Annotated in this window: 56 protein-coding genes and 3 pseudogenes (2 of these 59 running past the window's edge); 29 read left to right on the top strand and 30 right to left on the bottom strand. The window is 65.8% G+C overall.

Annotated elements, in window-relative coordinates:
- From VSR34_RS06785 to VSR34_RS06795, 3 genes and pseudogenes are all read right to left on the bottom strand, one after another.
- Positions 1 to 3142 (bottom strand): annotated as a pseudogene (locus VSR34_RS06785) (CheR family methyltransferase); it reaches 1012 nt to the left of the window's first position.
- A 162-nt stretch (positions 3143 to 3304) separates the two neighbouring features.
- Positions 3305 to 3889, bottom strand: coding sequence for a chemotaxis protein CheB (locus tag VSR34_RS06790; protein WP_342962171.1), 585 nt, complete (start codon positions 3887 to 3889; stop codon positions 3305 to 3307).
- A gap of 103 nt (positions 3890 to 3992) precedes the next feature.
- Positions 3993 to 4589, bottom strand: coding sequence for a recombinase family protein (locus tag VSR34_RS06795; RefSeq protein WP_028210675.1), 597 nt, complete (start codon positions 4587 to 4589; stop codon positions 3993 to 3995).
- Positions 4590 to 4982: 393 nt separating this feature from the next.
- On the opposite strand from VSR34_RS06795, the gene VSR34_RS06800 reads away from it, so the two are divergent.
- Positions 4983 to 5135 carry a hypothetical protein gene (locus VSR34_RS06800; RefSeq protein WP_202905069.1) on the top strand — a complete coding sequence of 51 codons (153 nt, stop codon included), beginning with the start codon at positions 4983 to 4985 and terminating at the stop codon, positions 5133 to 5135.
- Between the two features lie 111 nt (positions 5136 to 5246).
- Here VSR34_RS06800 and VSR34_RS06805 read toward each other — a convergent pair whose 3' ends face one another.
- Entirely contained in the window at positions 5247 to 5660 is a 414-nt protein-coding gene (locus tag VSR34_RS06805; RefSeq protein ID WP_162175007.1) for a GNAT family N-acetyltransferase, read from the bottom strand.
- Positions 5661 to 5911: 251 nt separating this feature from the next.
- Here VSR34_RS06805 and VSR34_RS06810 point away from each other — a divergent pair, with 251 nt between their 5' ends.
- Positions 5912 to 6310 (top strand): hypothetical protein, encoded by a 399-nt coding sequence (locus tag VSR34_RS06810; protein ID WP_042288042.1) that lies wholly within the window; start codon positions 5912 to 5914, stop codon positions 6308 to 6310.
- 18 nt (positions 6311 to 6328) lie between these two features.
- Here the strand turns inward: VSR34_RS06810 and VSR34_RS06815 are convergent.
- The 5 genes and pseudogenes from VSR34_RS06815 to VSR34_RS06835 all read right to left on the bottom strand — a co-directional run.
- A pseudogene (locus tag VSR34_RS06815) lies at positions 6329 to 6509 on the bottom strand (glycoside hydrolase family 15 protein); the annotation flags it as partial.
- Positions 6510 to 6640: 131 nt separating this feature from the next.
- A complete protein-coding gene (locus VSR34_RS06820; RefSeq protein WP_342962172.1) occupies positions 6641 to 6823 on the bottom strand; it encodes a hypothetical protein in 183 nt (60 codons plus the stop codon).
- Positions 6824 to 6849: 26 nt separating this feature from the next.
- Positions 6850 to 7764 carry a hypothetical protein gene (locus tag VSR34_RS06825; protein WP_342962173.1) on the bottom strand — a complete coding sequence of 305 codons (915 nt, stop codon included), beginning with the start codon at positions 7762 to 7764 and terminating at the stop codon, positions 6850 to 6852.
- Positions 7765 to 7924: 160 nt separating this feature from the next.
- Positions 7925 to 8209, bottom strand: a complete 285-nt coding sequence (locus tag VSR34_RS06830; RefSeq protein WP_342962174.1) for a hypothetical protein — start codon at positions 8207 to 8209, stop codon at positions 7925 to 7927.
- Positions 8210 to 8281: 72 nt separating this feature from the next.
- Positions 8282 to 8557: a DUF1488 domain-containing protein gene (locus VSR34_RS06835; protein WP_028210671.1), complete on the bottom strand. Its 276-nt coding sequence runs from the start codon at positions 8555 to 8557 to the stop codon at positions 8282 to 8284.
- A 205-nt stretch (positions 8558 to 8762) separates the two neighbouring features.
- On the opposite strand from VSR34_RS06835, the gene VSR34_RS06840 reads away from it, so the two are divergent.
- From VSR34_RS06840 to VSR34_RS06850, 3 genes are all read left to right on the top strand, one after another.
- Positions 8763 to 9734: a cation transporter gene (locus tag VSR34_RS06840; protein WP_028210670.1), complete on the top strand. Its 972-nt coding sequence runs from the start codon at positions 8763 to 8765 to the stop codon at positions 9732 to 9734.
- 178 nt (positions 9735 to 9912) lie between these two features.
- The gene (locus tag VSR34_RS06845) at positions 9913 to 10185 is read left to right on the top strand and encodes a hypothetical protein (RefSeq protein ID WP_342962175.1); all 273 of its coding nucleotides are present in this window, start codon (positions 9913 to 9915) and stop codon (positions 10183 to 10185) included.
- A gap of 14 nt (positions 10186 to 10199) precedes the next feature.
- On the top strand, positions 10200 to 11429 hold the full coding sequence (locus VSR34_RS06850) for an MFS transporter (protein WP_342962176.1): 1230 nt from the start codon (positions 10200 to 10202) through the stop codon (positions 11427 to 11429).
- A gap of 276 nt (positions 11430 to 11705) precedes the next feature.
- On the opposite strand, the gene VSR34_RS06855 is transcribed toward VSR34_RS06850, so the two are convergent.
- Positions 11706 to 12002 carry a hypothetical protein gene (locus VSR34_RS06855; RefSeq protein WP_155836776.1) on the bottom strand — a complete coding sequence of 99 codons (297 nt, stop codon included), beginning with the start codon at positions 12000 to 12002 and terminating at the stop codon, positions 11706 to 11708.
- A gap of 152 nt (positions 12003 to 12154) precedes the next feature.
- On the opposite strand from VSR34_RS06855, the gene VSR34_RS06860 reads away from it, so the two are divergent.
- Positions 12155 to 12352: a hypothetical protein gene (locus tag VSR34_RS06860; RefSeq protein ID WP_028210668.1), complete on the top strand. Its 198-nt coding sequence runs from the start codon at positions 12155 to 12157 to the stop codon at positions 12350 to 12352.
- A 165-nt stretch (positions 12353 to 12517) separates the two neighbouring features.
- Entirely contained in the window at positions 12518 to 13078 is a 561-nt protein-coding gene (locus VSR34_RS06865; protein WP_028210667.1) for a phasin family protein, read from the top strand.
- Positions 13079 to 13140: 62 nt separating this feature from the next.
- On the opposite strand, the gene ligD is transcribed toward VSR34_RS06865, so the two are convergent.
- Positions 13141 to 15786: a DNA ligase D gene (ligD, locus tag VSR34_RS06870; RefSeq protein WP_342962177.1), complete on the bottom strand. Its 2646-nt coding sequence runs from the start codon at positions 15784 to 15786 to the stop codon at positions 13141 to 13143.
- Positions 15787 to 16061: 275 nt separating this feature from the next.
- Here ligD and VSR34_RS06875 point away from each other — a divergent pair, with 275 nt between their 5' ends.
- From VSR34_RS06875 to VSR34_RS06895, 5 genes are all read left to right on the top strand, one after another.
- The gene (locus VSR34_RS06875) at positions 16062 to 16214 is read left to right on the top strand and encodes a DUF6496 domain-containing protein (protein ID WP_167334403.1); all 153 of its coding nucleotides are present in this window, start codon (positions 16062 to 16064) and stop codon (positions 16212 to 16214) included.
- Positions 16215 to 16359: 145 nt separating this feature from the next.
- On the top strand, positions 16360 to 17526 hold the full coding sequence (locus VSR34_RS06880; protein WP_342962178.1) for a c-type cytochrome: 1167 nt from the start codon (positions 16360 to 16362) through the stop codon (positions 17524 to 17526).
- Position 17527: 1 nt separating this feature from the next.
- Positions 17528 to 20158: a cytochrome c oxidase subunit I gene (gene ctaD / locus VSR34_RS06885; RefSeq protein WP_342962179.1), complete on the top strand. Its 2631-nt coding sequence runs from the start codon at positions 17528 to 17530 to the stop codon at positions 20156 to 20158.
- Positions 20158 to 20586, top strand: a complete 429-nt coding sequence (locus VSR34_RS06890) for a hypothetical protein (protein ID WP_342962180.1) — start codon at positions 20158 to 20160, stop codon at positions 20584 to 20586. Before ctaD ends, VSR34_RS06890 begins: the two co-directional genes overlap by 1 nt.
- Positions 20583 to 21902, top strand: a complete 1320-nt coding sequence (locus VSR34_RS06895; RefSeq protein ID WP_342962181.1) for a cytochrome c — start codon at positions 20583 to 20585, stop codon at positions 21900 to 21902. The genes VSR34_RS06890 and VSR34_RS06895 overlap by 4 nt, the downstream gene beginning before the upstream one ends.
- Positions 21903 to 21949: 47 nt before the next feature.
- Here VSR34_RS06895 and VSR34_RS06900 read toward each other — a convergent pair whose 3' ends face one another.
- A complete protein-coding gene (locus VSR34_RS06900; RefSeq protein ID WP_342962182.1) occupies positions 21950 to 22261 on the bottom strand; it encodes a hypothetical protein in 312 nt (103 codons plus the stop codon).
- 120 nt (positions 22262 to 22381) lie between these two features.
- Positions 22382 to 23203, bottom strand: a complete 822-nt coding sequence (locus VSR34_RS06905; protein ID WP_042288118.1) for a CHAD domain-containing protein — start codon at positions 23201 to 23203, stop codon at positions 22382 to 22384.
- A gap of 144 nt (positions 23204 to 23347) precedes the next feature.
- On the opposite strand from VSR34_RS06905, the gene VSR34_RS06910 reads away from it, so the two are divergent.
- From VSR34_RS06910 to VSR34_RS06925, 4 genes are all read left to right on the top strand, one after another.
- On the top strand, positions 23348 to 23536 hold the full coding sequence (locus tag VSR34_RS06910) for a hypothetical protein (protein WP_028210662.1): 189 nt from the start codon (positions 23348 to 23350) through the stop codon (positions 23534 to 23536).
- A gap of 22 nt (positions 23537 to 23558) precedes the next feature.
- Entirely contained in the window at positions 23559 to 24164 is a 606-nt protein-coding gene (locus VSR34_RS06915) for a ParB/Srx family N-terminal domain-containing protein (RefSeq protein WP_028210661.1), read from the top strand.
- A gap of 34 nt (positions 24165 to 24198) precedes the next feature.
- The gene (locus VSR34_RS06920) at positions 24199 to 24369 is read left to right on the top strand and encodes a hypothetical protein (protein WP_167334402.1); all 171 of its coding nucleotides are present in this window, start codon (positions 24199 to 24201) and stop codon (positions 24367 to 24369) included.
- Between the two features lie 83 nt (positions 24370 to 24452).
- Positions 24453 to 24656 carry a CsbD family protein gene (locus VSR34_RS06925; RefSeq protein WP_028210660.1) on the top strand — a complete coding sequence of 68 codons (204 nt, stop codon included), beginning with the start codon at positions 24453 to 24455 and terminating at the stop codon, positions 24654 to 24656.
- Between the two features lie 99 nt (positions 24657 to 24755).
- Here the strand turns inward: VSR34_RS06925 and VSR34_RS06930 are convergent, their stop codons facing one another.
- Positions 24756 to 25964: a divalent metal cation transporter gene (locus VSR34_RS06930; RefSeq protein ID WP_081715887.1), complete on the bottom strand. Its 1209-nt coding sequence runs from the start codon at positions 25962 to 25964 to the stop codon at positions 24756 to 24758.
- Positions 25965 to 26141: 177 nt separating this feature from the next.
- Entirely contained in the window at positions 26142 to 26297 is a 156-nt protein-coding gene (locus VSR34_RS06935) for a DUF3309 family protein (protein WP_036018236.1), read from the bottom strand.
- 145 nt (positions 26298 to 26442) lie between these two features.
- On the opposite strand from VSR34_RS06935, the gene VSR34_RS06940 reads away from it, so the two are divergent.
- A complete protein-coding gene (locus tag VSR34_RS06940) occupies positions 26443 to 27621 on the top strand; it encodes a hypothetical protein (protein ID WP_342962183.1) in 1179 nt (392 codons plus the stop codon).
- Between the two features lie 43 nt (positions 27622 to 27664).
- Entirely contained in the window at positions 27665 to 28060 is a 396-nt protein-coding gene (locus VSR34_RS06945) for a BON domain-containing protein (protein ID WP_342962184.1), read from the top strand.
- A gap of 72 nt (positions 28061 to 28132) precedes the next feature.
- Here VSR34_RS06945 and VSR34_RS06950 read toward each other — a convergent pair whose 3' ends face one another.
- The 6 genes from VSR34_RS06950 to VSR34_RS06975 form a co-directional block, all read right to left on the bottom strand.
- On the bottom strand, positions 28133 to 28921 hold the full coding sequence (locus VSR34_RS06950; RefSeq protein WP_342962185.1) for an endonuclease/exonuclease/phosphatase family protein: 789 nt from the start codon (positions 28919 to 28921) through the stop codon (positions 28133 to 28135).
- Between the two features lie 39 nt (positions 28922 to 28960).
- A complete protein-coding gene (locus tag VSR34_RS06955) occupies positions 28961 to 29122 on the bottom strand; it encodes a DUF1328 family protein (protein ID WP_028210657.1) in 162 nt (53 codons plus the stop codon).
- 229 nt (positions 29123 to 29351) lie between these two features.
- Entirely contained in the window at positions 29352 to 30362 is a 1011-nt protein-coding gene (locus VSR34_RS06960; protein ID WP_342962186.1) for an SDR family oxidoreductase, read from the bottom strand.
- A gap of 112 nt (positions 30363 to 30474) precedes the next feature.
- Positions 30475 to 32547, bottom strand: coding sequence for an ATP-binding protein (locus VSR34_RS06965; RefSeq protein WP_342962187.1), 2073 nt, complete (start codon positions 32545 to 32547; stop codon positions 30475 to 30477).
- Positions 32548 to 32656: 109 nt separating this feature from the next.
- Positions 32657 to 33214: a type 1 glutamine amidotransferase domain-containing protein gene (locus VSR34_RS06970; RefSeq protein WP_028210654.1), complete on the bottom strand. Its 558-nt coding sequence runs from the start codon at positions 33212 to 33214 to the stop codon at positions 32657 to 32659.
- Positions 33215 to 33325: 111 nt separating this feature from the next.
- Positions 33326 to 33721 carry a hypothetical protein gene (locus VSR34_RS06975; protein WP_042288111.1) on the bottom strand — a complete coding sequence of 132 codons (396 nt, stop codon included), beginning with the start codon at positions 33719 to 33721 and terminating at the stop codon, positions 33326 to 33328.
- 297 nt (positions 33722 to 34018) lie between these two features.
- On the opposite strand from VSR34_RS06975, the gene VSR34_RS06980 reads away from it, so the two are divergent.
- The 6 genes and pseudogenes from VSR34_RS06980 to VSR34_RS07005 all read left to right on the top strand — a co-directional run.
- Positions 34019 to 34567, top strand: a complete 549-nt coding sequence (locus VSR34_RS06980; RefSeq protein ID WP_342962188.1) for a hypothetical protein — start codon at positions 34019 to 34021, stop codon at positions 34565 to 34567.
- A 172-nt stretch (positions 34568 to 34739) separates the two neighbouring features.
- Positions 34740 to 35267 (top strand): DUF6496 domain-containing protein, encoded by a 528-nt coding sequence (locus VSR34_RS06985; protein ID WP_028229905.1) that lies wholly within the window; start codon positions 34740 to 34742, stop codon positions 35265 to 35267.
- A gap of 387 nt (positions 35268 to 35654) precedes the next feature.
- Positions 35655 to 36236: a (2Fe-2S)-binding protein gene (locus VSR34_RS06990; RefSeq protein WP_342962189.1), complete on the top strand. Its 582-nt coding sequence runs from the start codon at positions 35655 to 35657 to the stop codon at positions 36234 to 36236.
- Positions 36233 to 37261 carry a xanthine dehydrogenase family protein subunit M gene (locus VSR34_RS06995; RefSeq protein WP_342962190.1) on the top strand — a complete coding sequence of 343 codons (1029 nt, stop codon included), beginning with the start codon at positions 36233 to 36235 and terminating at the stop codon, positions 37259 to 37261. Before VSR34_RS06990 ends, VSR34_RS06995 begins: the two co-directional genes overlap by 4 nt.
- The gene (locus tag VSR34_RS07000) at positions 37258 to 39516 is read left to right on the top strand and encodes a xanthine dehydrogenase family protein molybdopterin-binding subunit (RefSeq protein ID WP_342962191.1); all 2259 of its coding nucleotides are present in this window, start codon (positions 37258 to 37260) and stop codon (positions 39514 to 39516) included. Before VSR34_RS06995 ends, VSR34_RS07000 begins: the two co-directional genes overlap by 4 nt.
- A gap of 18 nt (positions 39517 to 39534) precedes the next feature.
- Positions 39535 to 39657: pseudogene (locus VSR34_RS07005) on the top strand (mandelate racemase); the annotation flags it as partial.
- Between the two features lie 19 nt (positions 39658 to 39676).
- Here VSR34_RS07005 and VSR34_RS07010 read toward each other — a convergent pair.
- From VSR34_RS07010 to VSR34_RS07020, 3 genes are all read right to left on the bottom strand, one after another.
- A complete protein-coding gene (locus tag VSR34_RS07010; protein WP_342962192.1) occupies positions 39677 to 41470 on the bottom strand; it encodes a thiamine pyrophosphate-requiring protein in 1794 nt (597 codons plus the stop codon).
- A gap of 66 nt (positions 41471 to 41536) precedes the next feature.
- Positions 41537 to 42097 (bottom strand): cupin, encoded by a 561-nt coding sequence (locus tag VSR34_RS07015; RefSeq protein WP_342962193.1) that lies wholly within the window; start codon positions 42095 to 42097, stop codon positions 41537 to 41539.
- Between the two features lie 2 nt (positions 42098 to 42099).
- Positions 42100 to 42432, bottom strand: a complete 333-nt coding sequence (locus tag VSR34_RS07020; protein WP_028210647.1) for a hypothetical protein — start codon at positions 42430 to 42432, stop codon at positions 42100 to 42102.
- A gap of 183 nt (positions 42433 to 42615) precedes the next feature.
- Between VSR34_RS07020 and VSR34_RS07025 the strand changes: the two genes are divergently transcribed.
- Together VSR34_RS07025 and tkt are read left to right on the top strand one after the other, a co-directional pair.
- A complete protein-coding gene (locus tag VSR34_RS07025; RefSeq protein ID WP_028229896.1) occupies positions 42616 to 42870 on the top strand; it encodes a CsbD family protein in 255 nt (84 codons plus the stop codon).
- 275 nt (positions 42871 to 43145) lie between these two features.
- Positions 43146 to 45248, top strand: coding sequence for a transketolase (gene tkt / locus VSR34_RS07030; protein ID WP_342962194.1), 2103 nt, complete (start codon positions 43146 to 43148; stop codon positions 45246 to 45248).
- A 98-nt stretch (positions 45249 to 45346) separates the two neighbouring features.
- Here the strand turns inward: tkt and VSR34_RS07035 are convergent, their stop codons facing one another.
- The 3 genes from VSR34_RS07035 to VSR34_RS07045 all read right to left on the bottom strand — a co-directional run bounded on the left by VSR34_RS07035 (position 45347) and on the right by VSR34_RS07045 (position 46476).
- Positions 45347 to 45889: a DUF4142 domain-containing protein gene (locus VSR34_RS07035; RefSeq protein ID WP_028229894.1), complete on the bottom strand. Its 543-nt coding sequence runs from the start codon at positions 45887 to 45889 to the stop codon at positions 45347 to 45349.
- Positions 45890 to 45950: 61 nt separating this feature from the next.
- Positions 45951 to 46160, bottom strand: coding sequence for a hypothetical protein (locus VSR34_RS07040; protein ID WP_028210643.1), 210 nt, complete (start codon positions 46158 to 46160; stop codon positions 45951 to 45953).
- A gap of 100 nt (positions 46161 to 46260) precedes the next feature.
- Entirely contained in the window at positions 46261 to 46476 is a 216-nt protein-coding gene (locus tag VSR34_RS07045) for a hypothetical protein (protein WP_342962195.1), read from the bottom strand.
- 294 nt (positions 46477 to 46770) lie between these two features.
- On the opposite strand from VSR34_RS07045, the gene VSR34_RS07050 reads away from it, so the two are divergent.
- Positions 46771 to 47631: a formate/nitrite transporter family protein gene (locus VSR34_RS07050; protein ID WP_342962196.1), complete on the top strand. Its 861-nt coding sequence runs from the start codon at positions 46771 to 46773 to the stop codon at positions 47629 to 47631.
- 27 nt (positions 47632 to 47658) lie between these two features.
- Here the strand turns inward: VSR34_RS07050 and VSR34_RS07055 are convergent, their stop codons facing one another.
- From VSR34_RS07055 to VSR34_RS07065, 3 genes are all read right to left on the bottom strand, one after another.
- Positions 47659 to 50022 (bottom strand): PAS domain S-box protein, encoded by a 2364-nt coding sequence (locus tag VSR34_RS07055; RefSeq protein WP_342962197.1) that lies wholly within the window; start codon positions 50020 to 50022, stop codon positions 47659 to 47661.
- 246 nt (positions 50023 to 50268) lie between these two features.
- A complete protein-coding gene (gene treZ, locus VSR34_RS07060) occupies positions 50269 to 52143 on the bottom strand; it encodes a malto-oligosyltrehalose trehalohydrolase (protein WP_342962198.1) in 1875 nt (624 codons plus the stop codon).
- A 104-nt stretch (positions 52144 to 52247) separates the two neighbouring features.
- On the bottom strand, positions 52248 to 52475 hold the full coding sequence (locus tag VSR34_RS07065) for a DUF2795 domain-containing protein (RefSeq protein ID WP_028210640.1): 228 nt from the start codon (positions 52473 to 52475) through the stop codon (positions 52248 to 52250).
- A 210-nt stretch (positions 52476 to 52685) separates the two neighbouring features.
- On the opposite strand from VSR34_RS07065, the gene VSR34_RS07070 reads away from it, so the two are divergent.
- Positions 52686 to 53732, top strand: coding sequence for a ligase-associated DNA damage response exonuclease (locus VSR34_RS07070; RefSeq protein WP_028210639.1), 1047 nt, complete (start codon positions 52686 to 52688; stop codon positions 53730 to 53732).
- Positions 53729 to 54562, top strand: partial view of an ATP-dependent DNA ligase gene (locus VSR34_RS07075; RefSeq protein ID WP_342962199.1) — the 5' end (the start) only. The gene runs 846 nt beyond the window's last position; 834 of the gene's 1680 nt are visible here — the first part of the coding sequence; the start codon lies at positions 53729 to 53731; its stop codon lies beyond the right edge, outside the window. The genes VSR34_RS07070 and VSR34_RS07075 overlap by 4 nt, the downstream gene beginning before the upstream one ends.

The following is a 54562-nucleotide window of genomic DNA, read 5'->3' on the forward strand; positions in this document are numbered from 1 at the left end:
CCGATCACGGTGCGCCGGATCGTATCGGTCGCCCGCGAAACGTTCAGGTTATTCCTCGTTTCTGGCGCGCGCGCAATCAATTCCGCGCTCGCGGAAATCAGATTGAGCGGATGCTTGAGTTCGTGTGACACGACTGCGAGAAATTCGTCGCGGCGCCGCTGGGCATCGCGGTCAACGCCGTGGGGCGGTTCGGTCTGAATGGCGTGCACGCTCGACTGCGTCGCGTGGAATTCACTGAGATCGCGGGCAATCTTCGCAAATCCGCTGATACCCGGTTCATCCAGACGCGAGAGCACCCCGCTCGCGAAGAACCGGCTTCCGTCCTTGCGAACGTGCCACCGCTCCTCCTCCATGCGGCCATTCAGGCGGGCCTCGGCGAATTCCCGTTGCGCGACATGATTGGCGCGGTCTTCCTCGGTCGAAAGCATCTCGGCGGATTGCCCGATCATCTCCGCTTCGGTGTATCCGAATATGCGCGCCGCACCCGCATTCCAGCTGGTGATCAAGCCGTCGTCGTCGAATGTGATGATCGCGTAATCCTTGGTGCCCTCGGCCACGATACGCATGCGCCGCTCGCCTTCGCGCAACCGGTCTTCGGCGCGGCGCCGGTCCGTGATGTCGATGAAGGACAGCACCGCGCCGTCGATGCGGTCTTCCGTCGTCCGGTAAGGCACGAAGCGCGCAAGATACCAGCGCCCGTCGTTGCTCCGCAGCTCGCGTTCGATGAGGCGCAGCGAATCGAAGGCCTCTGCGGCGTCGTCGGCAAGCTTGTCGTACTCGAGCCGGTGCGTGATGTCGAGCAAGGAGCGGCCGATGTCCGAGGGAATGATGCTGAAGACGTCCGTTGCGCGGGGCGTATACCGCTTGATGCAGATATTGCGGTCGACGAAGATCGTGCCGATGTCGTTGGCGGCAATCAGGTTCTGCAAGTCGTCGTTGATCTTGCCCGTTTCCTCGACCTTCGACTTCAGCTCGGCGTTGACGGTGGTGAGCTCTTCGTTGATCGACTGCAGTTCTTCCTTGCTGGTCTCCAGCTCCTCGGTCGCCGAACGCAGTTCCTCGTTGATGGCCTGAAGCTCCTCGTTGGAGGCCTTCAATTCCTCCGTCGAGGTTTCCGATTGCTCGACGGTCGACTGGAGTTGCTCCTTCGTGCGCTGCAGCTCGCGTTCGAGCTGGCCGATGATGGGATCTTTCTGGGTGTCGCCGGTTGTGACCTCCTCCGCGCCACTCATGCTGTCCTCGACTTCGTCGAACAGCACGAGCACGAAGTCCGCATTGGCTTCGGGATCGTGCACGGGGCGCGTCGTCATGTTGACGAAATACGAGCGCCCGTCGCGCTCGATGCGCACCTTGCGGGCCTCGACGCTTCGATTCGTGTGCAACGCCTGGTAGATCGCCGTGCGCAGTTCCACCCGCAGTTCGGGGCGCACTGCCGCCACGATATTGTGGGACGGCTCGCCGCCCGAATACTGCAGAAAGCGCCCCGCGCGATCGGACAAGTGGACGATTTCGGAATCGCGGCTCACGAGGACGCTGGGCGGCGCGTATTGTTCGACGAGGCGCTGATGCAGATCGCCGAACGAAAAGCGCCGGCCGCCCGGCGGCTGGGCCGTCGCGACGACCGGGCGCAAGTTGACGGTTCCGGACATCGCCACCGGGACAGGCGCATCGCCGCGCACTGCGACGTTCGCGCGATAGATGCGGTTGCGCTTGTCGATGACGGTGAACATCGAGCTGACGCTATCCGCCGATTCGGAGCTGCCGAGAAACAGCACACCGCCCGGACGCAGGGCGAAATGGAACATCTTCAGAATGTCGTTCTGCGCTTCGCGGTCGAGATAGATGAGCAGATTGCGGCAGCAGATGAGGTCGAGCCGCGAGAACGGCGGATCGCTGAGCACGTTGTGATGCGCGAACAGCATGTGCTCGCGCAGTTCCTTCTTGACGCGGTAATGCGCGGAATCCTTCGAAAAGAACTGGCGCACGCGGCCCGGCGCCACGTCGGCGAGAATGGAATCGGGATAGAGGCCGGCGCGCGCGAAGGCAATGGCCCGTTCGTCGATGTCGGTGGCAAATACCTGGAAGGAAACGCCCTCGGACGACTTGAGCGAACGCTCCTGCATCAGCATCGCCAGCGAATACGCCTCCTCGCCCGTTGCGCAGCCGACGGACCATACGCGGATCTTGTCGCCGTCGCCGCGGCCTTCGAATATGCCCGGAAGCACGTCGCGCTCGAGTACGTCGAACGCTTCCTTGTCGCGGAAGAAGTTGGTCACGCTGATCAGCATGTCCTGGAGCAGCGCCTGGGTCTCTTCCGGATGCACATGGAGGTAGTCGCGATAGGCCTGGAGATCGGTGATGCCGTTGACCTGCAAGCGGCGTTCGATGCGGCGCATCACGGTCGCCCGCTTGTAATGGCGGAAGTCATGCGCGGTACGCGTGCGCAGGATGACCATGATTTCGCGCAGGGCGCGCTCGGCGGCCTCGTTGCTCAGATCCTGCTCGCGCTTTTCGTTTTCCAGCGTGGGCAGATGAATATCCTTGGCGGTCGACCACAAATCCAGCAGCCGTTGCGGCATCTCCGCCGCGGTGAGCACGAAATCGACCGTGCCGGTGGCGATCGCGCTACGCGGCATGCTTTCATATTCGGCTTCCGAGGGATCCTGGGCCAACGTGATGCCGCCCATTTCCTTGATGCGCGAAAGGCCGGCGGAGCCGTCCGAACCCGCGCCGGACAGCACGATGCCGATCGCCCTTTCACGGTGCGCCTCGGCGAGGGTCCGGAAAAACACGTCGATGGCGGCGCGGCGCCCCTGCTCGGGCGGGTTCGGATCGACCCGCAGGTAGTCGTCGACCATCGTCAGCGCGAGCGACGGCGCGATCAGGTAGACGTGATCGGGCTCGATCGGAGTCGGTTTCGTGACTTCCACGATGGGCATCGCGGTCGCTTTCTGCAACAGCCCGGGGAGATTGCTGACGTGGTCGGGCGCAAGATGGACCCGACGACAAAAGCCATCGATGTATGTGCGGGCAACGCCTCGAAGAAACTGAGAAGCGCGCTCAGTCCGCCGGCCGATGCGCCGATCCCGACAACCGGATGCTTCGCTTGACCTGGAAGAATGTGCCCACGTTTTTTCGCCATGGCTGGCCTGTCCTTTTTAGAGAAATATTGTGCCCGCCGCTGCCTGGAATCCAGACATGTGACATGCGCAGGGAGCGCCCGCGCAGTCGGATATTATCCCCCTCGCGAGGCAGGCTGCGATAGTTTTATAGGACATTGCCGCGCTGGAGCGAACCCGCGAACTCACCGTGTGTTCGATCGGGGGTGGATTGCGCAGTCCGTCAGCGCAATCAACGCTGCGGGGAGCTTCGCGAGCGGGAGAACGTAATCGGCGTAAGGCGCCGCGTGTCTCGGCATGTCGCCGGCGAAGGCGTCGTACGGGTCCTGAACGATCGCTGTGCCGCCATGGGCGCGGATCTGCGCAAGACCCGCCGCGCCGTCCTCCAGCATGCCCGTCAGGATCACGCCGATTGCGCGGGTGCCCAGCGTGGCAGCCACGCTGCGCAAGAGCGGATCGATCGCGGGCCGCGCGAGATTTTCCTTCGAGCCATGCGAGAGGCGCAGGCGCTCGCCATCCACCAGCAGATGGAAATCGGGCGGCGCAACATAGATTCTGCCGCGCTGGTATTTTTCGCCGTCTCTGGCATGTGCAACCGCAAGCGGGCCGGCCATACCGAGCAGCGACGGCAGCACGCTGGCGTTCGCGCCCACATGTTGAACAATCGCTATCGTGGCGGGCAGATGTTCCGGCAATCCGGCCACCAGGGTGCGCAAGGCATCGACCCCGCCCCACGACGCGCCTATCGCGATGAAGTCCCGACAAATCAATTTGGTTCCAGTGTGACCGATGCTCGTGCCTTCGCATGGGCTGTGCCTGGTGTTTTCAACGACGGCCCTGGGCGGCGATCCGCAAACGCCCCACGCCGCGGAGCTATCCCGCCTCGACGAACGCGCCGGAAGACGCGCGTATGCGCATGATGGTTTGCCGGGAAGTTTCGAACCGGCGGGCAATTTCGCTGACCGTGAGCCCCTGGTCGAGCAAGTCGATCACGCGCTCCCGGTCCTTCAGTGAAAGCGAGATCGGCCTTCCTGTGGGCCGCCCGCTCAATTGCGCGCGCTTGAGGCCCTGGCTGCTGCGTTCGCTGCGGGTCTTCGTGTCCATTCGCACGATGGCCCTCAGCATCTTGACCGCCTGGGGCTCGCTGGCGCTCGCCAGATCGACGTTGCCGAATTCCACACAACGAACGGAAATGCCCTCCTTGCGGCATTTCATCAAGGTCGACAGCACGTCGCTCGGGCTGCCGCCCAGGGACGAAAGTTCGAGGACCACCAGTAAATCGCCGCGCGAGAGGCGCCTGATGAGGGCGCTCAGCACGGCGCGATTTTCCGCGGCGAGATACGGCGGCGCGTTTTCGACCGCGACGCGGTTGAGCGCGACCGTGTAACCGGCCTTGTCGAGCCGGATGACTTCCTGCTCGGGGAAAAAGCCCTCGCTCACACCGTTGAGGTAAAAGTAGGTCCGCTGCAACTGTGTCTCCAGAGGGGGAACGTCGCTCGTCGAAATATACGGCGGAACAATGAAAGCAGAATGCACCACAAAAAATTAATTCCACGTTTCGGCGAGCCGCGCTCGGCGTCGAGCATCGGACGCTCGCTCCTGAAATGGAATCAATTTCATTCGGGATGCTATGCACGCGCCCTCAGACTGCGCCACGGGCCATGAAATCGATTTCGCAATTTACATGCCCGCACCCGCTTCGCGCGGTGCAGGCACCGTCAGGCCATGCGGGGCGCCGCGCAGGCGCGGCTGTTCACAAATCCCACTATTCGGACATGGCAGCGCTGTACAATTTCCCGTACGTTTCGATTACTCTCGTTTCGCATCCGCTGCGCAATAAATCGACTTGACAAGGAGACTGACATGGAAGCCTCATTGCTGGTCATTGCATTCGGCACGATGGCGTTGGCAGTAGCGGCGACGTCGGTGATAGCCCACTATCGCCGCGAACGGCGGCGTGCGGAACTGCTGCGCAACCTGGACCACCATGACTGGTGCAGATGGACGCGCCTGTGACGACGCGGGTTCGGCTGATCGACCGGGCCGCAACGCGCGCTTGCGCACTCCTGGTCATCAGGGCACACGATCACCGTGCGGCGACGGAGACCGTCTGGCGCCCGCCCCGTCCTAAATGATCTTTTCCAGCGACTTGCGAAGGCCGCGAACATCGCTCGTGCCGCCGTCGCCTGTCCGCTCGACCAACTCATACCCGTGACGAAGACAGAAGGCGAGGGCTCGCCGGTTCTCTCCGTGCGTCTCCAGAACGATTCGCCGGTAGCCCATGCCCGCTGCCTGGCTTTCGAGGAACCGGAGAATTCCCGAACCGGCCCCCGGCCACTCCGGGCGCCGATAGATGCGCGTGAATTCGGCGACCTCGAAAGAGTATCGGCTCAGGGCGCCGCAACCGATCGCTTCGCCGTCGGTCGTGCGCGCGACGACGAACGCGCTGCGTGCGGTCTGCACGTCCCCGTCATGAAACCGGGATGACGCAGTGGATGCACCATAGAGCGCAGCGAGGGCGCTCACTTCGTCGAGCAGCATGCGCGCATCGAGCGTGCAAGGGTCTTCCCGGCGAACCACGACGATCACGGACGACTCTCTCATGTGTCACCTCCTCCGCAACCTGTTACTTCCCAGGTGCGCAAGGACAATGCCTTGACGCATTCGAGATTTCCCTGGCGCGGCACGCCGTTTGCGGCCAAAACGCGTGCGCATCACCGATTGACGGAACGAGGCCGGGCACGCCCTGGGCGTTCGAAGCGCGAACTGGTGAGCGCAAATCCGGAACGACCATGAAGACATACGATTTCGAGCAACGGCTGGAAGAGATCCAGATTGCCCTCTCCCGACTCTTTGCATCGCCGAAGAGCCCTGCTGTCAGCAGGCTCTACGAAGGCAACGCGGTCATCCTGCATCTGAGCTGGGTGGTGGAGTCTCATCGTGATACCACGCTCGACTCGCGCTGCGCGGCCACCATCCACGCGACACGCGCGCAAATCGAACGCTACGCGGGCCTCGACACCGCGCAGCGGCGCACGATCCAGCAGCGCATAGGGCGCCGCGTGCGATCGGGTTACGATGCCGGCCGCCGTGCGTCGCCCCGAAACGAGGCTTGCGCGTTCGACATCACGCTCGACGATGCGACCTTCGCCGCCCGCGCCGACGGCGACTACTTTCCGGGCATTGGTTAGGCGGCGCCGCTAGTGCCGCTAGTGCAGACAATCACTGCGATGGCCCTTCGCGGTGCCGCTCAGTAGCAACGCAGTCTTCACGACCGCGAGATGCGAGAGCGCCTGGGGGCAATTGCCCGCGAGACGCTGCGCCTTGACGTCGTATTCCTCGGCGGAGCAGACCGGGATCGTTCGCCACCGCGAGCACCCGCTCGAACTGCCGGCAGGCCGCCAGTGATGCTCCGCCGGCAATCGCGCTACGACAAAAGACGGATGCCGGTCCGTGAATGCTGGTAGCGTTTCGTACTCCCTGGATCTCCCGCTGTTCTTGTCCTTCTCCGCGCCGGTGCTTCAATCATCCGGCTTGTGCGCGATCTCCGAGAGGTCGTCCACCGGCACTTGCGTCTCGGGAACGGTCGCGCCTTGGTCGGAAGGCCCGGAAAGACCGGCCCGTAAATTCCCGTCCTGTTCATGCTGACCCTCTGCGCGCGGCGGCTGGCCGCCTCCATCAGGTATTTCGTCTTGCGCTGTCATTTCATCCTCTCCCGTTCTGGAGATCGCTAGTTCATCGCCTGCTGGCGCCTGTATTCGTCTTGCTTCATCTGCATGTACTGCTGCCGGTCGATTTCGTGCAATTGCCGCGAATATTGCTCGCTGGCGCTGAACCAGTTGCTCAGGCGCTGCTGCAGCCGCGTATCGGGCTGCCCCGGCGGTTCGCGCAGCCAGGCATCGATGGCCAGGTAGTAACGCATGGTGTTGCGCTCGACGAGACCGCGCACGCCGCTGACGTATTCCGGCTGCGCCGCGGACCCATCGGCGATGTCGGTAAAGCCGACCTTGCCGCGGCCGAACGTCGCCAGATAGCCTTTCATGGCGAGACGCCCCAGCGTGCCGTAGCTGTACGCATAGGTCAGATGCAGGAACGTGCGGCTACTGCCGAGCGACACGGCTTCGAGGACGATTTGATAATCCCGGGTATTCAAAGGTCCGCTGTCGGCGTGGAGCCTCACGCGGAAGTATCCCGGGCGGGTGATGGCGGCGTCGTAATTGAAACGCAGGCGGTAGGTGGACCGGAGTTCTTCGGCCACTTCTTCCTGGCTCACGTTGATGGTCAGCATATTGCCGCCGTTACTGCCCGACGAACGACAGTACTTGATGTTGGGATGCAGGAGCAGTACGTCGCACCAGTTATTGAGTCCGTTCGCATCACTGAGCGCGCGGTGGACCGTCGCAAACGGGTAGTCCATCACGGCGTAGATCTGGCCTGTGACCGTCGATGGCGATTCCTGTGAATCGAGATACAAGCGCCGGTGAAACGCGTTCTGATCGAGCCGTGGTTTCAGGTCATGGTAGGTGGCGAGCAAGCGGGCGGCATCGTCGGATGTCTGCGCCTGCAGCCCCGGGCATACCAGGCTGCATGCCGCCAGAATGGCAAGCATGGCGAAACGTGAGGAGCCTCGCTTGAGGCTCTGCATCGGGTCATTCCTCGGGGACAGGCGCTTGCCGCCGCCCGGTCTGATTGTTCGTGGAGTACGCATTTTCTCGTCATATTCCGCGGAGCGCCAATCGGATGCCTGGGTCCTAACTCATCGTCCTTCACGTCGATGCGCGCCCCGCATCGCTCAAGGCGTGCTCTCAGTCGTAGTGTTCCTCGTGCTCGCGATCGCGCCGCGTGTCGCGATCATGGGGGTGACGGTGCATCCATTCGTCGTGCGCCCAATAGCGGTGGCCATCCCAATAGCGGTCGCCGTGCCAGCCGAGCGTAGTTTCGCCACCGGGCGCCGGAGCGCGGGCTGGCTCGTCGTACCTCGGCCGCGGCGTGACATCGCTGTCCGCGAGCGCCGTGCCGCCCGCCGCCAGTGCCGTGCCAGCGACGAGTGTCGCCAGAATGGTGCGCATTGCGTTCGTCTTGGGTTTCATGATTGTGCCCTCCCTCAAACACCCGAGGTTGAGCACGGCTCGTACCTATGGTGGCGCGGCTTCACATGATTTTCATTCGCCGGTGGCGCGAAACGCGCCGCTATGCAACACCACACCGCCTTCTGTTTCGTTCATGGCATCGGCGCATGCGGCGAGTATGCGCGAGCGTCCGCGTTCGAATGCTTTTCGCAGTGAGTCTTCGAGCGCGGATTCTGCCCCGAAGTGATCTTCGAGCGCCTCGACGGTGATCGCACATTTGACCGGCTCGCCGTCGCGCTCGACCATGAAGTGCATACGCAGGCTGGAGCCGTCGAACGTCACAGTGTCGTCAAGAAAGTGAATATCCATCGCTGCCCTCCTTCGCTCGTTCGAAACTGGGCATCCATCCGGCCGCTGGCCGCGCGCCGGCCTTGTGTTAAGCGGCAAGCATTGCGCGTGCCTGGAGATCAGGTGCCCCGTTGTGCGCTCGCGCCGCTGTGCGCGCAGAAGCAGCCTTGCGGGTTCAGCGCTTGCGTGATCGCTATTCAGTGGGAGCCAACGAGGAACAGACGCGATGACCGGGCGAAAGGAAAACGGCGAACGCCGTGCGGCGACCCCGCGCCGTGCGCACGGAAGCGTTCCCCGCGCCGTCTACTATGCGCTGGCGTCGAATGTCATCGTCGCGCTGAGCAAGTTCGCGGCGGCGGCCTGGACGAACTCCGGCGCAACGCTAGCCGAGGCCGTGCACTCCAGCGCGGATTGCGCAAACCAGATCCTGCTCATCCGCGGCAGACGCGCCGCCGCGAGCGAGGCGGACGAGCTCCATCCGCTCGGCTTCGGCCGCGAAACGCACTTCTATGCGATGCTCGTCGCGCTCCAGTTCTTCATCGTCGGCGGACTCGGCTCCATGGGCATCGGTCTCTGGCACCTATGGCGGCATGCCGGCCTCGAACACGCGGGAGTGGCGATTGGCGTGCTAGTGGTGTCGGCCATCGTCGAGGGCTGCGCTTTGCGCGCATCGATCCGCTCGATCGACACGAATCGGCGCGCAGGCGGCCTGTGGCGCTGGTTTCACGAGACGGGCCAGCTCGAAGTCATGCTCTCGGTCGGCGAGGACGCCGCCGCGCTCGCCGGCGTGCTCGTCTCGCTCGCCGGCATCGGCCTCGCGGCGATCACGGGCAAGGCGCTGTTCGATGCCCTGGGAAGCATCGGCGTGGGCATGGTGATGATGGCGACGGCCATGCTGACGATGCGTGAAATCAAGTCGCTCATCGTCGGCGAGGCGGCGCGCCCGCGGGACCGCGGCGCGATACGCGCCTGGCTCGAGGCGCGCCCCGAGATCGAGCAGATCGTGAGCCTCGTGGTGCTGCGCTGGTCGGACAGCTTCGTGGTTGCCGTGCAGGCGCGGCTCGCTGCACAGCAAAGCGCCGACGACCTGGTGCGCACCATCGGACGGTTGGAGATTGGCCTGCAGAAGGCGTTCCCGGCCGCGCGCTGGGTCTTTTTCGAGCCCGAGCTGAGCGAGCATGGCGAGCATCCGGCTTAGCGTGCGTGCGCCGAGGCTTTCAGAAGGATGCGGTATGCGAGTTGCGCGCCGCACGGGTAGCCTCGCAGCGAATGTCGTCTGCGGCATACCCCTCTTTCATCCATGGTGTCGCCACCCAGTTGTCTCACCGAAAATGCGGCAATCGTCGAATTCGCGGTCATCGGCCGCGCAGGCATGCGTGCTCTCGCGAGGAGAACCGATCCTGGTTCCCGGCCTCGCGTGGTCGCTATCCGTGCGCTGTCGTTCTGGACACCTACAGGTCATTACCCTGTGGCAGGTGATCGGCCGCTATGCGTCACGCGTGAAGCGCTTCCACGCCGCGACGAGCCCCGGTGCAACCTACGAGGAATCCACCGTGACTTTCATGTGGATTCCGGAGAGCGCACTGGTCGATATGGTGACGCGTCTCGCCGCGCTGCCCTGGGTGCTCGATGCATGGTTCTATCCCTGATGCGGAGAATACCGATGCAAGAACTGCAATGGAGCAAGACCCCGCTCCCCGGCCGGGCGTCGCTGCTCGCGGCGGCCGTGCTGCTCGGCGCGCTCTATGCCGGGAGCACGCTCGTCACGCCGCTTTATCCGCTCTACCAGCACCGCTTCGGTCTTTCCGATCTGACGATCACGCTCGTGTACGCCACCTACGTGATCGGCAATCTCGGCGCACTATCCGCATTCGGCCACGTGTCGGACCAGGCAGGGCGCCGGCATATCAGCCTGCTCATGCTCGCTGTGGGAGGCGCGAGCGCGATGCTGTTCCTGCTCGCCGTGCACCCCGCGATGCTTTTTCTGGCGCGTGCGGCGAGCGGTCTCGCGATCGGCGTCGGCGCGGCGACAGCCACGGCATGGATTGCCGACCTGTATGCCAGCGCGGACAAGGCGCGCGCGAGTCGTCTCGCCGCGGCAGTCAATCTTGCCGGCCTTGCCGGCGGCGTTCTCGTGGCCGGCCTGCTCGCGCAGTTCGTGCCGTGGCCGCTTCGCACGGTGTTCCTCGTCTATCTGTTGATGCTCGTCGTCACGGCGGCGTTCACCGTCCGGACCCGCGAGACCGTCGACGCTTCGGTACGCGCGCACGCGCAGTTGTCGTTCAAGCCGCGCATCGGCGTTCCTTCGGGGTCGCGCGCCGCGTTCGTCGCCCCCGCTGTCACCGCATTCGCCACTTTCGCCCTCCTCGGCTTTTATGCCGCACTCCTACCTAATCTGCTTGCCAACAGCATGCATACGCATAGCCCTGCCACGAGCGGAGCGATAGTCGCCGAACTCTTCGCTGCGGGCGCTGTCACCGTCGCGCTGACACCGTTGCTGCCGTCCCGCGTCACGATGTTCACCGGCCTCGTGCTGCTTGCTCCCAGTCTCGGTCTGCTGCTGTGGGCTCAAGCCGCGGGATCGATCGGGTTGCTGATACTGGCGAGCGCGCTGTGCGGCATAGCATCCGCATTCGGGTTCCGTGGCAGCCTTCAGGAGGTCAACCGGATTGCGCCGCCGCAGCAACGCGCCGAACTGCTTTCCGCTTATTTGCTGTGCTGTTACAGCGGTAACTCGTTGCCGGCCGTCGGCGTCGCCCTGCTGTCGCGCCACGTGGGCCATTTGCGGGCGAACGTGGCTTTCGCGGCGGTCTGCGTCACGCTTGCGTTAGTCGCATTGGCCATCGGCATACGGCAGACACGCCGCGAAGACCGACCAACAGCGATGAAATGAGGCCGCCCCGGCGCGGAAATCGTCGACTTTCCGGCGTTTCCCGTTCCTCTACCGAGAGAGAGTCCACCACCATGCAGATCAGCCCGACCCATTCGCCCTTGCGCACCGACGTGCGCGCCCATCTTCCAGTCGAAGATCCGGACGGCGGACACGATCCCTCAAAGCCCCCGCCGCCGTCTCCGTTGCCCGACGACGTTCCGCCCCCGCTGCCCGAGGGCGACCCTCCGCCGCAGTCCCCGCCCGAGCGAGTGAACAAAAAAGCGCGCCCCGGAGCACTCAGGGCATGGAAAGCGCTTCCATCCGTCGTTGCAGGATTGAATGAACCGCTTGCTTTACCAGGAAACGCGAAGTATCACATCGGGTCAAACCGTTGCTGTCCATATAGGTCGACTTACGAACAGCCGATGGTCGTTTCCCTTGTTGCATAATGATCTGGTAACCTGAGTTCGCAGATTTTTCCAAGCAGCTTGCTTCAGGAAACGAAGTCGAATCGCCCGTTCGTCGCGACACCGTAGCGCCAAGCTCCGCTCCGTTGGTCATGCAAATGCGCCGCCCTGCCTGGCTGTGATTCATCGTTCTCCGCTGTGATTGTGATTGCGCAGATTTCAGGTTTCTTGCTAATTACTTTCCGCCAACTGTCGTCCGCTGCTGTACGCAAGCATGTAACGCTATACCCGGTTTGCGGCATTCCATGCCGAATAATTAAATCAATGTTGGAGACAGACATGCTCAGCCCTCACGAATACGCCACCCTGATGCTCGTCAAGGACTCTCCCGAACAAATCGATCTCACACGCGAAGAGCTGGACGTCCTGATCAAACGCCATCTGATCACCATGGAACAATCAGTGCCCGGCACCCACAGCCCCTGCCTGACAAACGACGGAAACGCGCTGCTTCGGAACATCAAGCGCGCGCCCTGAGCGTTTCTTGCGCACAGGCTGTCGCCTTCATCCCGCTTTTAGCCGTCTTTGCCCCCTCCTCACCGCATATTGAGCTTTATTGCGCCGTGGGTACGTGATTTCGCACGCACGTACCACCGGTCTTTTGAGCAACTCGATAGCATGCCTTCCCACAGGAGTTCCATCATGCAAGTCCAGGAGCTGGTTTCCGCCTCGCAAAAATCCGGCGTCGGAATGTTCGTTGAACTAAGCAGCACATTCACCGACAGCATGGACAGACTCGCGCACCTCAACCTCGAGGCCGCGCGAAACTTTCTCGACGCCACACGCAACTTCTCGCAGCGGGCGCTGTCCGCCCAGGGGCCTTCCGAGTGGCTCGCGGTGCAGAGCGAATTCATGGCGCCGGCCTCGCAGCAAGTGCAGGACTACAACCGCCGGGTTCTCGAGCTTGCGGCCGCGGCCCAGGCGGCCTGCGTACGGTGTACCCAGGCACAGGTGGCGGAATACGGCACGCAAACGCGAGCCATGCTGAACGACTTCGCACAGCGCGCACCGCGCGGCTCCGAGCCGATCGTGGCCGCACTCGATTCGGCGATCAGCGCCGCCCACGCACTGTACGGGTCGCTTCAGGAGACCGGGCAACAGGCTGTCGAGGCCGCTCGTAGCAGCCTCGAGATGGCGACGGCGGCGGCGTCGAAGTCGGCAAAGCGCGCCGTCGATCTCACAGCGGAAACAGCGAAGCGCTGAGCGCAAACCTTCACGAGGCGGCTCGTGTAGCCGCCCTGCGCGCTTCTTTCCGTTTCCCGCCTTCAACCGCCCCGCAAGCGCCGCAGCATGGCCGCGCCGATACGCTGACGCGTGCGGCCATACCCCTCCCAAGGGTCGCCTTCGAGCGCTTCCAGCCGCTCGTGCACATTCGCGACGGTCCATTGGTCGCCGGCGGTCGTGTTTTCGACTTCGTCCCAGCGCAGCGGCACCGAAACGCCAAGCCCTGGCCGCGCACGCGGCGCATAAGCCGCAATCGTGCTGGCTCCGCGTGAATTGCGCAGATAGTCCACGAAAATGCGTCCCTTGCGGTTCTGCGGCCCCATCTTCGCGCTGAAGCGTTCGGGCAGCATCGCCGCCATGTGCTCGGCAACGGCGCGTGCGAACTCGCGGACCTCGTCCCAACCCGCATGTCGCCCAAGCGGCACGACCACATGCAGCCCCTTGCCGCCGCTCGTCTTGCACCATGCTTGCAAGCCGAGTGCGTCGAGTAGCTCATGGGTCAACCGCGCGGCCTCGATCATGCGGCTCCAGTCGAGCGAAGGATCGGGGTCGAGATCGAACACGATGCGATCGGGCTTCTCGATGCTCGTGGCGAGCGCGTTCCAGGTGTGCAGTTCGATCGCATCCATCTGCGCCGCGCCGACGAGCGCCTGCGCGGTCTCCAGCGTCAGCAGCGGCGCGTGGCCGGGATCGAGATCGGGGTGCCGCGTGGCCTGCGGAATCTGCGGCACCTTTGCGTGCCGCTGGAAAAACCGTTCTCCGGAGACCCCGCGCGGCGCACGGACGATCGACACCGGTCGTTTGCGCAGGTGCGGCAAGAGCTGCGGCGCCATCGCCTCGAAGTAGTGAACGAGATCGATTTTGCGCAAGCCGCTTTGCTCGTCGATCACGCGCTCCGGGTGCGTGATGCGCACGCCCGCAACTTCGGTTTCTTCGCGCCCGGCACGCGCATGGCGATGAGCAGGCGCAGCGGCAGGGCGCCCGGTTTCTTCCGCCTTGGCGTTGCGCGAGCGTGCGCCCCGCGCCGCCTCGACGGGCGGCGATTGCGGCTCGCGCACGATGGTTTCGGCCGGCTTGTCGCGACGCAGGCCGACAAACGACGCCTGACGCACCACCCCTGCGCTCGTCCACGTCTTGAAGCGCACTTCGGCGACGAGTTCCGGACGAACCCAGTGCACCGCCGCGCGCCGCTGTGCGGCGGGAAGCGCGGCAAACGGCGACGTTTCGGTCGTGCGCGCCTGCAATTCGTGCGTGATCGATTCGAGCAGTTTCGCGTCGAAGCCGGTCCCCACACGCCCCGCGTAACGCAGCGCGCCATTTTCGTACACGCCAAGGAGCAGCGCGCCAAAGCCCACCCGGCTACCCGTTGGCTCCGTATAGCCGCCGATCACGAATTCCTGGCGCTGCGCGCAGCGCAGCTTGAGCCAGGCGGCGGTGCGCGTCGAGGTGTAATGACTGTCGCGCCGCTTCGCCACGAGCCCTTCGAGGTTCGCGGCGCACGCGGCCCGCATGAGCGCCTCGGGGTCGCCCTCGACAGCCTCCGAGAAGCGCAACGCCGTTTGCGGCGTGTCGCGCAGCAGGGCTTCCAGCCGTGCGCGGCGCTGTTCGAGCGGCACCTTGCGCAGATCCATTCCGTTGAGCCAGGGAAGGTCGAACAGCCAGAACGCGATGGCGTCCGCGCGATTCGCATCGAATGCGTTCTGCAGCGCCTGAAAGTCGGGCACGCCCCGATCGTCGAGCACCACCGCCTCGCCGTCGAGCCACGCCGATTCGACATCGAGGGCACCGAGCGCCTCGATCTGCTTCGGGAATTTCGCGCTCCAGTCGAGGCCCGCTCGCGTGAAAACGCGCACACGCGATTTGCCCCTGGCACCCTTGTCGATGCGTGCGAGCACGCGATAGCCGTCGAATTTCAGCTCGTAGAGCCAGTCGTCGCCGCTCGGCGGCGCTTTGGCGGGCGTGGCCAGCTGCGGCGCCAGCTCCGCCGGCAGCGCGCCCCGCACCGCGCCTTCCAGCGCATCACCGGCGCGTGGCGGAGAGGAAGCGCGAGCAACGTCAGGTATCGCTTGCAGCAAGTCTGCGGCGGGCTGCGTGGCTCGCTTTGCGTCGCCCTTAGGCCTGCCGTCGCCCTTACGGCTGCCGTCGGCCGGCCTCGTGCGTCTGTCTTTGTCGCTGGCCGCCCCGTCGCGCTGCTTGATGAGCAGCCAGCGATCCTGCTTCGTCCCCTTCATGGGGCTGCGCACGAGCGCCCAGCCGCCATGCATACGCTCGCCTTCGAGGGTGAAGACCAGCTTGCCGTGCTCGTACCCCTCGCGCGCCGCGCGCAGCCCGCCTTCTGGCCGCCAGACACCGTGGTCCCAGATTTCGACGGTGCCGGCGCCGTAGTTGCCCTCGGGAATCGTTCCCTCGAATTGGCCGTATTCGAGCGGATGATCCTCGACGTGCACCGCGAGCCGCTTGACCGAAGGATCGTTGCTCGGCTCCTTCGGCACGGCCCATGACTTCAGCGTGCCGTCGAGTTCGAGGCGAAAGTCGTAGTGCAACTGGCTCGCATCGTGGCGCTGGATCACGAATGAAGCCATGCCTCCATCGTTCTTGCTGCGCCTGTTTTGCGGCGCACGGCCAGGGGGCTCCGGCGTCTTCTCGAAGCGACGCCTGGACTCGTAAGTCTCCAGATTGCGTTTCATTGGCGCTCCTTCGCATCTTGCGCGAGGCCATTCGTCGCGATGCTCGGCCCCATCAGGCCAACGAGCAACCAACGTGCCGCAGCGCGCGGAGCGCACGCCCTCTCAACCGGCGTGCCGGGCGCGTGAGTTGCTGAAAGATCGATGCATCGTCCGACGCTCCCGCGCAGCGCAGCGCCCGCGATCGCCGGGATTCACACATCCTTCCCGACATCGGGCACCGAGGCGCAGGGGCCAGGCGGCGTGCAGTAAACCGACTTAGCTCAAGGAGAACGATCATGCCACTTAGCAAGGGAAAAACTCGCGAAGCCATATCGAAGAACGTCAAGACCGAAATGAAGCACGGAAAATCGCAAAAGCAGTCGGTCGCGATTGCCTTGAACCAGGCCCGCAAATCCGGGGCGAAGATCCCTAAAAAGCACTCGAAGTGACGCGCGTTCGCCCGCCTGGACGGGCACGCTGTCGGCTGCCGTTGCGGGGCGGCGCGATGCCGCACGGGAGAACCCCTGTGCTGCATGCACCGCGGCACGCCCGGCCTCAACGGGCGGCCCCGCCGCGCCCGCAAACGGGACGGCCATGAGCCGACCCCGGCCGGTTCACGCCCGCGCGGCGCGCAGACTGCTGGTAGCCCAGGGATGGGTGATCGGCTGCCTCGCGGTCAGCGAATGCCACGCGGCAACGTCACCGACGCCGCTCGCGTACTTCCTGCACAGCGCCGGCCCCGCGTCGGCGCCGGTGCGATTGCTGGGCTGGGGCCTCGCGGCACTGTGCGTGGGCGTGTGCGTGGCCATCGCCACGCTTCTCGCGCTGGCCTTTCGCGGCACGCGCGGCGCGGCGGACCCGTCCCGGGAGACCGACAACACGCAACACGACAAGGATCTCGAATCAAGCCGCGCCGCAGCCGAAGGAAGGGCCATGAGCGGGAACGGCGGCGGGAACGGCAGCGGGAACGACAGTGGCGCCACCAACCCAACCGACCGCAGAGCGAACCGGATAGTCGGCATCGGCACCGCGATTTCGACTGTGCTGCTGTTCGGCGCCCTCCTCTCCATGCTGCGCGTGCTCGCCGCCGTGGCGGACCCGCCGCGCGCGAGCACGCTCACCGTGCATGTCACGGCCTATGACTGGTGGTGGAAAGCGAGTTACTCGACGCCTTCCGGCGCAAGCTTCGCAACGGCCAATGAAATCCACATCCCCACTGGCGAGCCGGTCCAGATCGAACTCGAAAGCGCCGATGTGATACACGCGTTCTGGGTGCCCGCGCTCGCCGGCAAGACCCAGGCGATTCCGGGGCAAGTCAACCGTCAGTGGATCGAAGCCGACCACCCCGGCATCTGGCGCGGCCAATGCACGCAGTTCTGCGGGCCGCAGCACGCGCACATGGCGCTCGAAGTGGTGGCCGAGCCGCCCGATGCGTTCGCACGCTGGACCGGGAATGAGGCGCGGCCCGCCGCGGCACCGGGCAACGCCGCCGCGCAGCACGGCGCGCAGGTCTTCATGGCGCGCTGCGCCGCCTGTCACACCGTGCGCGGCACCGACGCCGCCGGCGCGCAGGGGCCGGACCTCACGCACCTCGCGTCGCGCCGGCTGATCGCCGCTGGCGCGCTCGCCAACACGTCCGCCAACCGGCTCGACTGGATCGCCCACGCCCAGCTCATCAAGCCCGGCTCGCTGATGCCCGGCATCGCCCTCACGGCCGCCGAGGCCGGCGATCTCGCCGCCTGGCTCGACACGCTCCAGTGACATGAACGATAGTTCGACATCCTCACCATCTACCGGTGCCGCGCGCACCGCCATTCCCTCGCGGCCGCGCTCGGCGCGTCTTGCGCGCGTGCCGGAAACCGGGATCGCGCCGCTCGACGAAGAGACCGAGCGCCGTCTCGAGGCCACCTGGGAGACGCGCCCGGGCTGGCGCGGCTGGTTGTCCACGGTCGATCACAAGACCATCGGCATGCGCTACCTCGTCACGGCGTTCGTGTTCCTGCTCCTCGGCGGCGTCGAGGCCCTCGTCATGCGCGCACAGTTGACGCGGCCCAATGAAACGCTGCTCACGCCGCAGCAGTACGACCAGCTCTTCACGATGCACGGCGTGACGATGATCTTCCTCTACGCGCTGCCCGTGCTGAGCGGCTTCTCGAACTATCTGTGGCCGCTCGTGCTCGGCTCGCGCGACATGGCGTTTCCGCGCCTGAACGCGCTTTCGTACTGGATCTTTCTCGGCGCGGCCATCCTGCTCTATGCGAGCTTTCCGTTCGGTCAGGCCGCCGACGCGGGGTGGTTCAACTACGTGCCGCTTTCCACGGCGGCCTACGATCCGGGGCCGAACATCGACGTCTACGCGCTGGGCATGGTGCTGCTCGGCATCTCCACGACGGTGGGTGCGGCCAATTTCGTCATCACGTTCCTGCGCATGCGCGCGAGCGGCATGTCGGTCGCGCGGCTGCCGATTCTCATCTGGGGCACGCTCACGGCTTCGTGCGCCAACCTGTTCGCGGTGCCATCGGTCAGCCTCGCGTTCTTCCTGCTCTGGCTCGACCGCAACGCGGGCACGCACTTCTTCGATACGAGCGCCGACGGCCGCCCGCTGCTCTGGCAGCACCTGTTCTGGATCTTCGCGCACCCGTGGGTGTATGTGGTGGTGCTGCCGGCCATGGGCATCGTTTCCGAAGCGCTGCCAACGTTCTGCCGGCGGCCGATCGCCGCCTACTCCGCCGTCGCGCTCTCGACGGTGGCGACCATGCTGCTCGGCTTCGAGGTCTGGCTGCACCACATGTTCGCGACAGGCCTGCCGCCGCTGGCGCTCGCGTTCTTTGGCGCGGCGAGCATGCTCATATCGGTGCCGAGCGCGATCGCGGTATTCGCCTGGATCGCGACGATATGGACCGGCAAGCCCGTGTTCGAGACGCCGTTTTTCTACTTCGCGGGCTTCGTGCTGATGTTCACGGTGGGGGGCGTGTCCGGCGTGATGACCGCGGCCGTGCCGCTCGACTGGCAACTCACCGACACCTACTTCGTGGTTGCGCACCTGCACTACGTGCTGCTGGGCATCAACGTATTTCCCGTGCTGGGCGGGCTCGTCTACTGGTTCCCGAAATTCACGGGACGGCTGATGAACGAGCGTTTCGGCAAATGGACCTTCTGGGTGCTGTTCGTGGGATTCAACCTGGGTTTCTTTCCGATGCACATCTCGGGGCTGCTCGGCATGCCGCGCCGCGTGTACACCTATCCCGAGGGAATGGGCTGGGACACCGCCAACCTCGTCACGACCATTGGCTCGTTCGTCTTCGCGATCGGCATCGCGATGTTCGTCGGCAACGCGCTCGTGAGCCTGCGGCGCGGCCAGCACGCCGGCGCGAATCCGTGGCACGCGGCAGGCCTCGAATGGTCGACTTCGTCTCCTCCTCCGCCGTACAACTTCGCAGTCCTGCCTGTCGTGCGCTCCCGCGATCCGCTCTGGGCGCCGGATGCGCACCTCGCGCGCCCCGGCTATCTCCTGCATCGCGGGCGCGAGGCGCTGGGGATCACACCGCTCACCGGCGAACCCGACGTCATCCTCAAGATGCCGGAGGATTCCTATGCGCCTTTCGTGCTGGGGATCGCAGCGACGTTCGTGTTCGTCGGACTCCTGATGCATTCGGTGTGGCTCACGGCGCTCGCCGCGCTCACGTGCGGCACGGCACTGCTCGCCTGGCTATGGCCGCGCCGTGAACTGTTGCAACGCGAGCCGTTCGAACTCCAGCCCGCGGTCCCCGGTGAAGACGCCGATGCCCCCGGCAGCGACGATGAAAGCCTCGCGCTGCCCGTGGGCAGCGCAGGCGAGCATGCGGGCGGCTGGTGGGGCGTGCTCACGCTCATCGCCACGGAGGCGGCGCTGTTCGGCTATCTGCTGTTCTCGTACCTCTATCTGGCTTCGCAAAGCGCCCAGCCGTGGCCGCCCGAGGGACTGCCCAAGCTCGGCATGAGCGGCCTGAACACGGGCATTCTGCTCGCGAGCAGCGTGTTTGTCTGGGCGAGCGGCGCGCTCGTGCGGCGCGCGCGCTCATGGCCCGCGTTCTGGTCGATGTTCGTGGCCGTCGTGCTTGGCATCGCGTTCGTGAGCATTCAGTTCTCGGAGTGGCACGAGCGGCCCTATGGGCTCGCGTCCAATTTCTATGGTTCGCTCTACTTCACGATTACGGGCTTTCACATGGCCCACGTGATCGTGGGCGTCGTCATGCTCGTGTGGCTCGCGATCTGGATCGCGCGGGGCTATTTCGATGGCCGCCGCGACGCCGCCGTGAACATCGGCGGCCTGTACTGGCACTTCGTCGATGTCATTTGGCTATTCATCTTCAGCGTGCTGTATCTGTCGCCTTACTGGATACGAGGACACTGATGGAACCCGCGCACGCACCACGGTCCGCGCCGCACGCCTCGCCCACGCGCGGCCAGCACATCGCCGCCTGGTACGGCCTCGTCGGCGTGCCGCTCGTCTGGATCGCACACGTGCTCCTGTGCACGAGCCTCGTGGCGATTGCCTGCCCGGGCGGCGTCACGCAGCGCAACGCGCTACCCTGGGGCGTGGTGCAGATCCTGCTCGCGGTCGCCTCCGCCGCCGCGCTCGCGCTCGCGCTTGCCGGCGTGCTCGCGACGCTGCGCGCATGGCGCGAGTCCGGCGCGCTGGCAAGCGGACGGCGCGAGACATTCCGCTTCGTCGCCTGGTGCGGCGCGGCCGTTTCGGTGGCCTTCACGCTTGGGCTCGCGTTCACGATTTCGGTACTCGTGACGTTGCCGCTGCAGCGCGTGTGCGAGGCCTTGCGATGAAGATTGCGCGCTCCAGACGCTCAACGCTCGCGGCGGCCGTGTGCATCAGCGTGCTGTGCGCCGCCTGCGACGACGGCGGCACCGGCGCGACATCCGACGAGCCGAGGCCCCCGCCCGACGCCGCGCAGATCGCGCGCGGCGAGCAGCTCGCCAAAGCCGGCGACTGCGCCTCCTGCCACGATTCCGCCCAGCATCAGCCGTTTGCCGGCGGCCAGCCCGTCAATTCGCCGTTCGGCTCAATCTATGCAAGCAACCTCACGCCGGACCCCGTGCACGGCATCGGGCGCTATACCCCCGCACAATTCGCGGCGGCCTTGCAACGCGGGGTGGCACCGGGCGGGAAACGGCTTTATCCGGCCATGCCCTACCCGTCGTTCGCGTCGCTCGGCCCGCAGGACGTGGATGCGCTCTACCAATACTTCATGTACGGCGTGGCGGCCGTGCCGAATGTCGTCCCGCAGACGCGGCTGCCGTTCCCGTTCAATCAGCGCTGGGTCCTGCGCTTCTGGACGATGGTGTTCGCCCGCCACGCGCGCTTCGAGCCGGACCCCGCACGCTCCGCGCAATGGAATCGCGGCGCATGGCTGGTGCAGGGACTCGGGCACTGCGGGGCGTGCCATACCCCGCGCGGCCCCGCTTACAACGAGATGGGCTACGACCAGCACAGCCCGCTCTACCTCACGGGCGGCGTGATCGACCACTGGTACGCGCCGAACCTCACCGGCGATCCGGGCAGCGGCCTCGGGCGCTGGAGCGTGGACGACATCGCCACGTTCCTGCGCGACGGCCACAATACGCGCGCGTATGCGTTCGGCGCGATGGCGCCCGTGGTGGGCGAAAGCACGCAGCATCTGAGCGACGACGATTTGCGGTCCATCGCCGTTTATCTGAAGTCGCTGCCCGCCCATGCGCCGAGCGGCAGCTACGACGATTCACCGGCCGCGCGCGCGAGCACCCGTGCCGCCTTGCAGCTCGGCACGCCGGAGCGGCCGGGCGCGGGCGTCTATCTTGCGTTCTGTGCGAAGTGCCACGGCGCGGATGGCGGCGGCACGCCAGGCAAGGCGCCCCCGCTCGCGGGCAGCGCGCTGGCGCTTTCAGAGGATCCGACGAGTGCGCTGCGCCTCGTCATCGAAGGCAGCGCGAGCCCGCAGACGGCAGGCGGCGGTGCGCCGCGCAAAATGCCGGGCTTTCGCGGGCAGTTCACGGATAGCGAAATTGCCCAGGTGGTGAGCTTCGTGCGCGGCGCGTGGGGCAACAATGCCGCGCCCGTGGCACCCGCCGAAGTGACGCGCCTGCGCGCGGCGATCCATCGCTGACGAGTCGCCGCGCGGGCCCGATCATGGGCGGCAGTGGGAGCGCCGCATCATTGGCCCTTGGTGTCGCTGCTAGCGTCGGCACCGGGCATATTGGTCGTATCGTTCATCGGCTTCTTCGTGTTGTACTTCGTATGTTTCTTCACGTGCGTTCGATGGGTAGTCGCGTTAGTGGAGCCCGAGACGGATGGATTCTGCTCGACACCCTGGGTAGGGGCCGGATAGGTGCTGTTGGCGCCGGCGCCCTGGTCGGGCCCCGTGCCGCTGCTACCGCCGCCGCCGGTACCCTGCGCGAGCGCGAGGCCCGGCGCGACCAGCGCCGCGCCAAGAATAGCCGAAGTGATCAAAAGACGTGGCTTCATGATTCGTTTTCCTCATGGTGTGGGTAAACAGAAAGGCGAACGGGAGACTGCGCCCGTTCGACGCCCGCCAACCGTGCCGCACGTCGCGTTCCTCCAGGGGCCGCTGCCGACGCCGGCAGCTCAACCGACGAGCTTCGCAGCCGCACGCAGGCGGCGCCTGCTTTCCTTGTGCAACCTCGACAGCACAGCCTGCGATGTGGCTTCGTCCTTGAAGAGTTCGCGATGCTCCGAAAGCAGATGCTCTGTCGCCACGGCATCATTCAGGTCTCCAAACTTCTTCTGCAGCTTCTTCAACCCCTTGAGCTTTCCCTTGTAGCCGTGCGGCGCCATTGGGGCGAAAAATTCCAGCAGATAGCGCACCTTCTTCGCGCCCTTTCGTACGTCGTGCCAGGCGGTGTACTCGCCCTTTCCTGCCTTGCGTGCGCGGCGAATCCGCTTGCCCAGTGCCTGGCGCGCGGCGAGCACCCGCTTGCGCGCGAAGCGGCGTGCCGGCACGGAGGCTTGCCCGGTGTTCAGGCCAGTCTTCACGTTGTGAAGCATTTCCGGCAACGTGTGCTTGAGATCTGCGGCGGACAACGTGTTTTTGGCGCTTTCGCGGGCTTTCCGGCGCGCAGCGTCGATTCGTCCGTCTGCCAGCTCGGCGTTGGCGTCGAGCAGCGTCATCGCGATATCCCAGTCGCGCGCTTCGCCCGCGGCCGCGGCCACGCGCCTGAGAAAAGCGCGCTCACGCTCGATGGCATCGCGATCGAGCAGCGGCCGCCACGCCCAAAGAAGCGTGCGTATACGTCGCAGCGCCACGCGCAGCTTGTGGAATTCCTCGGCAGAAGCGTCGTCGTGCAGTCGATGACCGAGCACTTCGTCGACCAGTGGCTTCGCAAGCCGGGGAAAAAGCGTTCGCGCGTCTTCGCGCCGTGTCTCGAATTGCCTGTTCGTGGTGTCCATCGTCGCCTCGATTCGCTGACCATTCTGTTTGCCCGCAGGTTGCATGCCCGTTTCATACCGTTTCATACGGGCATGCAACCTGCGCGGAACTCTCCGACCGTGGAACGGCTTCAACGTCCAATGCCCGCGCAAGGAGGAATCGTCATGCAACCTGCCAACGCATCGAATGAGCAAAACGCCCCGTTGAATCCCGGCGATGAAGGCCCCGCCGATGCGCCCGGCGTCGGCGAAGATGTTTGCGGTGCCTGCCGCGGGACCGGACTCGTCGAAGGGCAGCGCTGCGCCGTTTGCGGCGGCACGGGCAAGGTCATGCGCGGCATTGGGGGCGGTTAGTCCGCCGAACCGGGAGCGGTCGATGGAAACAGTGCATATCGAGGCATTACGCCCCACTCAAGCGACACACGGCGAACGCGAGGTGAACGAGAAGACGCGAACCTACCGTTCGCTCGATGGCCCCGCGTTGCAGAAGGCCATTGCGGAGAAGCCCGTGCCGATCGTGCTCGGCCCGGAAGGCGCGGCATTCCTGATCGACCATCATCACGTGGCAAGCGCGCTGTGGCGCGCCGACATACACCGCGTTCCCATCGTGCTCGTGCGCGACCTCTCGGCGCTGTCGCTCCATGTTTTCTGGCTCACGCTGGAGAACCAGCGCTGGACCTGGCCGTACGATGCGAGCGGCGCGCGAATCTCGTTTCTCGACATGCCCGTTCATGTATGGGAAGCCTCCGACGACGAATTTCGCAGCGTGGCGGCCGCGGTGCGAGGCGCCGGCGGCTACTCGAAGTCATCGGAGCCGTTGCAGGAATTTCTCTGGGCCGATTTCTTTCGCCGTAGTTTCACGGCGCCTCGCACCGACGATGCCTATCGCGAGGTTGTCGAAGCGGCCACGAAGCTCGCACGAACCAGGGCGGCGCTGGGTCTGCCGGGATTTCTCGGAGCGACGGGCGAGCCGCGGTCTTGATGGACGAATCGAAACCTGGAGCGTGGAGGACGCGATGAACTCGACTGAAAAGCCTTCCAAAGGCAGCACACCTTCTGAAAAGCCACCGACGCATAGCGATGACAGCCGCAGCGCGCTGCCCGAGCGCGATGACAAGGGCCGCAGGCAAGCGCCGTCCGACCGGCCCGGCAAGAAGCCGGGCGAAGGCGAGCCGCCGGTGGGCTGACCCCAGCGCGAACTGCACTTCGGGAACGGTCGTTGCGCATGGACGCTGGCGCTATTTGCGCCCACTCGAAAAGGAGAAGGACCATGAACAAGGACCATGTGAAGGGCACAGCAGAGAAAGTCAAAGGCAAAGCCAACGAAGTGGCCGGCAAGGTGACTGGGAACAAGTCCCAGGAACTCAAGGGCGATCTTCAACAGGGCGCTGGCGAGGCCCGAAAAAAAATGGGTGACGTGAAGGATGCGGCACGAAAGGCCAGCGACGACGACCTCGACGAAACGCGGGAGTAAAACAGGGCGGCGTGGCGCCTCGCCTCATGCGCTGCGCAATGCGACGCGTCGTGCGTGCCAGGCGCCACCCTCGGAATTTCGTCGTCGAACGAGGCACACCTAGACGAACTCCATGACGCCGTGGGCCGCCAATGCGGCTCCCGTGGCAATGGCCGCGAGCCAGCTCAACGCACGCACGAACCAGTGCGTCTTCAACTGGCCGACGGCCTTGCGGTGATGGCTCAGCAGCACGAGCAGCACTAATACCGGCGCCAGCGTCATGCCGTTGACGAGCGCGCTCCAGTAGCACGCTCTCACCGCAGTCACCCCGAACCCGTCAAAGCACAATGCAATGGCCGCGCTCACCGCCGTGAGCACGACGAGCACGACCGCGATCCGCCGGTCTCGCTGCTCACCCCGGGTCCAATGGAACGAACTCGCCGCGGCATGTGCCGCCGAGCCGGCCAGCGGCGGAAGCGCAAGAAACGCGGTGCCGAGAATGGCGATGCCGAGAACCTGCGCGGCATGCCCTCGCGCCAGCGGCGCCATGGCCTTCGCGGCGTCCTGCAGCGAATCGAGCGGCGCGTGCTGTGCATGCAGCGTCGCGGCCGATGCGCAAAGGATCAGTGCGCCCGTTGCGTTGGACAGCAGCGTGCGGATCAGCGTCTCATGGCGCAATCTTCGCAGATGGCGCGTGTCGTCGGCGGCTTGCGACGCATCCGCCTGCGACGCGGAGCCGTCGCCCTTGCGTTCCTCGACCTCCTGCTCTGCCTGCGAGAACAGCAGATACGGACTGGTAGTCGTGCCGAGCACCGCCAGCAACATCGCAAAGAAACTTTCAGACCACGTAATGTCCGGCACCCACGCGCGCCAACCGGCCATGCGCCATTGAAAGTCCCCGAGCAGCAGCGCGCCGCCGTAGCAGAACAAGGCGATGCACAGCCACTTCACGACGCGAGCATACCGCGCGTACGGGATCCACCACTGGAGCGCAAGCGACGCACCGGCAAACACCACGGTGAAAAGCGCGATCGGCCCATGAAAGATCAGCTGCCCGGCTGCGCCCATCGCCAACAGATCGGCGGCCATGTTGAGCGTGTTCGCAATGAGAAATCGTCCGACGGCAAGCGCGAACAGCCACGGTGAATAATGCTCCCGCATGTTCTCCGTGAGGCCGTTTCCGGTGACGGCGGCCACGCGGGTCGCGATCAGCTGAAGCGCGACCATCGACGGATAAGAGAGGAAGCATACCCACAGCAGGTCGAGCCCGTACATCGCACCGGCCAGCGAATAAGTGACGATGCCGCTCGGGTCGGTGTCGGCCCCCATTGTCGCAAGTCCCGGACCGATATTCGCGGCCCACGCATGCGCCGGGCGATCTCCGTTTTTCAATCCGCGACCTCGCGTCGACAGGCCCCTGGTGATGTGCGTTACTCATTTTTATCGCGCATCGGCAACGCCATATCGTTGCTTGCGCAACGACAGCCGGTCAGGGTCGAGGCGCACCTAGATCGTTCCCATCACCAGCAGCACGATCACGATGATGAGAACGACACCCAGCGCACCGGACGGCGCATAGCCCCATGAGCGGCTATGCGGCCATGCGGGGAACGCCCCCACCAGCAGCAAGATCAGGACGACGAGAAGCACTGTGCCGAGCATGATGCCTCCGTAGAGTTTGTTAGCACGTGCATCGCTACGCAACGCGCGTGCCCGCGCGAACGGCGTGATTGGGCATGCTCGTTGCGCCATCGGCCAGGTACGGCGCCGCGGCGCTGCGGCGCGGCAATTGCGGAAGGAGACACTCATGAGACAGAGCGTGTTGGGCGTATTCGACAGCTACGCGGATGCGCGTTCGGCGCAACGGGCATTGGGCGATGCTGGCATGGCGCAGGCAAATATTGCCGTGTATTCGGCGTCGGTTGAGACCCCGAACGGAAAGGGACCGCGTGTCTACACGCCAGGCGGTGGCGACACGCGTCATCACAAGCCGGTATTCGACCAGTTGGAGCAGTTGTTCGGGCGGCTCTTCCCGACCGGCGAGTATCCGCCCGAGACGGAGGACTACCGCGAATTCGTTCGCCGCGGGGGAACGCTGGTCTGCGCGGACGTGTCCGAGACGGAAGTCGATATGGCCGTCGAGGTGATGCGCCGTGCAGGCGCAGCCGACATCGATGAGCGCGCGAACGCATGGCGGCATGCGTCGACGAGAACCGGCATGCCTGAGCACGGCCAGCAGCGCAGCCACCCGGGAGAGCGCGACGACGCAAGCCAGTACGAAGCGCCGTCAGCCCCGTCCACGGCGTCCAGGGCATCTATGGGCGGCGCTTCCGCCACCGGCGAAAGCGGTATGCACAGTACCCGCTTTGCCTCCGGCGGCCCAAGAACGGTCGGCGGAATGCAACAGGTCACGACGAAGCAAACCCAAGAGCGCGGATCTGCGGAAGGTGCCGAAAGCCGCCTCGGCAGGGGCCCGGATTACGGCACGAATCGCGGCACAGATCGCGGGCCGAATGCCGGCTCGAATTCCGGCTCGAATTCCGGCCCGAATAGCGGCCTGAATACCGGCAGAAATGCCGGCCAAAGCAGCGCGCCAGGCAGCGGCCCAAATGGCGGCTCGAGTTCGGATAGCGGCCTGAACAGCAGCCTCAATCGCAGCCCGGACAACGGCCCGAATCAGAGCATGAGCAGGGAGCGCGTGGGCGATCCCCTCATGGGGACTCCGTTGGACGACGACCCTTACGAAAGCGAGTTCCGCAGGGACTATAACGCTCACTACGCGAACACGGGCGCGTCCTACGACGAGTATCGGCGGGCCTACACGCACGGGGCGGAACTCGGCCAGGACGAACGCTATCGCGGCTACGACTGGCAACAGGTCGAGCCGAGCGCGCGCGAGGACTGGGAGTCGCGCTATCCGGCAAGCGGGTGGGAGCGCTTCAAGGCTGCCGTGCGTCACGGCTGGGAACGCGTGATCGGCCACTGACGCTCGCCTGGCCGGCATTCGACAACTCGACGAGGAGGCGCAGATGCGCAAGCGGTCTTCACGCAATCTGGGCAGCACGGGACTGGGCGTCGCCCTCGCGCTAACCTGCGGCGCCGCGCTGGCCCAATCCGGCACCGGCGCCCCGTCCGGCGCCAGCCGTCCGGGCGTGCCGCCTCCTCACGGGCTCACTTCCGCCGCCCCGTCGGCCGGCACCAATACGAGCGACACCATCATCACCGCACGCGCGAAAGCCGCACTGGCCAGCACGGACGGTCTGGAATCGAATGACGTGCACGTCACGACGGATCGCGCAACGGTCACGCTCACCGGCACGGTGGCGGACGCGGCACAGCGCGATCGCGCGGGCAGCGTCGTTCAGCATCTCGACGGCGTGACGTCGGTCACGAACCTGCTGCAGGTCGGCAAGCCCTCCCACTGAGCGCCATCGCCCACCGCGTGGGCGGCATTCGCGCCGCTGCGGGGCGCCGATCGCGATAGCGTGCGACTCCCGCTATCCCTCGGCCTCGCGAGGCTCGATGCGCGCCACGAGCGGGAGATGATCGGAGGCGATGCGCGCTTCGCCATAGCGCCAGGCACGCACGCGCGTGAGTCTGCTCGCCGGGTGCATCCAGACGCGGTCGAGCGCGAAGAGGGGCAAGCGGGAAGGGAACGTGGCGGGCGCGGGCGCGGCCCGAAAATGCGCCGTGAGCATGCGCAGCGCGCGACGCCAGAGCAGCCATTCGTTGATGTCGCCGGCGAGTATCACCGGCAGCCCGGGCCGGTCGAAGGCCGCCACCAGTTGCGCGATCTGCGCGCGCCTCTCCGACATGCCGAGCCCGAGATGCGTTGCGACCACCCGCAGCGTCTCGCCCGGCAGGAGGATGTCCACGTCGAGCGCGCCGCGCGGTTCGCGGCGGCCGAACGAAAGATCGAGCGTACGCGTCTCCGCGATCGGCCAGCGGGTGAGCACGGCGTTGCCGAAACGGCGCATGGGCGTGTCGAGCGTCGGGCCGGCCACGGCCTGCAAACCGGTGGCGTCGCTCAGGGCGGCGAGCACGTTGGACGAGGCGGCCGACGACGTGCCGCCGAGCGGCACCTCCTGGAGCGCGACCACGTCGGCGTCGATCTCCTGAAGCACACGGGCGATGCGCTCAGGCGCGCACATGCGGTCGGTGCCCACCGCACCATGGATGTTCCAGCTGACGAAGCCCAGCGGCGCAGCGGCGTTCGCGCGCCCGTTCTCCGGTGCGCGCGAACCCTCCGCAACCGCTGCTTCCTGGGCGCCGTCTGCGAACGTCATCGGCGCCATTTTCTTCTATGCATGCCAGAGGAAACTGGCTTAGCGCCGCAACGCGCCGAACAGCAAACTACCAATGAAGAGGATGACGAACACAATGAACAGAATCTTGGCTATGCTCGCGGCTCCAGCAGCAATACCGCCAAAACCGAAAATAGCCGCGATCACGGCAATGACGAAAAAGACGATCGCATAATAAAGCATCATCGGCTCCCGAAAGTTCGTGGAACAGTACGGCTGGCTGCAAACCTTCCTCGCCAGATCGCGTGGACTCACGCTTTGCATGACCAGGGTCACGCAAAGAGCGTGCCCTGCGGCGCGGCCCGCGCGCCCACGCAGGCCACGCGCGGCGCGTACTCAGGTGAACCGCGCCGCGAAAAAGGCGTTCCAGGCATTACGCGTAATCGCTACAAACCCGGCAGGGCTCGCGTTCTCACGAACCAAGCCGTCTGACGAGGCGCGCGTACATCAGGCCCGCACCGATCAAGGCGAGTGCCATTCCGCCCTTGAGCGCCTGCACGTGGCGCTCCGTGAAAAGCGGCGCGCCCGTGGTACGGGCTTCGTCGTCGAAGCGCCCGTGCGCGCCGAAGTCGCCCGGCACCGGCGCGTAGAGGTTATCGGGTGCATCGTCGGCGCGCGGCTCGTCGCTCAACTGCCCGCGGTAGCCGGCCTTCGCCAGATAGCGGTCGACCAGGCCCGGCGCGAGCAGGTCCGCCACAATCGCGCGCGCCGTGGGCCAGCCGAGCCACAGCGTGCGCCGGCGATGCTCGGCGGCAAAGCGGATCGCGCGCGCGGCCACTTCGGGCTGGAAAACGGGTGCGATGGGACGCGCGCGTTTTCCCGTGCGGTTGGCCGCCCACTGGAACTGCGGCGTGTTCATGGCAGGCAGATCGATGAGCGAAAGATGAATGTCGAGACCGTCGTGCAGGATCTCCGAGCGCAGTGCATCGGTGAACCCTCGCACGGCGAATTTCGCGCCGCAGTACGCCGATTGCAGCGGCACCGCACGGGAGGCCAGCGCGGACCCCACATTGACGATCGTGCCGCAGTTGCGTGCGCGCATGCGTCGTAGCGCCGCCATCGTCCCATAGACCTGGCCGAGATACGTGACTTGCGTGGCCCGCTCCACGTCGCGCGCGTCGAGCGCGGAAACGGGCGCGAATACCGTTGCCATCGCAACATTCACCCAGACGCCGATCGCACCGAGTTCGCTTTCCACGCGCGCCGCCGCGGCCTCGACGGCCTGCGCGTCGGCGACGTCGGTCGGGATCGCCAGCACGCGCACGCCGTAACCGCTCAATTGTGCGGCCGCGCGCGCGAGGCGACCGGGCTCGCGCGAGAGCATCGCCACGTCATAACCCGCACGCGCGAATTCTTCGGCTACAGCGCGGCCCACACCGGCACCGGCGCCCGTCACCACGACAATCCGGGTTTGCGTTTGCATTCGAGTCTGCCACTTCACAAGATTCCCCGGGCACTCGCGAGCACGGTGCATGCCCAAAGGCTGCGAGCTATCACGCCTCGATGACGCCTGGACGACGCGCGAGCACCGCACGCTACTCGCCGTGCGGATTCTCGATGATGCGCAATAGTTCCTCGATGGGCGCCGGCTTGACGAAGTGATGGTCGAAGCCCGCCGCGCGCGTGCGCGCCCTGTCCTCGGGTTGACCATAGCCGGTCAAGGCAACGAGAATCGGAGCGCTCGCGCCCGCCTGATTGGCCATCTGGGCGGCGACATCGAGGCCGGACATGTCGGGCAAGCCGAGGTCCATGAAGACGATCTCCGGACAAAATTCCGCCGCAATCTGCAAGGCCTGTGCGCCGGTCCCGGCGACCCGCACTTCGTTCCCGCGAAGGATCAGTGCAAGAGATGCCGCTGCATCATGATTGTCGTCCACGACGAGCACCCGCCGCGATATCGGGGCCGTCACCTCGCGGAGCGCGTCTTCCTGTGGCAAGTCGCTCGCGCCGTTGCAAAGGGGCAATTCGATCGTGAAGCGGCTGCCTCGCCCCGGACCCTCGCTGCTCGCCGCGATGGTACCGCCATGCATGGCGATCAGGGAGCGTGCGACGGACAGTCCGATACCCAGCCCCTTCTTTTCGCCCTGGCTCGCCTCGGGCGCCTGCTCGAACATTTCGAACATCGAAGGAATGATGGCCGGATCCATACCCATGCCGTCGTCCTGCACCGCAATGGAAACGTGTCGCGGCGTGCGCTCCACGCTCACTTGAATATGTCCGCCTTCGCGCGTGTATTTGACGGCATTGTCGAGGAGATTCGACACCACCTGGGCGATGCGCGTGGCGTCGCCGCTCACGAGCAGCGGCGCGCCCGTCATGCCATGGACCTCGAGCCGATGTCCACGCTCGAGCGCGGCGGGGGCCGTCATTTCGATCGCGCTCTCGACGGCACGGCGCACGTCGAACACCTCCTTCTTCAGGCGGACCTTGCCTGCCGCCACGCGCGCGAGATCGAGCAGGTCGTCGAGCAGATGAGCCAGATGTTTCGCATGGCGCTCGATCAAGCCCTGCAGCCAGCTGCGCTGGCTCGGCGAGCCCACGGAGTGGCGCATCAGGTAGGCGGCGTTCAGAATGGGTGCGAGCGGATTTCGGAGTTCGTGCGCAAGCGTCGCGAGAAAGGCGTCCTTGCGCCGGTCCGCTTCGCGCAGCGCATTCTCGGCCTCGGCGCGCCGCGTGATGTCCGAGAGGATGCCGACGAGCACTTGCCGCTGCCCGCTCGAATCCGGCATGAACCGCCCTGAAATCTCGACGACGCAATGCTCGCCGGACTGTATCTTCTTGAAGCCGGCGGCAGCGTGGACCTCGACCGACGGCCGATCCGCCAGCAGCGTTCTCAGGTGCTCCGCCTCCTCCGGCGATTCGACGGCGGACAGAAATGCATCGGCGGACAAGGGACCGTGCTCGCGCGGCTGACCGGTGATCTCGTACATCCGGTCGTTCTCCCAGACGGCCGTGTCCGTCGTCGGATCCCACTCGAAAATGCCCAGGCCCGCGGCATCGGCGGCCATGCGCAAGCGTTCCTCGCTTCTTTGCTGCGCCGCGAGCGCGCGATCGCGATCGCGCAAGGCGTCGTTGACCCGCCGGTCCTGCTGGGTCTGGAACTGCGCGATGGCGTCCCGGATCGCGGCGCTGAAGAACTCCTCGACGCACTCGTGGATCTCGGTCTGCCCTTCACGCGAAAGCCCACTGGCAAAGTAAGCGCGCAGGCTGGCCTGAATGCAACGCTGCAACAGATCGAGTTCGAGATAGAGCTCATCGAGTGCAAAACCCTGACGCCAGCGTTCGCGAGCGTGCAGGCGCGCGTCGTGCAAGGCTTCGCCGGTGATGCAGTCGGCTGCCGGGCTGCCGGTCAGGACCGCGCGCAGCTCGTCGAATAGCAACGGGAGCTGGTTGATGAGTCCCACCGCCGCATTGCGGTTGCGCTGCCTGAGACGCAGATGCCGGCTGACCTTGCGCAGCCAGCGGCGCAAGATTGCAGAACGGTGTCGCGCAAGATGATCGGCAACGAGGGAGCCGACCCGCGATGGCCCTTCTCCCACTGTCGCCTCCGTGCACCGAAATCGGCAAGAAACCCTGACCGCAGGGATAGCGCTGCGCAAGTCCCGCACCCGGGAACTAGACGGAGGACGTCGAATACGTCAGACAAGAAGGCCTGGGCGCCGATCCCCGTACAGCGCCCGCGCGCCCAATCAATGGAGCAGTGCCCTTCGACGACCGCTACACGGCCGGACGCGCTTCTTCGCGCAGTCCTGAGATCAGCTCGGCGTTGAAAGCGGCCAGGTCGTCGGGTTTCCGGCTGGTAATGAAATTGCCGTCGCGCACGACCCGCTGATCGACCCAGGTCGCGCCCGCGTTGCGGAGATCGTCCTGCAGCGTCGGCCAACTCGTCATCGTGTGTCCGCGAACGATGCCCGCCGAAATGGGCAGCCAGCTACCGTGGCAAATGATCGCGATGAGCTTGTTCGACGCGTTGGCCTGCTTCACGAAAGACTGCGCCTCGGGAATGAGGCGAATCGCGTCGGAGTTCACCACGCCGCCCGGAAGCACGACAGCGTCGTATTCGTCGGCTCTCGCATCGGCGAACGTGCGGTCGACGTTGACTTTGTCGCCGATGTCGACGTGCCGGAAGCCCTGGATTTGACCGGTCTGCCCGGAAATCACGTCGACTTCCATGCCTGCTTCTTTCAACGCGCGCTGAGGCTCGGTCAACTCCGCCTCTTCGAAACCGTCGACCGCCAGGATAGCGACGCGGCACTTCTTCATCTCGCTGGTCATTGCATCTGCTCCTCATCGGTGGTGCGGGACGCAGCGGCGCGCGAGGCACAACGATTCCCTGTCTGTCCCGCCACCGCAGCGTCCCTGTTTCAGCAAGCCTCCGGCGATACGTTATGGCGAGGTGCGCGGCTGCGTCGTTGTCCCCATGCCGTTGCTGTTGCCCTGGTTGCGGTAAGTCGATGGTGCGGGACTGGTCGTGGCGTTGCCGGTTCCCATGTCCGTGCCGTTGCCCGTCGCGCCAGCGGCGCCGCTGTTGCCCATGCCGCCATATCCACCGGTGCCCGCGGCACCGCCGCTGCCGCCCGGCGAAACACCCGCCGCGCCGCCACCATCGCCGCCGCCACCGCCCGTGCCACCGCCCGCCCCCGCTGCGCCCGCACCTGCCCCGCCGGCCCCTCCGCCTGCGCCGCCGCCCGCACCCCCGCCTCCCCCGCCGGCCGCATAAGCGGCGGAGCACAGCATCAGCGAAAGGGCGTATGCCACGGTTCTCATCATCGATCTCTTCATGATCTGTTCTCCTACGTAATGGTTGAGGTTCAAGGTACGGCGCGCCGTCTCCTTCGGCACGTCGCGCTCGCACATGGAAAGCGCAAACCCTGTGCCGACCCGCCCTCGCAACGGCCGCGGAACGGGGCTTGCGAGCCTCCATGCAGAGCGTTTGCAGGCTCGGATCGCGCGTCATATCGTGCGCCGGTCGCCGCCGTGCGAACGGGAGGTATCCACCACAAGGCGGAGGAATCCATGTCACAAATCATCGCAGCGCGGTTTACGACGTTCGATGCCGCCGATACGGCCAGAAAGCGATTGCTGGCGAACCAGTTCGTCGAGGAGGACGTGGCCGAGTTCTTCGTGAATCCGAGTGGCCAACACGCGCGCTATCCGATCGGCGGAGACGCGTACGCCGACCCTCAGGCACGGCCCGCGGGAATCGGGGCGACCAGCGGAGGCGCGCTCGGCGCGGTCGTCGGTGCGGCGGTCGCAGCCGTGCTCACCTTCCTGGTATTTCACTCCGTTCTGGTAGTGGCGATCGCAACGCTCGTCGGTCTGTACATCGGAACCCTGATCGGCGCCCTGGTGCTGGCGCGCGGCGGCAGACGCGCCGGCGAGCCCGAACCCGCCCCGAACAGCGTGCCGCACGAGCGCGAATCCGGCGTGATGCTGGCCGTGCACGTGAATTCCGCGATGCAGCCGCGCGCAATCCGCGTGCTACGCGAATCGAATGCTCAGGATATCGAAATAGTTGATGGAAACTGGCAGGACGGGCGATGGGCCGATTTCGATTCGACACGGATGGTGAATCCGCTCAATAGCGAGGGCTCCGCGCCTGCCAGCGCAGCAGCGGCAACGCGCTGAAGGCTTCGCGGGGCGATGCGGCGAAGGCATCGCCGCTCCAGTAACGAACTCACGCAGGGTCCATACCTGGCGCCCCGCGTGAGCCGTGGCCCTGCTGCTGCGGCACGGCCGTTGCTTGCTAAAAAGTACGCGAAGCATGGGACCGCAACCGGTGCGGTCGAGGAGAGCCATCATGCCCGAACGCAAAGTCATCGAACGCGCTCGCGCCGACAAGCGCGCAGGAAAATCGCCGAGCACGCAGGCAGGCGAATTCGTCAAGGATGAAATCGATCGTGTACGCGCCGGCAAACATGGCGTGCGCTCCGCGAAGCAGGCAATCGCCATCGGTTTATCGAAAGCACGGCGCGCCGGCGTCGACCTCAAGCCCCCGGCAAAGGGCAAGACCAGCGAAGCCACGCGCAAGAAGGCCCAGCAGGACACGGCGAAGGGACAAGGCAAGCAAAAGGCGAGCGCCAGCACGGAATCCAGGAGCAAGCGCTCGCGCACCACCACTGCCGTACTGAAGCGCGAGAGCCGGCAAGGCGCATCGAGCGAGGCGATGTCGGCGCAATCGAAGGAAGCGGCTGCGCGCAGGCCAGCCGCGAGCCGTTCGGCGGCGGCGAAGAAAGCCGCGCAAACGAAGGGGGCGGCGGGACGCTCGGCGGCAGCCAAAAAGGCGGCGCAAACGCGCGCGGCGCGGGCTCGCCAGGGACATCACTGAGCCGGCCGTCGCGTGCACAGCCGCTTGAATCGCGCATGATCGACGCTCGCTCCCAGGGCGCGTCATCGTGAGCAACGCACACGGGCGCTATGCGGCGCGCCGCCGTTTGCTCGCAACGCAATCCCCAGCGGGGAGCGTTGTAAAACCGTGCAGGTAAGCGTTGAAATAGTACGAGCAAACGCACGTAGGCGCGCCGTCGCCATGGGCACGCAGGTGCGTCCTCGCCCGGCGGCGGCCTGGTCGCAGCCTTGCATTGCGCCGGCGCCGCTTGCCGATCCGCGCGTCCGCGCGCCGCGGGCAAGGCAGTTGCGCACCCGCCCGTGAAGCCCCGGTCCGCTCGTCCGGGGCAGCGCAGCCGTCAGCGTTATCTTCCCGATAGAGGCCGTCATGCATACCGTCACACGAACGGAACCCCCCGATACGGCCGCCGCGCTCGCCGGGATCGTGCCCCTCGAACTGACGATCAACGGCGCGCGCCACGCGCTGCGCCTCGAGCCCTGGACCAGCCTGCTCGATCTGCTGCGCGAACACTTGCAGCTCACGGGCACGAAAAAGGGCTGCGACCATGGCCAGTGCGGCGCGTGCACGGTGCTCGTGAACGGCACGCGCATCAACGCCTGTCTCGCGCTGGCCGTCGCGCTCGACGGCGCGGAGATCACCACGGTGGAGGGCCTCGCCCGGGACGGCGAGCTTCACCCCATGCAGCAGGCTTTCGTCGATCACGACGCGCTCCAGTGCGGCTATTGCACGCCCGGCCAGATCTGCTCTGCGCTCGGCCTGCTCGACGAGGGCCACGCGCACTGCCGCGACGATGTGCGCGAGCAGATGAGCGGCAATCTATGCCGCTGCGGCGCGTACGTGAACATCGCCAATGCCGTCGACGCCGTCCGCCGCGAGCAGGCCTGCAGCCAACCGGACAGCGCGGCGAACGGGCAGCCAACTAACGCCGCGCGGGAGCACGCGCAATGAACCGCTTCTCGTACGCCCGCGCGACGAGCGTCGCCGATGCCATCCGCCTGCATGGCGCCACACCCACCGCGCAGTTTCTCGCGGGCGGCACGAATCTCGTCGATCTGATGCGCGAAAACGTCTTGCGTCCCGCCGCCGTCATCGACATCAACCGGCTGCCGCTGCACGACATCGAGCCGACGCAGGAAGGCGGCTTGCGTATCGGCGCGCTCGTCACCAACAGCCAGCTCGCATGGGATGCGCGCGTGTGCGAGCGCTATCCGCTGCTTGCGCAGGCGGTGCTCGCGGGTGCGTCCGCGCAGATCCGCAATGCGGCCACGGTGGGCGGCAATCTGCTTCAGCGCACCCGCTGCGTCTACTTTTACGACCCGGCCACCTGTTGCAACAAGCGCGCGCCCGGCAGCGGCTGCGCGGCGCTCGACGGCGTCAACCGCATGCACGCGATCTTCGGGGCGAGCGAGCATTGCATCGCCACCCACCCTTCCGATATGTGCGTGGCGCTCGAAGCGCTCGACGCCACCGTGCACGTCGCCGGCCCGGCGGGCGCACGCACGCTGCCGTTCGGCGAGCTCTTGCGCCTGCCGGGCCACACGCCGCATCGCGAGACCACGCTCGGCGCCGACGAGCTCATCACGGCCGTCGAATTGCCGCGCGAGGGCTACCCGCGCCATGGCGTCTACCTCAAGGTGCGCGATCGCCAGTCGTACGCGTTCGCAGTGGTCTCGGTCGGGCTCGGCCTCAGGATCGAGGACGGGGTGGTGCGCGCATTCGGCTGCGCGCTGGGCGGGGTCGCGCACAAGCCGTGGCGCGACCGGCAAGCGGAAGCGCTGGTCACGGGAGCTTCCGTGGACGACGCGCTCGCCGTCGAACGATTCGCCGATGCGCTCGTCGCGCGCGCGGATGCGCGCCCCGGCAATGCGTTCAAGGTGGACCTCGCGCGGCGCGCCATCATGCGTGCGTTCGAACTGGCGCTAGCGCCGCAAGCCGACGCCGCCGGCGCGCCGGATGAGGAGGATCGCGAATGAACACGCCAGTTCGATCGCACGGCGCGCGGATCGGCGCACCGCTGTCGCGCGTGGATGGCCGCAGCAAGGTGACCGGCGCCGCGCGCTATGCCGCCGAATTCGCGGCACCGGGCCTCGTCTACGGGGCCATCGTCAACGCGACGATTGCACGTGGCGAAATCGTCGCCATCGACGCGAGCGCCGCGCTCGCCCTGCCCGGTGTGGTGCACGTGCTGACGCACGAGAACCGCCCCGCTTGCGCCGAGGATCCCAAGGCCTGGAAGGATCAGATCGCGCCGGGCGGCGCGCCGTTTCGCCCGCTCGCCGACGCGCACATTCTCTTCGCGGGCCAACCGGTCGCGCTCGTGCTCGCGGAGTCGCTCGAACTGGCGCACCACGCGGCGACGCTCGTGCACGTGCACTATCGCCGCGACGCGCACCGGACCGAACTCACGCACGCGCTCGAAGACGCCGTCACGCCGTCGAACGAGAAAGGCGGCTTCCAGCCGCCGCCAGCGCCGCGCGGCGAGGCATGGAAGGCCCATGCGCTCGCCCCCGTGCGCACGGACGCTTTCTACATGACGCCGGTGGAGTTTCATCAGCCGATGGAGATGCACGGCTGCACGATCGTGCCTTCCGCGGATGGCCGCTTTACCGTCTACGAAAAAACCCAGGGTGTCCTGAATACGCAGCGCTATCTGACACAGGTCTTCGGCTTGCCCAGCGAACGCGTGCGGGTGGTCTCGCCGTTCGTCGGCGGCGCGTTCGGCTCGGGGCTTCGCCCGGTATACGATTTACCGCTCGCGATGATGGCGGCGCGCGCGTTGCGCCGTCCCGTTCGCGTGGCGCTCACGCGCGCGCAGATGTTCACGCACTATCACCGGCCCGCGACGATCCAGCGCGTGGCGCTCGGGGCGCAACGCGACGGCCGTCTCGATGCGATCGTCCACGAAGCCGTAAGCGAAACTTCGCGCTTCGAGGACTATACCGACGTGGTCGTGAACTGGGCCGGCCAGCTCTATCAGGCGAATCACGTTCAGCTTGGCTACATGCTCGGGCGGCTCGACGTCCCCACGCCCTCGGACATGCGCGCACCCGGTGCGACGCAAGGCATCTTCGCGCTCGAATGCGCGATGGACGAGCTGGCCGTCGCGCTGGAGATGGACCCGCTCGAACTGCGCCTGCGCAACTTCTCGGACGAAGACGCCAACAAGCGCCGTCCCTGGTCGAGCAAGGCGCTGCTCGAATGCTACGCGCAAGGCGCGGAGCGCTTCGGCTGGGGCGGGCGCGCCCCGTTGCCGCGAAGCATGCGCGAGGGCCACGAGCTCGTGGGCTACGGCATGGCAACCGGCGTCTGGGACGCCATGCAGACCGAAGCCAGTGTGCGCGCCGTGCTCGGCGCCGATGGCCGCCTCGCGCTCGCGAGCGCCACGGCCGACATCGGCACGGGCACCTACACCGCGATCTCGCAGATCGCCGCCGATGCGCTGCATCTGCCGATCGAGGAGGTCGATTTCACGCTCGGCGATACGTCCTTGCCGCGCGCACCCATCGAGGGCGGGTCGTGGACCGTTTCGTCGGTCGGCAGCGCCGCGTGGCTCGCATGCATGCGGCTGCGCTCGCGGCTCGCGCAACTGTTGCTCACGCACGGCGGCGTGGCCTTCGCCAATCTCGACCCCGCCACGCTCGGCGAGCAGCTCGACATCCGGGACGGCGAGGTGCGCCTCGGCGCGCACGAGGGCGCGCCGCGCGTGGCCCTCGCCGACCTGCTCGCGCACGCGGGCATGAAGTCGCTCGAAGAACAGCTCACGCTCGAGCCCGACGAGCGGCAAAAGGACTACACGTCGGCCACGCATTCGGCGGTGTTCGCCGAGGTGCGGGTCGACGAATCGCTCGGCCAGATCCGTGTGGCGCGCGTGGTGAGCGCGATTGCGGCGGGCCGCATCATCAATCCGAAGACGGCCGCCAACCAGATCGCGGGCGGCGTGGTCTGGGGCATCGGCATGGCGCTGCACGAGCAGGCGCAATTCGATCACTCGCTCGGGCGCGTGATGAACCACAACCTGGCCGACTACTACATGCCCGTGAACCGCGATGTCGATGCGATCGACGTGCTGTTCGTCGACGAGCACGACGACGTGGTCAACCCGCTCGGCGCGAAGGGCGTGGGCGAGATCGGCGTGGTGGGCGTGGCCGCGGCGATCGCGAATGCGATCTACCACGCGACGGGCAAACGCGTGCGAGACCTGCCGGTCACACTCGACAAGCTGTTGTGAGTCGAGGAGGCACCGTCACTGAAACCGTCTCCCGCCACGCGCCTCGAAGCGCGCGCGTTCAAGATTCGGACCGATGGCCCCGAGTCCGATGGGACCATTGCCTGGGACGCCACCACGCTCGTCGTCGTCGAAATCGACGCGCTCGGCGTTGTGTAAGCGATTACGTCTTCTTCCCCGGCAATACGGTCGCCATCACCTGGCGCGCCGTATTCGCGATCACGCCGCCCTCTTCCGGATCCCCCTCCATCAGCGTGCGCGCGAAATGGCGCGCCTGATCGAGCGTCACGTGTGGCGGCAACGGCGGCACCTCCGGATCGGTCTTCACCTCCAGCACCACGGGGCGAGACGCCGCGAGCGCCTCTTCCCACGCATCGCCGAGCCGTTCGCCGTCGTCCACGTAGATGCCAGCGAGCCCGAGCAGTTCGGCGAAACGGTGATACGGCACGTCAGGAATGCGCTGCGACGCCTCGAACTTCGGATCGCCTTCCATCACGCGCTGCTCCCAGGTGACCTGGTTCAGATCCTCGTTGTTGAGCACCATGCAGATCCAGCGGTGATCGCTCCACGTTTTCCAGTACTTCGCGACCGTGATCAACTCGGCCATGTTGTTCATCTGCATCGCGCCGTCGCCCACCAGCGCGATCACGGGACGGTGCGGATACGCGAACTTCGCGCCGATCGCATACGGCACGGCCGCGCCCATCGAGGCGAGACCGCCCGAGAGCGAGCACTTCATGCCGCGCCGGATCTTCAGGTCGCGCGCGTACCAGTTTGCACAGGAACCCGAATCGCTCGTGAGAATCACGTCGTCGGGCAGGCGCGGCGAAAGCTCCGTGAACACGCGCTGCGGATTCACGCGGCCGCCCGTGCCGGCGCGCGCGCGCTCATCCAGCACGCGCTGCCAGCGGCCGTTCGCGTGGACGATGCGGTCGCGCCAGCTGGCCGCATCCTTCTGGTCGAGCAGCGGCAGCAGTGCGCGCAACGTGGCCGCGCTGTCGCCCACGAGGCTCACCTCCATCGGGTAGCGCACGCTGAGCATTCCGGCGTCGATGTCGATCTGCACGCCGCGCGCGTCGCCCTCCTTCGGAAGAAATTCGGAGTACGGAAAGCCGGAGCCGACCATGAGCAGCGTGTCGCATGCGGACATCATCTCGTCCGTCGGCTTCGTGCCGAGCAAACCTATCGAGCCCGTGACCCATGGTAGATCGTCGGGCACCGCGGCCTTGCCGAGCAGCGCTTTCGCGACACCCGCGCCCAGCCGGTCGGCCACGGCGATGACTTCATCGGTCGCATTCATGGCGCCGGCGCCCACGAGCATCGCCACGCGGCGGCCCGCGTTGAGCACCTCCGCCGCGCGCGCGAGATCCTCGTGGCGCGGCACGACCTCGGGAGCCACATACCCCACGCCCGAATGCGCCGTGCCATGCTTGCGCGGAGGCGGCTCGTACTCGAGCTCCTGCAGGTCGTTCGGCAGGATCAGCGCGGTAACGGTACGCCGCGACAATGCGATGCGCACCGCGCGGTCCACCATGTGCCGCACCTGCGCCGGCACGCTCGCCTGCTGCACGAAGGCGCCCGCCACGTCCTTGAACATCGCGGCGAGATCGACTTCCTGCTGGTAGTGCGCGCCCAGCGCCGCGCGCGCCTGCTGCCCGGCGATGGCGAGCACCGGCATGTGGTCGAGCCGCGCGTCGTAGAGACCCGTGAGCAGATGGGCGGCCCCCGGCCCCGACGTGGCGATGCACACGCCGAGCTCGCCCGTGAACTTCGCATGGGCGCTGGCCATGAAGGCCGCCATTTCCTCGTGGCGCGCCTGCACGAACGCGATCTTTTCGCCGCTGCGCCGCAGGGCGCCGAACATGCCGTTGATGCCGTCTCCCGGATAGCCGAACATGCGGCGCACGCCCCACTGATAAAGACGCTCGACGATGAAATCGCTGACTGTGGTCGCCATGACTTGCCCCCTTTAACGCAACGTTGAGTCACGCGCCAAATTCCGCAAACGGCGCGGCGTAACCTCTCATCTCTGCGCGTGCCAGTACTCCGCCATCGGGCCGTGCTCGCCATAGATCGGGTCGCGCGGCGGGAACGGCAGCGCCTGCATGTCGCGCTGTTCCTTCGGTGTCAGCGCGTCGCGGCGGATGTCCCATTGCTGGCCTCGCGGATAGCCGCCCACCACCTGGAAGCCGCCGCGTCCTTCCAGCAGGCAGTGGCCCGTTCCCGCCGGCAACAGCAGTGCGTCGCCGGCCGCCACGCGCACGGTGTGGCCTCCGGGCCCGCCGAGCATCAGTTCCGCCGTGCCCACGACGACGCCCATCACTTCGTGCGCTGTCGAATGAAAGTGGTGGTAGTCGAACACGCTGTCTCGCCACTGCATGGGCCAGCCATTGCGCTCGAAACGCCGGTCGAATGCGTCGCAGAGTCTGTCCGGGTCGTCGGCCGGAAGCACGTGCCGGTACAGGATCCCGGCCAGCGCCTGATTGTTCGGCACCCAAGCGTTGGGCGGCAGCCGCAGCAGGCGATATTCGCCGTCGGCCGTCGCCGGGTCTGCATGGACTGCGCTGCGATCGGAATTCCCCATCGTCAATCCCCCTTCGGGCCGATGCCCGTGTCTTGCATGCTGTCCGGATCGTCGATCGAGTCCGGCAAGATGTCGTCGTCGGGACGGAGGTTTTCGTCCCCATCCGCAGCGGCGCGCTCGCCCGTGCCAGAGCGGTCGCTGTCGCTGTGCGCTTCTTCTTCGCCAGCTTCCAGTGCGTGTTCGTCGAGTTCCGTGTCGCGGTCGAAATCGTGCCGCTTCGCGCCCACGGTGTCGCTGCCGGTATCCGACGAATCGCCGGGGCCCAGCGCCTCGTTGTCATGCCCTGGGGCATTCTCGGGTTGAACCGGTTCGTTGTCGGGGTCGAGCGTGCTCATGAAGGGCCTCCTTGGTTCAGGCACTGCGTGTGCCGCGTGCCCGCGTGCATTACGCGCCGCGGCGCGCGGGTGCCCTTGCTTGCGCGCAGAACACGTGCCACGCGCGATGACCGTTCGCAGTGAACGAAGCCGCGCAGGCACGAAGGCTGCTCTTCTGCAAACGCAACGATATGGAGGACAACCATGGAATCGAAGGCAACGAGCATGGCGCGCGAAGTCGCGGGCGAAGCGAAGGATCTGGCGGGCGACGTCCTTGACGATCCGGAAATGCGCCTCTATGGCAAGGCAAAAGCGCTGTGCGGAAAATCGCAGCGCCTCGCGGCCAACGCGGCGGATGCCGCGCGCGATACGGTCTCGGAAAATCCACTGTCGATGCTGGGCGTGGCTGCGGGAATCGGCGTTCTGGTTGGCGCGTGGTGGGCCGCTAGCCGGAAGTGAGCATCTTTGCGCAAGGGAGGACGAAGCGCAGGGGCTCAATACATCAGCGGCGGGATACGGCGGCGCGGGCATGATCCGCTTTGGCACCGCGCCAGAACGGTTGCAATTTCGTGCGTGGCGTTTGTAAATTCATTCGCCGAAGTGATTCCCGAATTTCGCCTGGCACCGTGAGTGCCCGCATCGGCGTGCCATGGCACCGGGTTTGCTCAATCAACCGTTGCTCCGCCGCCATGCCTTTCCGGGCACGCGTTGCGCCCCTGCCAGGAGTCACGCTAATGTCACAAGCCCAAGCCGCGTCCCCATCGTCCCACGACCTCGACCACCTCGCCATCGACACGATTCGCACCTTGTCGATGGACGCCGTGCAAAAAGCCAACTCGGGACATCCCGGCACACCGATGGCGCTGGCGCCGCTTGGCTACCGGCTCTGGCAATACCACCTGCGCTACGATCCGGCCGCGCCGTCGTGGCCCAACCGTGATCGCTTCGTGCTCTCGGTCGGCCATGCCTCGATGCTGCTGTACTCGCTGCTGCATCTCGCGGACGTCAAAGCCGAAGACGAGCACGGCAAGCCGACCGGCAAACCCGCTGTCCCGCTCGACGCAATCAAACAGTTCCGCCAGCTCGGCAGCGTGACGCCGGGCCACCCCGAATATCGCGTGACGAGCGGCGTCGAGACGACCACCGGGCCACTGGGCCAGGGACTCGGCAACAGCGTGGGCATGGCGATTGCCGAGCGCTGGCTCGAAACCCGCTTCAACCGCCCCGGCGCGGCACTGTTCGACTACCGTGTGTACGCGCTTTGCGGCGATGGCGATCTCATGGAAGGCGTCTCGCACGAAGCGGCGTCGCTGGCCGGGCATCTGCGGCTTTCCAACCTGATCTGGATTTACGACAGCAATCGCGTCACGATCGAAGGGCACACCGATCTCGCGTACAGCGACGACGTCGAAGCGCGCTTTCGCGGCTACCACTGGCATACGCTGCGCGTCGACGACGTCAACGACGCGAACGCGCTCGAAAGCGCGATCGAAGCAGCGAAGCGCGTCACCGACAAGCCGACGCTCATCGTCGTGAAGAGCATCATCGGCTGGGGCGCGCCGCACCGGCAGGACACGGCGGCGGCGCACGGCGAAGCGCTCGGCGAGGAAGAAGTCCGCCTCGCGAAGCGCGCCTACGGTTGGCCCGAGGACGCGCAGTTCCTCGTGCCCGACGGCGTGCGCGAGCATTTCGCCCAGATCATGGGTGCGCGCGGCAAAGCCCTGCACGAAGCGTGGCGCGAACGCCGCGAAGCCTATGCAAGGGACTACCCCGACCTCGCGAAGGAACTGGATCTCATGCTCGCGGGCCACCTGCCCGACGACTGGGACGCGGACATCCCCGCTTTCGAGGCCGACGAAAAAGGCATGGCGACGCGCGAGTCGTCGGGCAAGGTGCTCAACGCCATCGCGGCTCGCGTGCCGTGGATCGTGGGCGGCGCGGCCGATCTCTCGCCTTCGACGAAGACCGCGCTGAAATTCGAGGGCGCCCGCAGCTTCGAGCACGACAGCCACGCGGGGCGCAACCTGCACTACGGCGTGCGCGAGCACGCGATGGGCGCCGTCTCGAACGGCCTTGCGCTTTCGGGCCTGAGACCCTTCGCATCGACCTTCCTCATCTTCAGCGACTACATGAAGCCGCCGATACGCCTCGCGGCGATCATGGAGCTGAACGTCGTCTATGTGTTCACGCACGATTCGATCGGCGTGGGAGAAGACGGCCCCACGCATCAGCCGATCGAGCAGCTCGCCTCGCTGCGCGGTGTGCCTGGCCTCATGACGCTGCGTCCCGCCGACGCGAACGAAGTGGCGCAAGCGTGGCGCGTGGCGCTCGCGCAATCTCCGCAGTCGCATAAGCCGGTCTGCCTCGTGCTCACGCGCCAGCCGCTGCCGACCCTCGATCGCACGCGCTACGCGAGCGCGGAAGGCGTGCGGCGCGGGGCCTACGTGCTGGCCGACGCGCCCGCCGGCACGCGGCCCGAGGTGCTGCTGCTGGCGACGGGCAGCGAGGTGTCGCTATGCATCGACGCCTACGAAACACTCGAGCGCGAGGGCATCCACGCGCGCGTGGTGTCGATGCCTTCATGGGATTTATTCGAGCTTCAGGATCAGGCATACAAGGACGCGGTGCTGCCGCCCGACATCGATGCGCGCGTGGCTGTCGAGCAGGCCGCGACACTCGGCTGGGACCGCTACGCCGGGCGGCTCGGCTCACAGATCGTGATGCATACGTTCGGCGCCTCGGCGCCGCTCAAGGCGTTGATGACGAAATTCGGCTTCATGCCGGAACGCGTCGTCGAGGCGGCGAAACAGCAGATCGCCCGATGCAAGGCGGAATAAGGAGAGTGACACGCAGGAGAATGAAGCGCGACCGGACACGAGTGCCGCCACGGCCGCGCAAGATTCGGGCGCGTCGAACTACGCGGAATTTGCGGTACTCACTGCTGGGCGCCGACATTCTGCGCAAGCGACTGCGCCATGCGGTAGTGCTCTTCGATGGTGGGCAGCGCCTTTTGTGCGGCACGCTTCAACGCGTCGTTCTGGCCATCGCTGATTTCCTTCTGAAACGCCGCCACGGCTTCCTTATGACCTTCGAGTCCCACCTTTTGCGCGTAGGCCTTGTCGAATGCCTCGCCCTTCAGCGAGCGCAGCGAATCGAGCACGGACGTGTCCGAGTTGTCCTTGGGCACGGTCACGCCGTGGGGCGCGGCCATTTTCAGCTGCGCGGTGAGCTTCATGTGATCGGCCATCATGTGCTCGGCGAACTTGTGCACGTCCTTGTTGTTCGTGTTGTGCATGGCGAGCTTGGCCGCGTCGATTTCCGTGGACGACGACATCGAGGCCGCCTGCACGAAATCACGGTCGGGGCCCGGCAGCGGATTGGCCGCCGTGGTGGCAGCGGCCTGCGTTTGCTGCGCGACGGACGGCAGCGGCGCAGCGACGAATCCTGCGCAAATCAGCATGGCGAGAGCGAGTTTCATGGAAGTATCCTCCGTTTGATTGTCAGGCGACTTTGCGCACTTCGGGCGTTTCGAGCGCTGGCTACGACTCCCTGCGACTGGAGCGCTGTGTCGTGCCGGGCGGTATCGGGTTCTTCTCCTGCGTCGAAGGCAGTTCGTTTTCCGAAGCAGGATGCTTGCGCTTTTCGCGTTCGTCCTTTTCGCCTGGCTCCGCACCCGCCGGAGGCGTCGCTGTCCTGTCGTCGTGTTCGAGCCCGTGTCCTGCAGCGCAGATGCCGTTCTCGTTTCGCATGTCGGTTTCCCTGGGTGATGTGCCATCGTGAAGATGCATTCGCGGCATCGTTGCGCGATGCCATTACGATGCGCATCTGCTATACCCGTCACCCGCCTTGTCACTTATCGGAATCGTCGCGGCCGGTCGGTTCGTCCATGTCATCGGAGCTCGCGTTCGGGTCATGGCGTCGTGTGCCTCTTTCCTTGCCGTCGTCCTCGATTCTCGTCGCGCCGCCGCCCGCCGGCGCGTCGCTGGCGGGAAAGGACTCCTTGACTGCTTCGTCGTACCTGGCTTCCTCGTGATTGTCCTTCTGCGTCGTTTTGGGTTTCATCATCGGTTCTCCTGAGTTAATCGATGCCAATCCTGATGCAAACCGGCTCGGCCTTCGTCGTATGCCATAGCTGGACAGCGCATGGCGCGGGCCTGAACATCGCCAACCGTCGACCATCAGCCGTTTTCCACGGTGCCCTCGCATGTGCGCGTACTTCGCATGGGCCGTGCCTCCGGCACGTCGCGTGCTCCAGCGCGTATGGCGTCGCGTGCCTCTCGCGACGAACGCTGCATAAGCGGGCGCGAGAACGGACACCCTGGCGACCCGAAAGCCCCTTTTCACCCGCGAGGAGCGTCAATGTCGCAAAGCGCCGAAACGAACGAGCACGCTGCGGGCCCCGCTTCGCCGCACCTGGACGACAGCGAGCGCGATCAGGCATCCGCGCACAGTTCCCCGCGCGCGCTCGTCATTCACGAGATCATTCGCGAGGAAGGAGAAGCGGCGCTGGCCCGCCGTCCGCTTGCGCTGCTGTGGTCGGCGCTGGCCGCGGGTCTCTCGATGGGCTTTTCGTTCTATACGCAAGCGACGCTGAAGAGCAAGCTTTCCGCATTGCCCGAAGACACCGCCTCCCTGCTGGCCGCGCTGGGCTACTGTGTTGGCTTCATCATTGTCATGCTCGGCCGGCAGCAACTCTTCACGGAAAGCACCTTGACCGTCGTTCTGCCAGTGCTGACGCATCGCAATCTCAAGACCTTGATGGCCGCGCTCCGGCTTTGGCTGATCGTACTCGTGGCGAACATCGCCGGCACGTGGATTTTCGCCGGGCTCCTGTCGTTTCCGATCTCCGCCGAACTGACTGCCAGTCTCCAGAAACTCGCGGGCGCAACGATCGAGGCCACCTTCGCCGCGACGACGCTCAAAGCGGTGTTCGCCGGCTGGCTGATTGCACTGACGGTGTGGCTCTTGCCCAATTCGAGGTCGGCCTCCGTCCTGATCGTCGGCATCATCACCTATGTCGTGGGCGCCTGCCAGCTTGCGCATGTCATTGCCGGCTCCGTCGAGGCTGCGTATCTCGTCATCGGCGGCAGCGCAGCGTTTTCCGACTACCTCCTCCGTTTCTTCGCGCCGACGTTACTCGGGAATACCGTTGGCGGAATGGCATTGGTCGGACTGCTCAATCACGCATCCATCGCGCCGGAAATGAAACGCGGGGGATGAAACGTGACGGGCATGAAGCCCGATCTGCTACACCCGATCCGGGTCATCGCTCGTTGCACGGCGGGGCACGATGGCTTCAATGGCGTCGCGCAATTGCTCCTCGGAGAAGGGTTTGCGCAGATACTCGAAGTCGAACCCCACGCTTTGCGCCTCGGGCCGGTCGCCGCCCGAAGCCAGCACCACACGCAGATCGGGATTGCGTCGCCGCGCCTCGCGCGCGAGTTCGATGCCGGAGTCCCCGGGCAGTTGGACATCCGTGATCAGGATCGCCACGGGCCTCGCGTTCAGCACGTCGAGCGCCTCGTTGGCGTCGGCCGCCTGCAGAACCTCGTGGCCCGTTTGAGCAAGCAGTTCGCTCACCGCTTCGCGCGTTTGCGTTTCGTCGTCGACGAGAAGAAGCGACAACGGGCTCGCGGCTGTGCTGGCCTGGTCTGCCGACGCCTCGCGCCGCGATTGCGCCGCGTGCGGCTTGAGCAGCATGCGGCGAACCTTGGTCGCCAGCTGCTCGCGGCTATAGGGCTTGCTGAGCAAATGCACGCCCGGGTCCAGCCGGCCGCCATGGACCATCGCGTTGTGCGTATAGCCCGAGGTAAAGAGCACCTTGAGCCCCGGAACGATACGGGCGGCCATTCTGGCCATGTCGACGCTTCGCATCGATCCCGGCATCACGACGTCGGAGAACAGCAAATCGATCTTGACGCCGCTGCGCAGGATCGCCAGTGCGCTTTCGGCATCGTCCGCCCTGAGCACGGCGTATCCGAGTTCGGTGAGCATTTCGACGACCGTGGACTGGACGCGCTTGTCGTCTTCGACCACGAGTATCGTTTCCGATCCGCCGATGACCGCTTGCGGCGTCGATGGCGCCACTTCGGCCACCGGTTCCGTCGATCGCGGCAAATACGCTTTCACGGTGGTGCCGTGCCCGACTTCGCTATAGAGGCGCATGTGCCCGCCGCTTTGCTTGATGAAGCCATACGCCATGCTCAAACCGAGCCCGGGCTTGGTCGTGAAATACGGCTCGAACGCGCGATCGCGAACTTCGGGCGGCATGCCCGTTCCCGTGTCGGTGATCGCGAGCATCACGTACTGCCCCTCGGAGACGTCGTCGGGCAGCGCGTGGTAATGGCTGTCGAGCGTCGCGTTGGCGAGTTCGATGGTCAGCTTGCCGCCCCCAGGCATCGCGTCGCGCGCATTGATCGCGAGATTCAGCACGACGTTTTCGAGGTGATTGACGTCGACGAGCGTATTCCAGAGCCCGCCGTCGATCACCATTTCCACGGAGATCAGCTCGCCCAGCGCGCGCCGAAGCAGATCCTCCATATTGCGCAGCATCGAAGCCAGATTGATCACGGCGGGCTGCAACGCTTGCCGCCGGCCGAACGCGAGAAGCTGCGAAGCGAGGTTGGCGCCTTGCTCGACCGCTTCGATCGCGCGGTCGAGCCGTTCGCGCGACCACTTATCGCGGCCGTGCCGGCGCGCCAGCAGTTCGAGATTGCCGCGCATCACCTGCAGAACGTTGTTGAAATCGTGAGCCACGCCGCCCGTCAGCTTGCCGATGGCTTCCATCTTCTGCGCCTGCAAAAGCGCCGCCCGTGCGCTCTCGAGTTGCTCCTGCGCCACCTTGCGCTCCGTCACGTCGCGGGTGATCTTTGCGAAGCCAATGAGCTTGCCGTCTTCGTCGCGAATCGCGTCGATGACGACGTTGGCCCAGAAACGGCTGCCGTCCTTTCTGACGCGCCATCCCTCCGTTTCGAAGCGTCCCTCGCGCGCGGCGGTTTCGAGCCCTCGCTCGGGCAGGCCGAGCGCGGCGTCTTCGGGGGTGTAGAACTTGCGGAAGTGCATGCCGACGATTTCACTGGCCTCGTAACCCTTGATACGGGCCGCGCCCATGTTCCAGTTCGTCACGATGCCTTCGGGCGAGAGCATGAAAAGCGAATAGTCGATCACGCCCTCCACGAGCAATCTGAACCGGCGCTCGCTGTCGCGCACGGCCTCGTGGACGAGTCGCTTGTCGGTCATGTCGCGGACGATCTTCGCGAATCCGCTGAGCGTGCCATCGGCGGCCCATAGCGGCGTGATCGACACGCTCGCCCAGAAGCGCGAACCGTCCTTGCGCAACCGCCAGCCTTCGGTTTCGCAGCTGCCGTAGTCGCGGGCGGTTTGCAATACCGCGTCGGGCACGCCTGCCTCGCGGTCCTCAGGGAGGTAGAACGCCGAAAAATGCTTTCCGATGATCTCCGGTGCGCTGTACCCCTTGATGAGCGCGGCCCCGGCGTTCCAGCTCGAAACCACGCCGGACTCGCTCAGGCGAAAGATCCCATAGCCGGTCACGCGCGCGACCAGCGCCTTCTCCCATCCCGAAACCGGATCCTCAGGGAACGTCCCGGTCATGCAAAGCTCCTTTTTCGCCTGGCCGCCGGCGAGAGGCCGAAGGATTCCGGTTCACCGACGACCGGCATGTGCTTCACCGGGTGTGACGGCTCGCTCAAAGACGCCTTCCGCGAAAGAAGAGACTGCCGACAAAGCGATTCATCACGCGTCTTGCGTGTTGGTGCGCAGATTGCATGCCGCGCGGCGATCGCGCGCAACAAAGCGCGCAACAAGGCGCATGGCAAAGCGAATGCGCGGCGGGACCGCTCAGCGCACATGCCGCGCGTCGTGCGCACTTGCGTATTCGTTCACGTCGCCGGTGAGCCATGCCACGAACGTTCGCGCGCCCAGCTCACCGTGGCTCGTGGCGTCCCGTGCACGCGCCGGTGTTTCGAAGATGACCTTGCATTGCGGTGCGTCGGCAAGCGCGACTGGCGTGTCCGCGAGATTGAGCGCGATCGCGAGCGTTTCGCCGTCGCCCAGTTTCCAGCGGGCGAACAGGGCCTTCTCAGCGAGGATGTCGGCACCGAGCGCTTTCGCGCCCTTCAGCCGCGGCGTGACGAACTTCGCTCGCACGGTCAGCGCCGACCGATAGAAGTGCAGCCAGTCGAGGCGATCGAGTTCATCTTCCTTGTCGGCCATATTCGGCGATGACCTCTCGAACGTTCGCTTGTCGTTGGGATCCGGAATTTGCGCACGGCGCTTTTCATCGGCGAAGGCCGAAAACTTCGCGAATTCGCGGCGACGGCCCGCGCAAACGGCATCGGCGAGTTCGTCGTGATAATCGGTGAAGAACAGGAACGGGTGCTTCGAGCCGTATTGCTCTTCCATGAACAGCAGCGGAATCTGCGGCGAGAGCAGTAGCAGGCCCGTCGCGGCGCGAAGCGAGCGGTCGTCGGTGAGCGAGCGCAGACGCTCGCCCATTGCGCGATTGCCGACCTGATCGTGGTTTTGCAGGAACATCACGAACGCCGTCGGCGGCAGATGCGCGCTTGGCTCGCCGCGCGGGGCACCGTCGTGAATCGGCGAGGGATCGCCCTGCCAGGCGAAGCCCTCGGCAAGCACGCGCGCGAGCTTTTCGATCGGCCCTGGCGAATACGCGCCGTAATAGCCCTCGCTTTCGCCGGTCAGCAGGACGTGCAGTGCGTTGTGCGCATCATCGTTCCATTGCGCGTCGAAGTGGTGGTCGAGCAAGCTCGCCGTGTTGTGCTCGTTCTCCAGCACGAGATGGACATGGCGCTCGGCTTCGACCGCATTGCCCACCCGATCGGCAAGCTCGCGCAGCCATTCGTCGTCGTCGATCGCGTGCACCGCGTCGAGACGCAGGCCGTCGAAACGATATTCGTTGAGCCAGTACAGCGCGTTCTCAATGAAGAAGTCGCGCACCTGCGGGCGTTCAAAATCGATCGCCGGTCCCCACGGCGTGTGCACGGCTTCGCGGAAAAACGGCTTTGCGTAGGTATGCAGATAATTTCCGTCCGGGCCGAAGTGGTTGTATACGACATCGAGAAACACCATCAAGCCAAGGCCGTGCGCGGTGTCGATGAGCTGCTTCAACGCTTCGGGACGACCATACGCGGAATCGGGCGCGTAGGGCAGCACGCCGTCATATCCCCAATTGCGCGTGCCGGAGAAGTCGTTGATCGGCATGAGCTCGATTGCCGTGATGCCCAGCTGCGCGAGTTCGGGCAGGCGCGCCACGACGCCCGCGTAACCGCCCATCGCGCCTACGTGCAGTTCGTAGAGCACCGTCTCTTCCCACGGCCTGCCACGCCAGCCGGTGTGAATCCAGCGATACGCGCACGGATCGACGACTTCGCTGGGACCGTGCACATCGCGGGGCTGAAAACGCGAAGCAGGATCGGGCACGGCGAGGTGCTCGTCGAGACGATAGCGATACAGCGTACCGGCGCCTGCTTCGGCTTGCGCTTCGAACCAGCCGTCGCCGGTCGCCTCCATGTCGATCGATTTGGGCGCCGTGCTGCCCGAACACTCGATCTCGAGTTGCACCCGCTCGCGTGACGGGGCCCACAAGCGAAACCGCGTACGCGGCCTGCCTTGCTGCGCCTCGACGATTTGCGCGCCGAAGGACAGGCAATGCGCGTGTTGGTGCAGGTGAGGATCGATCGGACGTCTGGACATGGTTTCGCGCCTTTGGGTAAAGGTGGCCAGCCTTTAGCACGCGCACAGACCCGCCGACGCGTTTCGCCGCGTCGACGCCGATGCCTGCACGAATGGGCAACAGCCTATTGCTCGTTACCGACCGCCTTCGAAACGGCCGCGGGACTTTCGAACGTCTCGTCGCCAAGCCCGGCGAGCGCCTGCATGACGTCTTCGTCCGCGTGGTTCTGTTTCGCGGTCTTCAGCAGGTCTTGCTTCTGCGCGGGATAGTCCGCGCCTTTGAGCGCCTTTTGGACATCGATGAACTTGCGGATTTGCGGGTTCCTGGCATTCGAGTGATGAGATGACGGCATGGCGTCGCTCCTCGTACGATGGATCACGTTGGAAAGAATGGGCTGCACGTAGCGCACCCTCCCGCAACCGCCGTGCCGCCGACGTGGCTTCCGCGGTTGCCTCGATCAGGCACGCCCATTGCTGTCTGCGCGAATCTTCGTCAACCCGTAGTTCTCTTTCACAATCCCCGCCCGGCCCCCGGCCGTCGTCACAGCGGCGACTGCAGACACATGGAGACGTCCTCCGATTTGATCGTTGCGCATCCCGAGGGGCTGTACTGCCCGGCAGGGGCATTCCATATCGATCCCTGGCGATCCGTCGAGCGGGCGATCGTGACGCATGCGCACGCCGACCATGCGCGGCCCGGCCATCGCCACTACCTTTGCGCGCAGGCGGGAGTGGGCGCGTTGCTGGCACGATTGCCCGGCATCCCGGTGCAAGGGCTCGCGTATGGCGAACCGATCGACATCAACGGCGTGCGCGTGTCGCTGCATCCGGCCGGGCACGTGCTCGGTTCATCGCAGGTGCGGGTCGAGCACGGCGGGCGCGTATGGGTCGCATCGGGCGACTACAAGATCGAACCGGACCCGACCTGCGCACCGTTCGAACCGGTGCGGTGCCATACATTCATCACGGAATCGACATTCGGCTTGCCCGTTTACCGATGGGAGCCCTCGCAGGCCGTATTCGACGCCATCGACGCATGGTGGCGACGCAACGCGGCGGCGGGACTGGCCTCGGTGCTGTTCTGCTACTCCTTCGGCAAGGCGCAGCGCGTGCTGGCCGGGGTGGACCGGGGCATCGGCCCGATCTTCTGCCACGGCGCCGTCGAGCCGCTGAATCGCATCTACCGCGAGGCAGCCGTCGACTTGCCCGTCACGCGCCTCGTGGCCGAAATCCCGGCGCGCGAGAAGGCCGCATTCAGCCATGCGCTGATCATCGCGCCGCCTTCGGCGCAAGGCAGCACGTGGATGCGGCGCTTCGGCGACTATCGCGACGCATTGGCGTCCGGCTGGATGCGCTTGCGCGGCGCGAGACGCCGGCGCGGCGTCGACCGGGGATTCGTGCTATCGGATCATGCGGACTGGCCCGGCCTTCAGCAGGCCATCGACGCAACGGGTGCGGAACGCGTGATCGTCACGCATGGCTATATCGAGCCCATGGTGCGGTGGCTTTCCGAACGCGGACTCGATGCCGGCACCTTCACGACCGAATATGGCGGCGACGCGATCGAGGCGGATGCCGTGCCCGCCCCCACGGAGAACGCGCAGCCATGAGACGGTTCGCTACGCTCTACTCGGCGCTCGACGCGACGACCTCCACCAACGACAAGCTCGACGCCTTGATCGCCTATTTTTCCGGCGCCGAACCCGAAGACGCGGCCTGGGCATCGTACTTCCTCGCGGGCGGCAAGCCTCGCCAGTCGGTGCCGACTCGCGTGCTGATCGAATGCGCGCGCGAGCGCGCCGGCCTGCCGCAGTGGCTCTTCGACGAGTCGTATCAGGCCGTCGGCGATCTGGCCGAGACGATCGCTCATGTGCTGCCGCCGGCTTCGCGCGAATCGGAGCTAGGTCTCGCGCAATGGGTCGAGCAGCGGCTGCTCATCTTGCGAGGCAGCGAGCCCGACCACGTGCGCGAACGTCTCATTGCCTATTGGGACGAATTGAACTGGAGCGAGCGGTTCTTGCTCACCAAGCTCATCGGCGGGGGTTTTCGTGTCGGCGTGTCGCGTCAACTCGTCGTGCGCGCGCTCGCGCAAGTGGCCGGCATCGACCACAAGCGCATTGCGCAGCGCATCGTCGGCTGGACGCATTCTCACAAGGCGCCGAGCGCGGCCGGCTATCTTCGGCTGATCGCCCCGGCAGCCGTTGGCGACGATCTCGACACACCGCAAGCAAGCGACGTGGGCCTGCCCTATCCGTTCTTTCTCGCCCATCCCTTGCAGAGCGATCCCGCGACGCTGGGCCCGATCGCAGACTGGATCGTCGAATGGAAATGGGATGGCATTCGCGCGCAGCTCGTCAAACGCGCGGGACGCGTCTGGATCTGGTCGCGCGGCGAAGACCTCGTGACCGAGCGTTTTCCGGAACTCGCGGAAATCGGCGCT

The sequence above is a fragment of the Paraburkholderia sp. JHI2823 genome (genome assembly GCF_038900695.1).
GTDB classification, from domain to species: Bacteria; Pseudomonadota; Gammaproteobacteria; order Burkholderiales; family Burkholderiaceae; genus Paraburkholderia; species Paraburkholderia mimosarum.

Excerpts from the sequence above, each read along its gene's own strand:
- VSR34_RS06800 (WP_202905069.1), top strand. The coding sequence starts at position 4,983 with ATGGAAGCCTCATTGCTGGTCATTGCATTCGGCACGATGGCGTTGGCA.
- VSR34_RS06805 (WP_162175007.1), bottom strand. The coding sequence starts at position 5,660 with ATGCTGCTCGACGAAGTGAGCGCCCTCGCTGCGCTCTATGGTGCATCC.
- VSR34_RS06810 (WP_042288042.1), top strand. The coding sequence starts at position 5,912 with ATGAAGACATACGATTTCGAGCAACGGCTGGAAGAGATCCAGATTGCC.
- VSR34_RS06820 (WP_342962172.1), bottom strand. The coding sequence starts at position 6,823 with ATGACAGCGCAAGACGAAATACCTGATGGAGGCGGCCAGCCGCCGCGC.
- VSR34_RS06825 (WP_342962173.1), bottom strand. The coding sequence starts at position 7,764 with ATGCAGAGCCTCAAGCGAGGCTCCTCACGTTTCGCCATGCTTGCCATT.
- VSR34_RS06830 (WP_342962174.1), bottom strand. The coding sequence starts at position 8,209 with ATGAAACCCAAGACGAACGCAATGCGCACCATTCTGGCGACACTCGTC.
- VSR34_RS06835 (WP_028210671.1), bottom strand. The coding sequence starts at position 8,557 with ATGGATATTCACTTTCTTGACGACACTGTGACGTTCGACGGCTCCAGC.
- VSR34_RS06840 (WP_028210670.1), top strand. The coding sequence starts at position 8,763 with ATGACCGGGCGAAAGGAAAACGGCGAACGCCGTGCGGCGACCCCGCGC.
- VSR34_RS06850 (WP_342962176.1), top strand. The coding sequence starts at position 10,200 with ATGCAAGAACTGCAATGGAGCAAGACCCCGCTCCCCGGCCGGGCGTCG.
- VSR34_RS06855 (WP_155836776.1), bottom strand. The coding sequence starts at position 12,002 with ATGAATCACAGCCAGGCAGGGCGGCGCATTTGCATGACCAACGGAGCG.
- VSR34_RS06860 (WP_028210668.1), top strand. The coding sequence starts at position 12,155 with ATGCTCAGCCCTCACGAATACGCCACCCTGATGCTCGTCAAGGACTCT.
- VSR34_RS06865 (WP_028210667.1), top strand. The coding sequence starts at position 12,518 with ATGCAAGTCCAGGAGCTGGTTTCCGCCTCGCAAAAATCCGGCGTCGGA.
- ligD (WP_342962177.1), bottom strand. The coding sequence starts at position 15,786 with ATGAAACGCAATCTGGAGACTTACGAGTCCAGGCGTCGCTTCGAGAAG.
- VSR34_RS06875 (WP_167334403.1), top strand. The coding sequence starts at position 16,062 with ATGCCACTTAGCAAGGGAAAAACTCGCGAAGCCATATCGAAGAACGTC.
- VSR34_RS06880 (WP_342962178.1), top strand. The coding sequence starts at position 16,360 with ATGAGCCGACCCCGGCCGGTTCACGCCCGCGCGGCGCGCAGACTGCTG.
- ctaD (WP_342962179.1), top strand. The coding sequence starts at position 17,528 with ATGAACGATAGTTCGACATCCTCACCATCTACCGGTGCCGCGCGCACC.
- VSR34_RS06890 (WP_342962180.1), top strand. The coding sequence starts at position 20,158 with ATGGAACCCGCGCACGCACCACGGTCCGCGCCGCACGCCTCGCCCACG.
- VSR34_RS06895 (WP_342962181.1), top strand. The coding sequence starts at position 20,583 with ATGAAGATTGCGCGCTCCAGACGCTCAACGCTCGCGGCGGCCGTGTGC.
- VSR34_RS06900 (WP_342962182.1), bottom strand. The coding sequence starts at position 22,261 with ATGAAGCCACGTCTTTTGATCACTTCGGCTATTCTTGGCGCGGCGCTG.
- VSR34_RS06905 (WP_042288118.1), bottom strand. The coding sequence starts at position 23,203 with ATGGACACCACGAACAGGCAATTCGAGACACGGCGCGAAGACGCGCGA.
- VSR34_RS06910 (WP_028210662.1), top strand. The coding sequence starts at position 23,348 with ATGCAACCTGCCAACGCATCGAATGAGCAAAACGCCCCGTTGAATCCC.
- VSR34_RS06915 (WP_028210661.1), top strand. The coding sequence starts at position 23,559 with ATGGAAACAGTGCATATCGAGGCATTACGCCCCACTCAAGCGACACAC.
- VSR34_RS06920 (WP_167334402.1), top strand. The coding sequence starts at position 24,199 with ATGAACTCGACTGAAAAGCCTTCCAAAGGCAGCACACCTTCTGAAAAG.
- VSR34_RS06925 (WP_028210660.1), top strand. The coding sequence starts at position 24,453 with ATGAACAAGGACCATGTGAAGGGCACAGCAGAGAAAGTCAAAGGCAAA.
- VSR34_RS06930 (WP_081715887.1), bottom strand. The coding sequence starts at position 25,964 with ATGGGGGCCGACACCGACCCGAGCGGCATCGTCACTTATTCGCTGGCC.
- VSR34_RS06935 (WP_036018236.1), bottom strand. The coding sequence starts at position 26,297 with ATGCTCGGCACAGTGCTTCTCGTCGTCCTGATCTTGCTGCTGGTGGGG.
- VSR34_RS06940 (WP_342962183.1), top strand. The coding sequence starts at position 26,443 with ATGAGACAGAGCGTGTTGGGCGTATTCGACAGCTACGCGGATGCGCGT.
- VSR34_RS06945 (WP_342962184.1), top strand. The coding sequence starts at position 27,665 with ATGCGCAAGCGGTCTTCACGCAATCTGGGCAGCACGGGACTGGGCGTC.
- VSR34_RS06950 (WP_342962185.1), bottom strand. The coding sequence starts at position 28,921 with ATGACGTTCGCAGACGGCGCCCAGGAAGCAGCGGTTGCGGAGGGTTCG.
- VSR34_RS06955 (WP_028210657.1), bottom strand. The coding sequence starts at position 29,122 with ATGCTTTATTATGCGATCGTCTTTTTCGTCATTGCCGTGATCGCGGCT.
- VSR34_RS06960 (WP_342962186.1), bottom strand. The coding sequence starts at position 30,362 with ATGCAAACGCAAACCCGGATTGTCGTGGTGACGGGCGCCGGTGCCGGT.
- VSR34_RS06970 (WP_028210654.1), bottom strand. The coding sequence starts at position 33,214 with ATGACCAGCGAGATGAAGAAGTGCCGCGTCGCTATCCTGGCGGTCGAC.
- VSR34_RS06975 (WP_042288111.1), bottom strand. The coding sequence starts at position 33,721 with ATGAAGAGATCGATGATGAGAACCGTGGCATACGCCCTTTCGCTGATG.
- VSR34_RS06985 (WP_028229905.1), top strand. The coding sequence starts at position 34,740 with ATGCCCGAACGCAAAGTCATCGAACGCGCTCGCGCCGACAAGCGCGCA.
- VSR34_RS06990 (WP_342962189.1), top strand. The coding sequence starts at position 35,655 with ATGCATACCGTCACACGAACGGAACCCCCCGATACGGCCGCCGCGCTC.
- VSR34_RS06995 (WP_342962190.1), top strand. The coding sequence starts at position 36,233 with ATGAACCGCTTCTCGTACGCCCGCGCGACGAGCGTCGCCGATGCCATC.
- VSR34_RS07000 (WP_342962191.1), top strand. The coding sequence starts at position 37,258 with ATGAACACGCCAGTTCGATCGCACGGCGCGCGGATCGGCGCACCGCTG.
- VSR34_RS07010 (WP_342962192.1), bottom strand. The coding sequence starts at position 41,470 with ATGGCGACCACAGTCAGCGATTTCATCGTCGAGCGTCTTTATCAGTGG.
- VSR34_RS07015 (WP_342962193.1), bottom strand. The coding sequence starts at position 42,097 with ATGGGGAATTCCGATCGCAGCGCAGTCCATGCAGACCCGGCGACGGCC.
- VSR34_RS07020 (WP_028210647.1), bottom strand. The coding sequence starts at position 42,432 with ATGAGCACGCTCGACCCCGACAACGAACCGGTTCAACCCGAGAATGCC.
- VSR34_RS07025 (WP_028229896.1), top strand. The coding sequence starts at position 42,616 with ATGGAATCGAAGGCAACGAGCATGGCGCGCGAAGTCGCGGGCGAAGCG.
- tkt (WP_342962194.1), top strand. The coding sequence starts at position 43,146 with ATGTCACAAGCCCAAGCCGCGTCCCCATCGTCCCACGACCTCGACCAC.
- VSR34_RS07035 (WP_028229894.1), bottom strand. The coding sequence starts at position 45,889 with ATGAAACTCGCTCTCGCCATGCTGATTTGCGCAGGATTCGTCGCTGCG.
- VSR34_RS07040 (WP_028210643.1), bottom strand. The coding sequence starts at position 46,160 with ATGCGAAACGAGAACGGCATCTGCGCTGCAGGACACGGGCTCGAACAC.
- VSR34_RS07045 (WP_342962195.1), bottom strand. The coding sequence starts at position 46,476 with ATGATGAAACCCAAAACGACGCAGAAGGACAATCACGAGGAAGCCAGG.
- VSR34_RS07050 (WP_342962196.1), top strand. The coding sequence starts at position 46,771 with ATGTCGCAAAGCGCCGAAACGAACGAGCACGCTGCGGGCCCCGCTTCG.
- VSR34_RS07055 (WP_342962197.1), bottom strand. The coding sequence starts at position 50,022 with ATGACCGGGACGTTCCCTGAGGATCCGGTTTCGGGATGGGAGAAGGCG.
- treZ (WP_342962198.1), bottom strand. The coding sequence starts at position 52,143 with ATGTCCAGACGTCCGATCGATCCTCACCTGCACCAACACGCGCATTGC.
- VSR34_RS07065 (WP_028210640.1), bottom strand. The coding sequence starts at position 52,475 with ATGCCGTCATCTCATCACTCGAATGCCAGGAACCCGCAAATCCGCAAG.
- VSR34_RS07070 (WP_028210639.1), top strand. The coding sequence starts at position 52,686 with ATGGAGACGTCCTCCGATTTGATCGTTGCGCATCCCGAGGGGCTGTAC.